Annotated in this window: 49 protein-coding genes and 2 tRNA genes (2 of these 51 cut by a window edge); 39 read left to right on the top strand and 12 right to left on the bottom strand. The window is 73.4% G+C overall.

What is annotated here, in order from left to right:
* From ABT263_RS09320 to ssuE, 12 genes are all read left to right on the top strand, one after another.
* On the top strand, positions 1-30 hold the final stretch of the coding sequence (locus tag ABT263_RS09320) for a TauD/TfdA family dioxygenase (RefSeq protein WP_352289280.1). 780 nt of this gene lie to the left of the window's left edge; the window shows 30 of its 810 coding nt (coding positions 781-810); its start codon lies beyond the left edge, outside the window; it ends in the stop codon at positions 28-30.
* A 123-nt stretch (positions 31-153) separates the two neighbouring features.
* Complete coding sequence (locus ABT263_RS09315) at positions 154-1,392, top strand: styrene monooxygenase/indole monooxygenase family protein (RefSeq protein WP_352289277.1); 1,239 nt, start codon at positions 154-156, stop codon at positions 1,390-1,392.
* Positions 1,389-2,564: an LLM class flavin-dependent oxidoreductase gene (locus ABT263_RS09310; protein WP_352289274.1), complete on the top strand. Its 1,176-nt coding sequence runs from the start codon at positions 1,389-1,391 to the stop codon at positions 2,562-2,564. Before ABT263_RS09315 ends, ABT263_RS09310 begins: the two co-directional genes overlap by 4 nt.
* A complete protein-coding gene (locus tag ABT263_RS09305; RefSeq protein WP_352289271.1) occupies positions 2,561-3,832 on the top strand; it encodes a styrene monooxygenase/indole monooxygenase family protein in 1,272 nt (423 codons plus the stop codon). The genes ABT263_RS09310 and ABT263_RS09305 overlap by 4 nt, the downstream gene beginning before the upstream one ends.
* On the top strand, positions 3,829-4,350 hold the full coding sequence (locus ABT263_RS09300) for a cupin domain-containing protein (RefSeq protein WP_329487676.1): 522 nt from the start codon (positions 3,829-3,831) through the stop codon (positions 4,348-4,350). Before ABT263_RS09305 ends, ABT263_RS09300 begins: the two co-directional genes overlap by 4 nt.
* Positions 4,351-4,409: 59 nt before the next feature.
* On the top strand, positions 4,410-5,606 hold the full coding sequence (locus tag ABT263_RS09295; RefSeq protein WP_352289268.1) for an MFS transporter: 1,197 nt from the start codon (positions 4,410-4,412) through the stop codon (positions 5,604-5,606).
* Positions 5,607-5,732: 126 nt separating this feature from the next.
* Positions 5,733-6,593, top strand: a complete 861-nt coding sequence (locus ABT263_RS09290) for a sulfurtransferase (protein WP_352289265.1) — start codon at positions 5,733-5,735, stop codon at positions 6,591-6,593.
* Positions 6,594-6,715: 122 nt separating this feature from the next.
* Positions 6,716-7,522 (top strand): SDR family NAD(P)-dependent oxidoreductase, encoded by an 807-nt coding sequence (locus ABT263_RS09285; protein WP_352289262.1) that lies wholly within the window; start codon positions 6,716-6,718, stop codon positions 7,520-7,522.
* Positions 7,522-8,883 (top strand): aminotransferase class V-fold PLP-dependent enzyme, encoded by a 1,362-nt coding sequence (locus tag ABT263_RS09280; protein ID WP_396487136.1) that lies wholly within the window; start codon positions 7,522-7,524, stop codon positions 8,881-8,883. Before ABT263_RS09285 ends, ABT263_RS09280 begins: the two co-directional genes overlap by 1 nt.
* 141 nt (positions 8,884-9,024) lie before the next feature.
* Positions 9,025-9,873, top strand: coding sequence for an LLM class flavin-dependent oxidoreductase (locus ABT263_RS09275; protein ID WP_352289256.1), 849 nt, complete (start codon positions 9,025-9,027; stop codon positions 9,871-9,873).
* Between the two features lie 169 nt (positions 9,874-10,042).
* A complete protein-coding gene (locus ABT263_RS09270) occupies positions 10,043-11,773 on the top strand; it encodes an FAD-binding oxidoreductase (RefSeq protein WP_352289253.1) in 1,731 nt (576 codons plus the stop codon).
* A gap of 215 nt (positions 11,774-11,988) precedes the next feature.
* A complete protein-coding gene (ssuE, locus tag ABT263_RS09265) occupies positions 11,989-12,579 on the top strand; it encodes an NADPH-dependent FMN reductase (RefSeq protein ID WP_352289250.1) in 591 nt (196 codons plus the stop codon).
* A gap of 92 nt (positions 12,580-12,671) precedes the next feature.
* On the opposite strand, the gene ABT263_RS09260 is transcribed toward ssuE, so the two are convergent.
* On the bottom strand, positions 12,672-12,860 hold the full coding sequence (locus tag ABT263_RS09260; protein WP_352289247.1) for a hypothetical protein: 189 nt from the start codon (positions 12,858-12,860) through the stop codon (positions 12,672-12,674).
* Positions 12,861-13,093: 233 nt separating this feature from the next.
* On the opposite strand from ABT263_RS09260, the gene ABT263_RS09255 reads away from it, so the two are divergent.
* Both ABT263_RS09255 and ABT263_RS09250 read left to right on the top strand, forming a co-directional pair.
* Positions 13,094-13,330 carry a toxin-antitoxin system HicB family antitoxin gene (locus ABT263_RS09255; RefSeq protein WP_329487667.1) on the top strand — a complete coding sequence of 79 codons (237 nt, stop codon included), beginning with the start codon at positions 13,094-13,096 and terminating at the stop codon, positions 13,328-13,330.
* A gap of 29 nt (positions 13,331-13,359) precedes the next feature.
* Positions 13,360-13,749, top strand: coding sequence for a fic family toxin-antitoxin system, toxin component (locus tag ABT263_RS09250; RefSeq protein ID WP_329487666.1), 390 nt, complete (start codon positions 13,360-13,362; stop codon positions 13,747-13,749).
* Positions 13,750-13,870: 121 nt separating this feature from the next.
* Here ABT263_RS09250 and ABT263_RS09245 read toward each other — a convergent pair whose 3' ends face one another.
* Positions 13,871-14,758, bottom strand: a complete 888-nt coding sequence (locus tag ABT263_RS09245; protein ID WP_352289244.1) for a GNAT family N-acetyltransferase — start codon at positions 14,756-14,758, stop codon at positions 13,871-13,873.
* A 282-nt stretch (positions 14,759-15,040) separates the two neighbouring features.
* On the opposite strand from ABT263_RS09245, the gene ABT263_RS09240 reads away from it, so the two are divergent.
* The 6 genes from ABT263_RS09240 (at position 15,041) to ABT263_RS09215 (ending at position 20,772) form a co-directional block, all read left to right on the top strand.
* Positions 15,041-16,021, top strand: a complete 981-nt coding sequence (locus ABT263_RS09240) for an ATP-grasp domain-containing protein (RefSeq protein WP_352289241.1) — start codon at positions 15,041-15,043, stop codon at positions 16,019-16,021.
* Positions 16,018-16,878, top strand: coding sequence for an ATP-grasp domain-containing protein (locus ABT263_RS09235; protein WP_352289238.1), 861 nt, complete (start codon positions 16,018-16,020; stop codon positions 16,876-16,878). The genes ABT263_RS09240 and ABT263_RS09235 overlap by 4 nt, the downstream gene beginning before the upstream one ends.
* Positions 16,879-16,930: 52 nt before the next feature.
* Positions 16,931-17,761: a putative RNA methyltransferase gene (locus tag ABT263_RS09230; RefSeq protein WP_329487662.1), complete on the top strand. Its 831-nt coding sequence runs from the start codon at positions 16,931-16,933 to the stop codon at positions 17,759-17,761.
* Between the two features lie 279 nt (positions 17,762-18,040).
* Positions 18,041-19,372, top strand: coding sequence for an AAA family ATPase (locus tag ABT263_RS09225; RefSeq protein ID WP_352289235.1), 1,332 nt, complete (start codon positions 18,041-18,043; stop codon positions 19,370-19,372).
* The gene (locus ABT263_RS09220; protein ID WP_352289232.1) at positions 19,369-19,749 is read left to right on the top strand and encodes a nucleotide pyrophosphohydrolase; all 381 of its coding nucleotides are present in this window, start codon (positions 19,369-19,371) and stop codon (positions 19,747-19,749) included. The genes ABT263_RS09225 and ABT263_RS09220 overlap by 4 nt, the downstream gene beginning before the upstream one ends.
* A gap of 351 nt (positions 19,750-20,100) precedes the next feature.
* A complete protein-coding gene (locus ABT263_RS09215) occupies positions 20,101-20,772 on the top strand; it encodes a DUF6099 family protein (RefSeq protein ID WP_352289229.1) in 672 nt (223 codons plus the stop codon).
* On the opposite strand, the gene ABT263_RS09210 is transcribed toward ABT263_RS09215, so the two are convergent.
* On the bottom strand, positions 20,718-20,966 hold the full coding sequence (locus tag ABT263_RS09210; RefSeq protein WP_352289226.1) for a hypothetical protein: 249 nt from the start codon (positions 20,964-20,966) through the stop codon (positions 20,718-20,720). The genes ABT263_RS09215 and ABT263_RS09210 overlap by 55 nt on opposite strands.
* A 595-nt stretch (positions 20,967-21,561) precedes the next feature.
* Positions 21,562-22,551, bottom strand: a complete 990-nt coding sequence (dapD, locus tag ABT263_RS09205) for a 2,3,4,5-tetrahydropyridine-2,6-dicarboxylate N-succinyltransferase (protein ID WP_502885776.1) — start codon at positions 22,549-22,551, stop codon at positions 21,562-21,564.
* Positions 22,552-22,809: 258 nt separating this feature from the next.
* Here dapD and ABT263_RS09200 point away from each other — a divergent pair, with 258 nt between their 5' ends.
* The 3 genes from ABT263_RS09200 to argF all read left to right on the top strand — a co-directional run bounded on the left by ABT263_RS09200 (position 22,810) and on the right by argF (position 28,471).
* Positions 22,810-24,465 (top strand): 3' terminal RNA ribose 2'-O-methyltransferase Hen1, encoded by a 1,656-nt coding sequence (locus ABT263_RS09200; RefSeq protein ID WP_352289220.1) that lies wholly within the window; start codon positions 22,810-22,812, stop codon positions 24,463-24,465.
* Entirely contained in the window at positions 24,462-27,128 is a 2,667-nt protein-coding gene (locus ABT263_RS09195; protein ID WP_352289217.1) for a polynucleotide kinase-phosphatase, read from the top strand. The genes ABT263_RS09200 and ABT263_RS09195 overlap by 4 nt, the downstream gene beginning before the upstream one ends.
* A 341-nt stretch (positions 27,129-27,469) precedes the next feature.
* Positions 27,470-28,471, top strand: coding sequence for an ornithine carbamoyltransferase (gene argF / locus ABT263_RS09190; protein ID WP_352289214.1), 1,002 nt, complete (start codon positions 27,470-27,472; stop codon positions 28,469-28,471).
* Positions 28,472-28,498: 27 nt separating this feature from the next.
* Here the strand turns inward: argF and ABT263_RS09185 are convergent, their stop codons facing one another.
* The gene (locus tag ABT263_RS09185; protein WP_352289211.1) at positions 28,499-29,152 is read right to left on the bottom strand and encodes a superoxide dismutase family protein; all 654 of its coding nucleotides are present in this window, start codon (positions 29,150-29,152) and stop codon (positions 28,499-28,501) included.
* A 502-nt stretch (positions 29,153-29,654) separates the two neighbouring features.
* Here ABT263_RS09185 and acnA point away from each other — a divergent pair.
* On the top strand, positions 29,655-32,315 hold the full coding sequence (gene acnA / locus ABT263_RS09180) for an aconitate hydratase AcnA (protein ID WP_352289208.1): 2,661 nt from the start codon (positions 29,655-29,657) through the stop codon (positions 32,313-32,315).
* Positions 32,316-32,500: 185 nt separating this feature from the next.
* The gene (locus tag ABT263_RS09175) at positions 32,501-33,808 is read left to right on the top strand and encodes a glycoside hydrolase family 18 protein (RefSeq protein ID WP_352289205.1); all 1,308 of its coding nucleotides are present in this window, start codon (positions 32,501-32,503) and stop codon (positions 33,806-33,808) included.
* A gap of 214 nt (positions 33,809-34,022) precedes the next feature.
* Here the strand turns inward: ABT263_RS09175 and pepN are convergent, their stop codons facing one another.
* The gene (pepN, locus tag ABT263_RS09170) at positions 34,023-36,596 is read right to left on the bottom strand and encodes an aminopeptidase N (RefSeq protein WP_352289203.1); all 2,574 of its coding nucleotides are present in this window, start codon (positions 36,594-36,596) and stop codon (positions 34,023-34,025) included.
* A 223-nt stretch (positions 36,597-36,819) separates the two neighbouring features.
* Between pepN and ABT263_RS09165 the strand changes: the two genes are divergently transcribed.
* A complete protein-coding gene (locus ABT263_RS09165) occupies positions 36,820-37,452 on the top strand; it encodes a mycothiol-dependent nitroreductase Rv2466c family protein (protein ID WP_380393711.1) in 633 nt (210 codons plus the stop codon).
* Positions 37,453-37,555: 103 nt separating this feature from the next.
* Here the strand turns inward: ABT263_RS09165 and ABT263_RS09160 are convergent, their stop codons facing one another.
* Positions 37,556-38,971 carry an amino acid permease gene (locus ABT263_RS09160; protein WP_352289200.1) on the bottom strand — a complete coding sequence of 472 codons (1,416 nt, stop codon included), beginning with the start codon at positions 38,969-38,971 and terminating at the stop codon, positions 37,556-37,558.
* A gap of 292 nt (positions 38,972-39,263) precedes the next feature.
* Here ABT263_RS09160 and ABT263_RS09155 point away from each other — a divergent pair, with 292 nt between their 5' ends.
* The 4 genes from ABT263_RS09155 (at position 39,264) to ABT263_RS09140 (ending at position 42,731) form a co-directional block, all read left to right on the top strand.
* On the top strand, positions 39,264-39,878 hold the full coding sequence (locus ABT263_RS09155) for a biotin transporter BioY (protein ID WP_329487648.1): 615 nt from the start codon (positions 39,264-39,266) through the stop codon (positions 39,876-39,878).
* A gap of 87 nt (positions 39,879-39,965) precedes the next feature.
* Positions 39,966-40,451 carry a ribose-5-phosphate isomerase gene (locus tag ABT263_RS09150; RefSeq protein ID WP_329487647.1) on the top strand — a complete coding sequence of 162 codons (486 nt, stop codon included), beginning with the start codon at positions 39,966-39,968 and terminating at the stop codon, positions 40,449-40,451.
* A gap of 314 nt (positions 40,452-40,765) precedes the next feature.
* A complete protein-coding gene (locus tag ABT263_RS09145) occupies positions 40,766-41,995 on the top strand; it encodes a PP2C family protein-serine/threonine phosphatase (RefSeq protein WP_352289197.1) in 1,230 nt (409 codons plus the stop codon).
* A 541-nt stretch (positions 41,996-42,536) separates the two neighbouring features.
* Positions 42,537-42,731, top strand: coding sequence for a hypothetical protein (locus tag ABT263_RS09140; protein WP_329487645.1), 195 nt, complete (start codon positions 42,537-42,539; stop codon positions 42,729-42,731).
* Between the two features lie 62 nt (positions 42,732-42,793).
* Here the strand turns inward: ABT263_RS09140 and ABT263_RS09135 are convergent, their stop codons facing one another.
* Positions 42,794-43,534, bottom strand: a complete 741-nt coding sequence (locus tag ABT263_RS09135; protein ID WP_352289194.1) for a DUF6348 family protein — start codon at positions 43,532-43,534, stop codon at positions 42,794-42,796.
* A 261-nt stretch (positions 43,535-43,795) separates the two neighbouring features.
* Between ABT263_RS09135 and ABT263_RS09130 the strand changes: the two genes are divergently transcribed.
* Positions 43,796-44,347 (top strand): DUF6197 family protein, encoded by a 552-nt coding sequence (locus ABT263_RS09130; RefSeq protein ID WP_352289191.1) that lies wholly within the window; start codon positions 43,796-43,798, stop codon positions 44,345-44,347.
* A 112-nt stretch (positions 44,348-44,459) separates the two neighbouring features.
* On the opposite strand, the gene ABT263_RS09125 is transcribed toward ABT263_RS09130, so the two are convergent.
* Positions 44,460-44,530, bottom strand: a tRNA-Gly gene (locus ABT263_RS09125).
* Between the two features lie 143 nt (positions 44,531-44,673).
* Here ABT263_RS09125 and ABT263_RS09120 point away from each other — a divergent pair.
* From ABT263_RS09120 to clpX, 6 genes are all read left to right on the top strand, one after another.
* Positions 44,674-44,747, top strand: a tRNA-Pro gene (locus ABT263_RS09120).
* Between the two features lie 163 nt (positions 44,748-44,910).
* A complete protein-coding gene (locus ABT263_RS09115) occupies positions 44,911-46,380 on the top strand; it encodes a DHA2 family efflux MFS transporter permease subunit (RefSeq protein ID WP_352289188.1) in 1,470 nt (489 codons plus the stop codon).
* Positions 46,381-46,635: 255 nt separating this feature from the next.
* Entirely contained in the window at positions 46,636-48,039 is a 1,404-nt protein-coding gene (gene tig / locus ABT263_RS09110) for a trigger factor (RefSeq protein WP_329487641.1), read from the top strand.
* Between the two features lie 307 nt (positions 48,040-48,346).
* Positions 48,347-48,964 carry an ATP-dependent Clp protease proteolytic subunit gene (locus ABT263_RS09105; RefSeq protein WP_305067940.1) on the top strand — a complete coding sequence of 206 codons (618 nt, stop codon included), beginning with the start codon at positions 48,347-48,349 and terminating at the stop codon, positions 48,962-48,964.
* A 58-nt stretch (positions 48,965-49,022) separates the two neighbouring features.
* Positions 49,023-49,685 (top strand): ATP-dependent Clp protease proteolytic subunit, encoded by a 663-nt coding sequence (locus tag ABT263_RS09100; RefSeq protein ID WP_327676905.1) that lies wholly within the window; start codon positions 49,023-49,025, stop codon positions 49,683-49,685.
* Between the two features lie 282 nt (positions 49,686-49,967).
* Positions 49,968-51,257 carry an ATP-dependent Clp protease ATP-binding subunit ClpX gene (gene clpX / locus ABT263_RS09095; protein WP_030397392.1) on the top strand — a complete coding sequence of 430 codons (1,290 nt, stop codon included), beginning with the start codon at positions 49,968-49,970 and terminating at the stop codon, positions 51,255-51,257.
* A 79-nt stretch (positions 51,258-51,336) separates the two neighbouring features.
* Here clpX and ABT263_RS09090 read toward each other — a convergent pair whose 3' ends face one another.
* Positions 51,337-52,149, bottom strand: coding sequence for a hypothetical protein (locus ABT263_RS09090; RefSeq protein WP_352289185.1), 813 nt, complete (start codon positions 52,147-52,149; stop codon positions 51,337-51,339).
* Positions 52,150-52,246: 97 nt separating this feature from the next.
* Entirely contained in the window at positions 52,247-53,095 is an 849-nt protein-coding gene (locus ABT263_RS09085; RefSeq protein ID WP_352289182.1) for a hypothetical protein, read from the bottom strand.
* Between the two features lie 212 nt (positions 53,096-53,307).
* On the opposite strand from ABT263_RS09085, the gene ABT263_RS09080 reads away from it, so the two are divergent.
* Both ABT263_RS09080 and ABT263_RS09075 read left to right on the top strand, forming a co-directional pair.
* Entirely contained in the window at positions 53,308-55,920 is a 2,613-nt protein-coding gene (locus ABT263_RS09080; protein ID WP_329492098.1) for a valine--tRNA ligase, read from the top strand.
* A gap of 315 nt (positions 55,921-56,235) precedes the next feature.
* Positions 56,236-56,763 carry a hypothetical protein gene (locus ABT263_RS09075; RefSeq protein WP_329487637.1) on the top strand — a complete coding sequence of 176 codons (528 nt, stop codon included), beginning with the start codon at positions 56,236-56,238 and terminating at the stop codon, positions 56,761-56,763.
* Between the two features lie 28 nt (positions 56,764-56,791).
* On the opposite strand, the gene ABT263_RS09070 is transcribed toward ABT263_RS09075, so the two are convergent.
* Positions 56,792-57,671, bottom strand: partial view of a chitinase gene (locus ABT263_RS09070; RefSeq protein ID WP_352289179.1) — the 3' portion only. The gene runs 662 nt beyond the window's last position; 880 of the gene's 1,542 nt are visible here — the last part of the coding sequence; the start codon falls outside the window, past its right edge — the gene reads right to left on this strand; the stop codon is at positions 56,792-56,794.

Raw genomic sequence — 57,671 nt, 5'->3', positions numbered from 1 at the left:
CGCCATCTGCAGCGGGTCGAGGTCATCTGAGGCGTCCCGGGCCGGCTCCCGCCCGCGGGGCCGAACCCCCGACGGCTTCCGTCACCCGTCAGCACCCGTCATCACCCGTCAACGCCGGGAGGCCGGCAGTTCCGGCACAGGTGGAGCGAGAACATGAGTATCGGCATTGTGGGAACCGGGATCTCCGGTCTTCATCTGGCGTTGAGGCTAAGGCAGTTCGGCATCGACGCCACCCTGTACACGGCCCAGGGGCCCGACGACATCCGCAGCGGTCCGCCGCTGAACTTCGTCACTCGATTCGACTCCACCCGGGAACGGGAATCCGCGCTCGGCGTCACCGAATGGTCGTCGCCGGCGTACGACAACGCGTGGATGCACCTCCACCTGGAAGGCCCGGACGGGTTCTCGTTCCGCGGCCGGCTGCCGAAGCCGGCCAGCTCGGTCGACTTCCGGATGTACCTCGCCGCGCTGCTGGAGGAGTACCAGCGGCGCGGCGGGGACCCGGTCCACCTCCGGGTGGCCGACCGGGCCGGACTGGACCGGCTGGCCGATCGCCACGAGCTGGTGGTCGTGGCGGCCGGCCGGGGCGCGCTCACCGACGTCTTCCCCCGGGACGAGGCCCGCTCGCCCTACCGCTCGGCGCCGCGCCGGCTGGCCGGCGGCCTGTTCCACGGGGTCCGTCCGCCGGAGCCGGCCGGTATGACGATGCACATGGTCCCGGGGGCCGGGGAGATCCACGCCCCCACCTACCACTCCTTCGCCGGGCAGGTGACGGCCGTGCTCGTCGAGGCCGTTCCGGACGGCCCGTTCGCGGAGCTGACCGGCCGGGACCACCGCGGCGACCCGGACGGGTTCGCCAAGGAGGTCCTCGCCCTGGTCACCGCCCACGCGCCCGCCCTGCGGGAGCGCGTGGACGAGCAGGACTTCGCGCTGGCCCGGCCGGTGGACCTGCTCCAGGGCGCCGTCGTCCCGGTGGTCCGCCGGGGCTGGGCCGCCCTGGCCGGCGGCCGGTACGCGCTGGCGGTCGGCGACGCCTGGATCGCCAACGACCCGCTCACCGCCCAGGGCGCCAACCTCGGCTCCGAGCTGGCCTTCCTCCTCGCCGACGTGCTGCGCGACCACACCGGCCGCTACGACGAGGCGTTCTGCCGCGCCGCCTCCGAGCGGATGTGGCAGCGCGCCCAACCCGTCGTCGACTTCACCAACCTCTTCATCGGCCCGCCGCCGGCGCACCTGGGCACCCTGCTCGGCGCCGCCGCGGCCGACCAGCGGGTGGCCGACGCCTTCGTCGCCCACCTCGACCGGCCGGCCGCCATGTGGCGCGGCCTCGCCAGCCCCGAAGGCACCGACGCGTTCATCGCCCGGGCCCAGACCGTGAGGAGCGCAGCATGAGTGTCGAGGTCGGCCTGGTCTGGGACGCGGTCGGGCGGGTCGAGGACGGACGGGGGCTGCTGCACCTCGCCCGGCAGGCCGGGCTGGACACCTTCCTGGTCTTCGACCACCTGATGAACGTCTTCCCCCGGCAGGCCTGGGACACCGACTTCAGCCACGTCGCGGCGAGCCTGCCGACCCCGGACCGCTGCCTGGACTTCGCGACCGTGCTGGGCAACTTCGCCCCGCAGGCCGGCCCGGTCCGGCTCGCCATCGGCGTGACCGACCCGCACCGGCGCCACCCCGCCGTGCTCGCGCAGACCGCGCTGACCCTCGCCCAGCTCACCGACCGGGCACCCGTCCTCGGCATCGGCGCGGGAGCGCTGGAGAACCTCGTGCCGTACGGCGTGCCGCACGACCACCAGGTGGACCGGGTCGAGGAGGCGCTGCGCGTGCTGCGCCTGCTCTTCTCCGGCGAGGGCCCGCACGACTTCCGCGGCCACCACTTCACCCTCGACCGGGCGCTCATCACCCCCGCCCCCGAGGGCCGCACGCCCCGGATCTGGCTCGGCGCCAACCGCCCGCGGATGCTCACCCTGGCCGGCCGCTACGCCGACGGCTGGTTGCCGTCCGAGCTGATGGCCCCCGACGAGTACGCCCGGCGGCTCGACACGGTGCGCGCCGCCGCCGTCGACGCCGACCGCGACCCCGACACCATCGTCGCCGCGGGCGGCGTCCCGATCGTGGTGGCGCAGACCGACGCCGCCGCGCAGGAACTGCTGCGGGCCACCCCGATCCGCTTCCTCGCGCTGCACGCGGGCGCCCGGGCCTGGCGGCGGCACGGCGCCGCCCACCCCTTCGGCGAGGACTACCGCGGCCTGGTCGAACTGCTGCCGCACCTGCTCACCCGCGCCGAGGTGGAGCGGGCGCTCGCGGTGGTGCCCGACGAGGTGGTGGCCGACCAGGTCATCGCCGGCAGCCGGGAGACGGTGCTCAAGCGGATCGGCGAACTGCTCGACGCCGGCATGCGCCACCCCATGCTGATCCCCGCCTCGGCGCTGGCCTCGCCGGAGGCGGCCGGCTACACGATCGAGTCGATCGGCTGGCTCGCCGCCCGGCTGCGCTCCGACGCCGGCCCGGGCGGCGGTCCCGGCTCCGGCTCCGGCCCGGCCACCGCGGCGGTGTCCTCATGACCGGCGTGGGCATCGTCGGGTCCGGCATCTCCGGCCTGCAACTGGCGCTGCGCCTCCAGCAGTCCGGCGTCCCGGCGACGGTGTACTCGGAGCACGGCATCGAGGGGCTCAAGGGCGGACCGCCGCGGAACTTCCCCGCCCGGTTCGGGCCGACCCAGCAACGGGAGCGGGAACTCGGCGTCCACGAATGGGAGTTCGCCGACGCGCAGGTGCGGCACTGGGCGGTCACCATGCACACCGGCGAGCCGCGGCCGCTGGAGTTCCTGGCCGCCCTGCGGCCGCCGTCCAGCGTGGTCGACTTCCGGATCTACCTGCCCCGGCTGCTCAGCGCCTTCGTCGACCGCGGCGGCGAACTGGTGACCGGTGACCACCCGGTCGAGGAACTCGCCCGGCACCACGACCTGCTGGTGGTCGCCAACGGCAACCGGTCGGTGCGCCGGCTCTTCCCGGCCGACCCGGCCCGCTCGCCGTACAGCACGCCGCAGCGGGTGATCTGCGCCGGGATCTACCTCGGGATCGACGAGGAGGTGCCGCACTCGCTCGACATCCACTTCCTGCCCGGCGCCGGCGAGATCCTGCGACTGCCCTTCTACTCCCCGGCCGGCCGGGCCGACGTCCTCGCCTTCGAGGCCGTCCCCGGCGGCCCGCTGGAGTCCGCCGGCCACGTCGACGCCGACGCCGACCCGGCGGGCTTCCACCGGCACGTGCTGGACCTGGTCGCCGCGCACGCCCCGGGTCTGCGCGAGCGGATCGACACCGCCGGCTTCGCGCTGACCGCGCCGGGCGAGCTCGCCCGGGGCGCCATCACCCCGGTGGTCCGCCGGGGCTGGGCCCGGCTCGACGACGGCACCTGCGCGCTGGCGGTCGGCGACGCCTGGATCACCAACGACCCGCTCACCGCCCAGGGCGCCAACCTCGGCTCGCACACCGCCTTCGCGCTGGCCGAGCTGATCACGCGGCACCGGGGGCGCTACGACGAGGCGTTCTGCCGCAACGCTTCCGCGCGCCTGTGGGAGCACGCGCGCCACGTCGTGGAGTGGAGCAACGCCTTCCTCGCCGGGCCCCCGCCGCACGTCGGCGCGCTGTTCGGGCGGGCCGCGGTCGACCGGCGGGTCGCCGACGCCTTCGTCGGCAACTTCAACGACCCGGTCGCGATGTGGCGGGCGCTGTCCACCCCGGACGGCGTGAGCGCCTTCCTCGCCGACTGCGAACGGACCGCGCCGGCCGCCGCCGCGAGCGGCACCACGACCACCGAAGGAGCGCGATGACCTTCCCCGACATGGCCCGGGACGAGAAGGGCCGGCTGATCCCCGAGTCCGAACAGACCGCGGTGTGGCTGCTCGGCGGCCTGGCCCAGATACGGGTGCCCGGCGAGGCGACGGGCAACGCCTTCACCGTCGTGCAGCACACCGGCAACCGCGGCTACAACACGCCGCTGCACATCCACGACTACGAGGACGAGGTCTTCATGGTCCTGGACGGCACGCTGCGCATGATCTGCGACGGGCAGGAGCTCGTCGCCGAGGCCGGCAGCACGATGATCGTGCCGCGGACCGTTCCGCACGGCTTCGTGACGACCTCGCCGAACGCCCGCTTCCTCACCATCCACTCCACGCCCCAGCCGGACCGCAGGCCGCAGTTCGACCTGTTCCTGAAGGCGGAGATCCCGCACGCCCGGGCCCTGACGCTGCCCACCGAGGACGTGGGCGGCCCCGACCTCGACCACATCATCGCGCTGGGCACCACGTACGCGTACCGCTACGCGGGCCCGCCGCCCGCCCCCTGACGGCCGCTCCGGCCCCTCGGCCGGCCGGCCAACGCTCCCGTTCCGACAGAAGAGACACCATGTCGTTGAAGCTCCTTTCCCTGATGCTGTGCGTGTTCGGCATCACCACCGGCGAGTTCGTCATCGCCGGCATCCTGCCGGACGTCGCCTCCGACCTCGACGTGTCGATCCCCGCGGCCGGGCTCCTGGTCACGGCGTACGCCATCGGAATGATCACCGGCGGCCCGGTGCTCACCGCGCTGACCGCCCGGTACCCGCGCAAGCCGCTCATCGTCGGCCTGCTCGTCATCGTGATCGTCGGCAACGTCGCCTCGGCGCTGGCACCCGCGTACGCGGTGCTGTTCGTCGCGCGCGTCGTCACCGCGCTGGTGACCGCCACGTTCTTCGCGAACGCGATCGTGATCGCCGCGTCCACGGCCCCGGAGGGCAAGCAGGCCTCGACCGTGTCCAAGCTGGTCTTCGGGATGAACCTCTCGATGATGCTCGGCGCGCCCATCGGCACCTTCATCGGCGACCACTTCGGCTGGCGCGCCACCTTCGCGGTGATCGCCGCGGTCTGCCTGGTCGGCCTGGTCCTGGTGCTGCCGCTGGTGCCGGACGTGGCGGCCTCCACCACCAGCGCGGTGGCGGAGCTGCGGGTGTTCCGCAACCGCAACGTCCAGCTGGCGATCGGCATCACCGCCGTCGCCAACATGGGCCTGCTGATGGTGTTCACCTACTTCTCGCCGCTGCTCACCGACCTGACCGGCTTCGCCGACGGGGCCGTCCCGCTGCTGCTGCTGGCGTACGGGGTGGGCGCGGCGGCCGGCAACTTCGTCGGCGGCTGGCTCTCCGACCGCTCCCTGATGGCTTCCCAGGTCGGCCTGCTGGGCCTGCTCACCGGGGGCCTGCTGCTGATGTGGGCGGTCAGCGGCGGCACCGTGCTCACCGCGGTGATGGTCTTCGTGATCGGGGCGCTGGGATTCTCCGTGATCCCCGGCATGCAGACCCGGGTGCTGACCACCGCCAGCTCGGCGCCGACCCTGGCGATCGCGGTGAACGCCTCCGGCTACCAGCTCGCGGCCGCCCTGGCCGGCTGGCTGGGCGGCCGGGTCATCGACGGCCCGGGCCTGCGCTCGGTCTACCTCGCGGCCGCCGGGGTCACCGTCCTCGGCATCCTGCTCAGCGGCTACGCCTGGCACCGGGACCGCACCGGTGGCGGCAAGGCGGTCGGGGCCGGTGCCGAGGAGCGGACGGCCGAGACCTCGCCGGCCTGACACCTCCGCCCGGCGGGGCCGCGCCCGGTGCGCCGGCCGGCCCCGCCCGGTCCGCTTCGCCCGGCCCCGTGCGGGGGCCGGGAGTCCCGCCGGGGCCACCCGGCCGTCACTTCACGAGGGGCAACCATGGGTCGTGATTCCGTCCTGGTCACCGGCGACTGGGCCGAGCGCCGGCTCGGCACCGCCGGAGTGGTCTTCGTCGAGACCGGCAACGAGGACACCGAGTACCGCAAGGGCCATCTGCCGGGCGCCGTCTGGATCAACTGGAGCGAGTTCCAGGACGACCTGCGGCTCGGCGTCGTCGGCCGGGCCGGATTCGAGCGGCTGATGCGGGCCAAGGGCATCGGCGAGGAGGACACCGTGGTGGTGTACTCGGCCAACGCCAACCTGCTGGCCACCCAGGTCTACTGGTACCTCACCCTCTACGGCCACCGGTCCGTGCGGCTGCTCGACGGCGGCCGCCGCAAGTGGGAGCTGGACGGCCGCCCGCTGACCACCGCGTCGCCCGGCCGCCCGCCGACCGGTTACCTGGTCACCGACCCCGACCCGGCCGTCCGGGCGACCCGGGACGACGTCCTGGCCGGCATCGGGCAGCGCAACATCATCGACGTCCGGAGCCCGGAGGAGTACTCCGGACTGGTCTTCGCGCCCGGCTTCGCCGGGGAGGCCTTCGCGACCGGCCACAACCCGCACGAGGTGGCCCAGCGCTCCGGCCACGTCCCGGGCGCGGTCCACCTGCCCTGGCAGGACGTCGTCGGCGAGGACGACACCTTCCGCTCCGACGAGGAGCTCGGCCGGCGGTTCGCCGCGCTGGAACCCGCCCGCGGCACCATCACCTACTGCTGGGTCGGGGCCCGCTCCGCGCACTCCTGGTTCGTCCTGCGCGAACTGCTGGGCTGGCCGGACGTCCGCAACTACGACGGCTCCTGGGCCGAGTACGGGTCGCTGATCGGCGCGCCGGTCGAACGCGGCACCCCCGGCGACTGAGCCGCCCCCGCCCCGCCCCTCTTCTCCCCGACCCACCGCACGCCCCTGCCCGACCCACCGCACGCCGATCCTCCGAGCCTGAAGGGAGCGGGGCCGGCCTCGGACGGCCCCCACCACCAGCCATGAACGAACGCAACACGACGCAGCCCCCGCTCGGCGCGCCCGCCCGGGACCGGCTGGCGGGCAAGGTCGCCCTGGTGACGGGCGCCAGCTCCGGCATCGGCGAGGCGGCCGCCAAGGCACTGGCCGCACAGGGCGCGAGCGTGGTGCTGGCGGCCCGGCGGCGGAGCGAACTGGACCGGGTCGCCGGGGAGATCACCGCCGCCGGCGGCGCCGCGATCGCCGTCACCGCCGACGTCATGGTCGACGAGGACGTCGCGGCCGCCGTCCGCACGGCCGAGCGGCACTACGGCGGTCTGGACATCGCCTTCAACAACGCCGGGACGCTGGGCACCCCGGGCCTGGTCGCCGACCAGAAGCCGGAGGCCTGGACGGACGACCTCGGCCGGGTGCTCACCAGCGTCTTCCTGTCGATGCGGCACGAGATCCCGGCCCTGCAGCGGCGCGGCGGCGGAGTGATCGTCAACAACGCCTCGCAGCTGGGCGTGGTCGGGTTCGGCGCCGGGATCAGCGCCTACGTGGCCGGGAAGCACGGCGTGGTGGGCCTGACCAAGGCCGCCGCGCTGGAGTACGCCGGGGAGAACATCCGGGTCAACGCCCTGGCGCTGGCGACCGTGGACACGCCGATGTACCGCTCCTCGGTGGGCGGCAGCCAGGAGATGGCCGACATGTTCACCGCCCTGCACCCGCTCGGCCGGATCGCCAGCGCGCAGGAGGCGGCCTCGGCGGTCGTCTACCTGGCCGGCGACGAGGCGGGCTTCTTCACCGGCTCGGTGCTGGTCATGGACGGTGGATGGACGGCCCGGTGATGCCCGCCACCGCCACCGGGCCGGAACGGGCCACCCGCGGCGTACCGGAGGTCGTCGGCGGAGACCTCAAGGTGCCGCTGGTGACCGGCTCGTGGGTGCCGTACGCCAACCTCGACTACGCGGCGAGCACTCCGAGCCTGGCGGCCGTGCAGCACGCGGTGGACCGCATGCTGCCCTGGTACAGCAGCGTGCACCGGGGCGCCGGGTTCGCCTCCGCGGTCTCCACCCGGGCGTACGAGCGGGCCCGGGAGACGGTGCGCCGCTTCGTCGGCGCGGCCCCGGACGCCCAGGTGGTGTTCACCCGCAACACCACCGACGCGCTCAACCTGCTCGGACGCGCGCTGCCCGCCGGCACGGCGGTCTTCCGGTTCTCCACCGACCACCACGCCGCCCTGCTCGCCTGGCGCGGCTCCCCGGTGTACCGGCTGGCCCGGCCGGCCACCGCGGCGGACGCCGTGACCGCGCTGGCGAAGGCGCTCGCCGGCGCCCCCAGAGGGCCGAAGCTGGTGGTGATCACCGGCGCGTCCAACGTGACCGGGGAGCTGTGGCCGGTCGCCGAGCTGGCGGAGGTGGCCGCCACCCACGGCGCGCGCACCGTTCTGGACGCCGCCCAACTCGCCGGGCACCGGCCGCTGGACCTCGCCGGCTGGGGCGTGGACTGGGCCGCGCTCTCCGGGCACAAGCTGTACGCGCCGTTCGGCGCCGGCGCCCTGGTGGGCTCCGCCGACTGGCTGGACACCGCCGACCCGTACCTGGCGGGCGGCGGGGCCACCGCCCGGGTCGCCGAGGAGGACGGCCGGGAGAACATCCGCTGGACCGGGCTGCCGCACCGGCACGAGGGCGGTTCGCCGAACGTGGTGGGCACCCACGCGATGGCGGTCGCCTGCCGGACGCTGACGGCCACCGGCTGGGACGCCGTCGCCGCGCACGAGCAGGCGCTGACCGCCCGGCTCCGCGGCGGGCTGGCGGCCGTCCCCGGAGTCCGTCTGCTGGACCTGTGGCCGGGCGGACACCCGCGGCTCGGCGTGGTCTCCTTCAGCGTCGCCCGCTGCGGCGACGCGCCCGCCGACCAGCGCCTGGTCGCCACGGCGCTCTCCGCGGAGCACGGGATCGGCGTCCGGGACGGCGCGTTCTGCGCCCACCAGGCGGTCCACGCCCTGCTGAGCGACGCACCCGGGCACCAGGGCGACCGCGCGCTGCGCGCCAGCATCGGCCTGGGCACCACCGCCGAGCACGTCGACCGGCTGGTGGCGGCGCTGGGCGAACTGGTCCGGCGCGGGCCGCGCTGGTCCTACGACCACCCGGAGGACGGCTGGCGGCCGGTGCCGGATCCGCGGCCGGTACCGGAATTCCTCCGATGAGCGGGAATTCCCCGGTGACCGTTTTCGGGTGACCGCGGCTCAGTAGGCTCCGACACCGGAAGGAGAGTGCCCGACATGACCGGAACACGCACGACCGAACAATTGGACCATTCCCGATCGCCCGCCCACCGATTCGGCGTCATGCTCTATCCGGACCAGCCCTTTCCGGTGCTCGCGCAGCGGCTGGGCTGGCTGGAGGAACTCGGTTTCGACCAGGTGTTCGTACCCGATCACAGCGCGGACCTGCGCAATCCGAGCGGCCTCTGGTTCGACAGCTGGTCAGTGCTGGCCATGGCGGCCGTCACCACCCGGCGAATCCGGATCGGCACCATGGTGGCCAACCAGATCCTGCGCCCGCCGGCCCAGCTGGCCAAGCAGGCGATCGCCCTCGACCACCTCTCCGGCGGCCGGTTCGACCTGGGCGTCGGGGCCGGGCTGTTCCCCTGGGACCACCACAGCGTGGGGCAGGTCCCGTGGTCGCCCAAGGAGCGCGCCGAGCGCCTCGCGGACTACCTGGCGATCGTCGACGGGGTGCTGCGCGGCGGGATGTTCAGCCACCAGGGGGCCCAGCTGTGGGTCAAGGACGTGGTGACCGTACCCGGTTCGCTGCAGTCGCCGCGGCTGCCGCTGATCGTCGGCGGCCAGTCGCCGACGCTGATCCGGGTGGCCGCCGCGTGCGCCGACGCCTGGAACACCCACGGCCCGCCGGGCGCGAGCGCCCAGGAGGTGCTCGGCATCACCGCCGAGCAGAACCGCCGGCTGGACCGGCTCGCCGCCGAGGCCGGCCGCGACCCCGCGGCCGTCCGGCGCGGGTACACGATCTTCGGGCCCTGGGACCCGAGAAGGGGGCGGCACGGCTACGAGGAGATCTTCGAGCGCTTCACCGGGGCCGGTGTCGCGGATTTCGTCCTGGACTGGCCGGGGGAGGCCCATCGGGAGGAATTCGAAAGAGTCGCCCGTGAGGTGATTCCGCCGCTGCGCGACAGCTGACGGAAACATCGCACACCACGGGGGATTTCACGACGCGATCCTGTCCCGCGTATCGGCCGGGAGGGCCCGGCCGGTACGCGAATGCCGTACGGGGGATCACAGGAATTCGGCAGTTCGTCGCAGACGGGCGGTTCGCCCGGGATTCGCGTGAAGAGAAGGTGTGACAGAGATGATCGAAGACGTGGCCGGCACGGCCACCACGGGGGCTTCGGACAACGGGGGTGCTCTGGGCAACGGGGGTGCTTCGGACCACGGGAATGCTCTGCACGACGGCGGTCCGGCGGACGGCGGTGGCGTGGCCGTCGGTGGCGTGGCTGTCGGCGGCGGGACGGTGGCGGAGCCCCTGCGGGGCCGCGGCGGGATCACCGTGACCAAGGCCGACCGCCAGTACGAGGACCTGGTCAGCGGCCTCAACCAGCGCTACGTCGCGGCGCCCGACTCGGTCCGGCTGGTGAGCACCACCGAGGAGGTCGTCGCCGTCGTCCAGGAGGCGGTCGACCGGGGCAAGCGGCTCGCCGTGCGCTCCAGCGGGCACTGCTACGAGGACTTCGTCCACAACCCGGAGGTCCGGATCATCCTGGACATGTCCGGCATGCACGCGGTGGGCTACGACCCCCGGCTCAACGCGATAGCCGTCGAGTCGGGCGCCACCAACCTGCGCACCTACCAGACCCTCTACCCGGAGTGGGGCGTCGTCGTCCCCGCCGGGTTCTGCTACTCCGTCGCCATGGGCGGCCACGTCAGCGGCGGCGCGTGGGGTCCGCTCTGCCGGCTGCACGGCCTGGTCGTCGACCACCTGTACGCGGTCGAGGTGGTCGTGGTCGACGCGGCCGGCCGGGCCCGCGCGGTGATCGGCACCCGCGACCCGGACGACCCGAACCACGACCTCTGGTGGGCCCACACGGGCGGCGGAGGCGGCAACTTCGGCGTCGTCACCCGCTACTGGTTCCGTTCGCCGGGCGCCACCGGGCGGGACCCGCGCGCCCTGCTGCCGAAGCCGCCCGAGGAGCTCCTGGTCAGCGCCGTCAGCTGGCCGTGGGACGAGCTGAGCCGGGACGAGTTCGTCCGCCTGGTCCGCAACTACGCCGACTGGCACGTGGCCCACCTGGGGCCCGACGACCCGGCGCGGGCGCTGATCAGCCAGCTGGTGCTCAACCACCGCAGCGCCGGCCAGATCGGCATGCTCGTCCTGGTGGACGCCTCGGCGCGGGGCGCCGAGCGGCTGCTCGCCGGCTACCTGGAGCGGATCGGCGAGGGCGTCACCGTGGAGCGCGGCGCGCTGACCCGGCACATGGGCGAAATGCCCGCGATGCCCCAGTTCGCGGCCCCGCGCCGACTGCCCTGGCTCCAGGCGGTCCGGATGCTCGGCACCACCAACGGGGTGCTCAACGACCCGACGCTGCGCGCCGAGTACAAGTCCTCCTTCATGCGCGCCGGCTTCCCCGAGGGCCAGCTCGACGCGCTCCACGCGCACCTCACCCGCGAGGACGTGACCAACCCGAACATCAGCGTGCAGCTGACCTCCTACGGCGGCCGGATCAACGCGGTCCACCCGGCGGCGACCGCGGCGCCGCACCGGGACGCGGCCTTCAAGATGCTCTGGCAGGTGTTCTGGAACGACCCGGCCGACGACGACCGCAACATCGGCTGGGCACGCGACTGCTACCGCGCGGTCTACGCCGACACCGGCGGGGTGCCGGTGCCGAACGGGGTCACCGACGGCTGCTACGTGAACTACCCCGACATCGACCTCAACGACCCGGGCCTCAACACCTCGGGGGTGCCCTGGCACGACCTCTACTACAAGGGGAACTACCCGCGCCTGCAGCGGATCAAGGCGGCGTGGGACCCGCTCGACGTGTTCCGGCACGGCCAGTCCGTCGAGCTGCCCACGGCCTGAGCGGCGGCCCGGGCGGCGGCTCGAAAGGCGGCCCCGGTGGCGGCTCGGATCGCGTCCCGGACGGATGCCCGGACGGATGCCCGGACGGATGCCCGGACGGGTGGCCCGGCGGGTGCTCGGCGGGGCCCGGACGGGTGCCCGGTGGGGCCCGCTCCGCGGCCGGACTGCCCGCCGCCGTGCCCCGCTGCCGCCGTGACCCTCGAAGGAGCCTTCCGATGACCTCCCTGCTCGCGATATCCGCCAGCCCCTCGGCCGGCTCGCGCACCGCCGCGCTGACGGCCCACCTGGTCCAGCTCCTGGCCGAGGCCGGCTTCCGGACCGGGCACGTCCGGGTCCGCGACCTGCCGGCGGCGGAGCTGCTCGCCGGGCGGGCCGACAGCGCCGTGCTGCGCGACGCCCTGGCCGCGGTGGCCGCCGCGGACGGGCTCGTGGTGGCGTCGCCCGTCTACAACGCGGCCTACAGCGGTCTGCTGAAGGCCTTCCTGGACGCACTGCCCCGGTCCGGGCTGGCGGGCAAGACGGTGCTGCCGGTGATGACCGGCGGGAGCCTCGCCCACGCGCTGGCCCCCGACTACGCGCTGCGCCCGGTGCTGACGGCGCTCGGCGCGCGGTACGTCGTCCGCGGCGCGTTCGTCCTCGACGCGGCGGTCGAGCCGCGGGACGGCGGGCCGCCGCGGCTGGCGCCGGAGGCCGCTCCCCGGCTGGAGCAGGCGGTGGCGGACTTCCTGGCCGCGCTGCCGCCGGACGTGCCCGGTGGACTGCCCGCGGCCGGGCGGTCCGGGCCGGGCGCCCTGGCGCGGAGATGACGACGGCGGTCCCCGGAGCCTCCGGGGACCGCCGTCGCCGTCCTGGGGGGGTGCGCAAAGTCCCGCCGGGTCCGCGACGTTGCGCAGACCCCCTAGCCCTGGGCCTCGTCGGCGGTGTGCGCAAGGGTGATCCCGTGCTGGGCGGCGAGCCGCAGCAGTCCGGCGATCCGGCCCTCGTAGGCCTGGACGCCGTCGGCGTCCTGGTCGGTCCGGGCTGCCGCGAGTTCCTCGCGGGCCCGGGCGAGCTGCTCGCGCAGCTCCTGGTCGAACATCGCTGTCATTGCCGGCCTCCAAAAGGTCGGTGCCGCTCCGGGGAATGCGCGGGGCAGTTCAGAGTCTACGAAGGTGAAGAACTCTTCAAGTCCCGCCCGCCGCGTCGCCCGGGGTGGCGTTTTCCTGGCGTACGTGCCGGCGGGTCGGTCCGCCGGCAGGCGGGCGGCGGGCGCCGCCGGGGCGCGCGGCCCGGGCGTGTGCGCCCTTGTTGTGCTAGCACTTCAGCGCTAGCTTGAATTTCATGGGTAAGAAGCAGCTGAACGTCCGGGTGGACGCCACCACCGCGGAGATGGCCCGGGAGCGGGCGGAGCAGCAGGGGATCAGCATGAACCAGTACATCGAGCGCCTGGTCCAGCAGGACATGGGCGAGGCCGGGCGGGCGTTCGTCGACGCCGCCGCGCAGTTCATGAAGGAGTACGAGACGGCCTTCCTCGCCGAGTTCGGCGAGCACGGAGACCTCCAGGACGTGCGCCGTTGAACCTGGAGGTCGACCTCTCATGGCTGCTCATGACAGCCGAGCAGTACACACCCGGTGACCCGCAGGTCACCGACTACGGATCGCTGCTCGCGGCGGTCACCCGCCACCAGGCCGAGATCTTCGACATCGCCGTCTACCCCGAACCGCAGGACCGCGCCGCCGCCCTGATGCACCAGCTCATCCGGGTGCCGGCCCTGGAGAAGACCAACGAACTGTTCGCCACCGCCGTCGCCTACGCCTACCTGGTGGCCAGCGGGTGCACCGTGGCGACCACCGCCCGTGAGGTGCGCAGCCTCGCCCGGGCCATCCGGGAGGGGCGGCTCGGGGTGTCCGGCGTCGCCGAGCGGCTGGCCGCCTGGGTGGTGGACGAGGCCGAGGGCGAGGACGTCAGCGGCGAGGACAACGAGGACGAGGAGTAGGCGCGGGTGCCTGGGCCTGGGCCTGGGCCTGGGCCTGGTGCCGGCCCGGCCGGGGCGCCGGCGGGTCGGGGCTCGGCCGGGTGGGCCCGCCGGTGCCGGCGGGCCCACCGCTCGCCGTCGGCTAGGCCGTGGCGGGCTCGGTCGTGGCGGGTTCGGTCGTGGCGGGCTCGGCGATCAGGGCCGTCGCGAACGGGCGGAAGCCCGCCCGGCGGTAGATCCGCGCGACGTCCTCGTCGGCGGCGGACAGGAAGACCGTCCGCACGCCGTTCGCCCGCGCGTGCGCGACCAGCGCCGCCGTGACCGCCAGGCCGAGGCCGCGCCGGCGGGCCGTCGGCAGGGTGCCGACGCCGGCCACCTCGGTGACCGGGCCGACCGGGTTGTGCTGGCCGGCGCAGAGCGCCGTACCGTCCTGGACGGCCGCGGCGAGCACGGTACGGCCGGCGGCGATCCGTTCGGCGATCCGCTCGACCGTGCCGTCGGAGGCCAACTGCTTCGCGGCTGCCGCCAGTTCGTCGGGACCGGCCAGGCCGGTGGCGGTGCCCGGCTCGCCGAACGCGAGGTGCGGGACGGCCACCGCGCTCGCGAGGTCCGGGTCCTCGGCGGCCAGCACCCGCACCGACACTCCCGCGGGCGGCGCGGTCTCCGGCAGGGTGGGCTCCTGGTCCGGGCCCAGCACCAGCAGCGGGTGCTCGTGCACCGTCAGCCCGGCCTCCTCGACCGCCGCGCGCAGCCGCGGATCGTGCTCGGCCACCCACTCGAAGGCCTGCGGCGCGCCCAGCTCGCGCTGGCGGGCCAGCACGCGCAGGACGTCCTCGGCGGTGACCGCCGGGCCGGTGTGGCCGAGCGCCGGGCGGGCGTAGTACGGCCAGCCCTCGCCCTCGCGGACGAACAGGCTCAGCGGCCCGAAGTCCTCGACGCGGGCGGCGCTGCGCGGTACGGCGTCGTAGTAGCGCTCGATCTCGTCGAGGAGGGGGCGGAGGGCGGGATCAAGAGCGGCGGCAGAAGTCACGCGGTGCATCCAAGCAGGCCGGTCGGGTTCCTGCCAGCGATTTGCGGTCGGCCCGCCGTGCGGGGGGTCGGCGCGCGGAGGGCCGGTCCGTGTGCGGACGGCCGGGTTTCCCGGGCCGCTGCCGCCCACTCCGGGGCCGGGCATATCGGACCGATTGTTGCCGAATGCTTACAGGCCGGGCGATCTTGTGTGCGGGCCGCGTGGCATCCTGGGGCCTTTACAGCTCCGCCGGACCGGACGGCGGGCGTCGGCACGGGGAGAGGCGAGGGGGATGACAGGCTCATGAGGCTCTGCTTTCTGGTCGAGGAGCACTACCGGCACGACGGCATGCCGCTCGACGTGGTGCGTCAACTCACCGCCTGGGGCCACCGGGTGGACGTGCTGCGGCCCGGGAACTCGCTGATGGCGATCTCCGAGGCGGTGCGGGCCGGCAGCCATGACGCCTGGGTGCTCAAGACCGTCTCCGGCGGACCCGGCCTGACCCTCCTGGAGGCGGCCGCCGCCGTCGGCCTCACCACCGTGAACGACGTCCGTTCCATCCGCGGCGTCCGGGACAAGGCGCTCGCCGCCGTGATCGCGCGCACCCGGGGCCTGCCGGTCCCGGTGACCTACGCCGCCGCCCGCTGGGAGTGGCTGGCCGAGATCCCGGCCGCCGAGTACCCGTTGGTGGTCAAGCCCGCCGACGGCAGCTCCGGTCGGGCCGTGCGGCTCGTCCCCACCCCCGAGCACCTGGTCGAACTCGGCCCCGAGCTGGCCGGCGAGGGCCTGCTGATCGCCCAGCCGTACGTGCCCAACTCCGGCACCGACCTCAAGGTGTACTGCGTCGACGGCGAGCTCTACGCGACCGAGCGCTGCTCCCCGCTCCACCCCGGCCAGGGGGTGCGCGAGCGGCAGGTGCCGCTCGGCGGCGACGTCGCGCGGATCGCCGCGCAGGTCGGGGAGGTGTTCGGCCTCGACCTCTACGGCGTCGACGTGCTGCTCGGCCCGGACGGACCGGTGGTCGTCGACATCAACGACTTCCCCAGCTTCCGCCAGGTGCCGGACGCGGTCGCCCGGGTCTCCCGCGCCGTGCTGCGGCTGGCCCGCACCGGCACGGCCGTCTCCGCCCCGGCGCCCGCGCTCGCGCAGGAGCCGTCCGGGCCGGTCGCCGAGCCGGTCCGGCTGCCCGTCCAGGGCGCGGCCGTGGCCGTGGGCGGCGCGGGCCCGTTCGACGGCCTCGGACGCGCCGACCTCGTCAACGGCGCGGTGGGCGGAACGCTGTGAGGATCGGCCTGCTCACCCCCGACCCCGGTCACCCGCTGCTCGCCGCCACCGCCGCGCTGCTGGCCCCCGACCACCGGGTCGAGAGCCTCGACGCCAACCGCGACGACCTCCCGCCCGCCGAACTCCTCGGCCCCGGCCCGCTCGCCGACGTGTACCTGCTCAAGGCCCGCACCCCGCAGGCCCTGGCGCTCGCTCGCCATCTGGAGGAGCGCGGCGCCCCCGTCGTCAACTCGGCCGCCGCGACGGCGTTCTGCCAGGACCGCACGGCCATGGCCGACCTCGCCCGGCGGTCCGGCCTGCCGTTCGCCGCCACCCGCACCGCCGCCGCCCTCACCGAACTGCCCGATCCCGACTACCCGTTGGTGATCAAGAGCCGGCACAGCCGCCGGGGCGACCTGGTCGCCCGGGTCGACGACGCCGCCCGGCTGCGCGCCCTCGCCGAGGAGTGGCCCGACGAGCCCGTGGTGGCCCAGCCCTACCTCGCCGGCACCGGCTGGGACCAGAAGCTCTGGGTCGTCGACGGGCAGGTGTTCTGCGCCCGCCGGCGCTCCGAACTCGCCGAACCCGCCGGCGAACCCGCCGACGGCGGGGCGTTCGGCCCCCGCGAGCTGCCCGCCGACCGCGCCGGGCTGGCCCGCCGGGTCGGCGAGGTGTTCGGCCTCGACGTCTACGGCGTCGACCTGCTCGACGGCCCCGCCGAGCCGGTCATCGTCGACATCAACGCCTTCCCCGGCATCCGCGGCCAGGCCGGCGCCCCCGAGGCCCTCGCCGCCCTCGCCCTGCGGGTGGCCCGGCGGGGCGGCGGCCACCGCGTCCCGGCACCACGGGATGCGCGGCGGGACACCGCCGGTCGTTAGGCTTGAGCCCTCCGGCCGGACCGCACGACCGGACGGCGAGAGAAGACGGACGTTGCTGCAGGACATCCAGCCCTACCTGGCCTGCCCGCACTGCGCGCAGGCCCTCACCCCCGACGGACGCGCGCTGCGCTGCCCGACCGGGCACAGTTTCGACGTCGCCAAGCAGGGCTACGTCAGCCTGCTCGCCGGTGACGCGCACACCGGCACCGGTGACACCGCCGACATGGTCGCCGCCCGCAGCGACTTCCTCGCCGCCGGCCACTACCGCCCGATCGCCGACGCACTCGCCGAAGCCGCCGCCGCCGTCGCGCCGGACGGCCTGGTCGCCGACCTCGGCGCCGGCACCGGCCACTACCTCGCCCACGTCCTGGACGCCCTGCCCGACCGGCCCGGCGCCGCCCTCGACATCTCCAAGTACGCGCTGCGCCGGGCCGCCAGGGCCCACCCCCGGATCGGCGCCGTGGTCTGCGACGCCTGGCGGCCGCTGCCGCTGCTGGACGGCGCCGCCGGGCTCGTCCTCAATGTCTTCGCGCCGCGCAACGGCCCCGAGATCCGTCGTGTGCTGCGCCCCGGCGCCACCCTGCTGCTGGTCTCGCCGACGCCGCGCCACCTGCGCGAACTCGTCGGCGCGCTCGGGCTGCTCTCGGTCGACGAGGAGAAGCAGCGCCGGATCGACGAGAAGCTCGGCCCCCATCTGACACCGGCCGGGCGCCAGGAGGTCGAGTTCGGGCTGCGGCTGTCCGCCGCCGACGTCCGCACGGTCGTCGGCATGGGGCCGAGCGCCTGGCACACCGACCGGGAGCGGCTGGCCGCCCGGCTCGCCGACCTGCCGGACCCGGTCGAGGTCACCGCCTCCGTGACGGTCGCCGCCTACCGGCGCTGAGCGGGTGGGGCGGGGAGCCGGGGGTGCCGGGGAGCCGGGGGGAGCCGGGGGTCCTCGGCGGTGTGGGGGCCGTAGTCCCGGGCCGGTACACGGCATAGCCCCTGGTCGGGCTGCCGGGCCTCGTTGGGATGAAGGTGCCTCATTGGGATGAATCTGCCGGGCAGGCACGTTTCTGCCACCCGAGCGGGGGCTAACGTCCGACGGGTGAACCGCGACGCCACCCGGCCCGCAGCGCCGGCCCACCCCCATCAGCGGACCCCGGACCCAGGCCCGCCGCCCGTGCAGCGCCCCACCGTCGAGGAGATCCGGCTCACCTCGTTCAAGTCCTACCGGCGCGCGGTCCTGCCGCTCGCGCCCCTCACCGTGCTGTACGGGCCCGCCGGCGTCGGCAAGTCCAACGCCCTCGACGCCCTCGCCGTCCTCTCCCGGCTCGCCCTCGGCGAGGAGATCGGCGACTCCCTCGACGGCCTGCCCGGCCGCGGCGGCCCCCTCGGCACGGCCATCCGCGGCGGCCTCGACGGCTGCGTCCCGCACGGCCGCGACGCCGTCATCCTGGGCTGCACCGTCCGCTCGGACCAGGGGCAGATCCGGCTGGAGCTGGTCATCCGCACCGACGGCCCGGTCCGGATCGCCCGCGAGCAGCTCACCCTCGACGGCCGGACCCTCGTCGAGACCGGTGAGCAGGACCTCCGCCGCCACCGCGTCAACGTCGGCTGGCACAACGACACCCGGCAGGGCGACATCCACGCCCCCTTCCCGAACACCACCCTGATCACCGCCCAGATCCCGCTGCGGGTCGCCGGGTCCTCGCCCGGCGAACGGACGGTGCTGGCCGCCACCGAACAGGTGCTCACCGCCCTGCGCGAGGTCTTCCCCGTCCACCCCGTGCCCGGGCTGATGCGCGACTGGGCCCGCCCCGACCCGCAGGCCCGCCTGCTCGGCAGCGCCGCCAACATCTCCGCCGTGATCGCCCGGCTCAGCAACGAATGCGCCCGCCGGTACGGCCAGCTGCTGCGCGTCGTCCAGTCCGCCGCCCCGCACCCGCTGCTCGGGATCGACCTCGCCCACCGCGGCGCCGGGGCCGACGAACGGGTCCTCGCCGTCTTCGACGAGGGCGTCCTCGGCCGCACCGGCGCCGACCAGGCCTCCGACGGCATGCTGCGCCACCTCGCGTTCGCCGCCGTGCTGCTCACCGGCGCCGGGGTGCTCGACCTCGACGTGGCCACCGAGGTGCCCTGGGCGCACCGGCAGCTCACCGTGCTCGCCGAGGACCTCGGGGCGGGGCTCGGCACCGAGCAGGCGGCCTCGTTGCTGCGGCTCGCCCGGGAGATGGCCGGCCGCAACCAGCTGCGGGTGCTGGCCGCGCTCCAGGAACCGGCCGCGGTGCGGGAGGCGTTCGGCGGGCCGGGCGAACTGCCGCCCGGAGTCGCCCTGGTGGAGTGCCGGCGCGACCCCGGCTCCGGGCACACCGTGCTGCGCGCGGAGACCGCGCGGGTACCGGCCCAGGCCGCGCGCGGGGAGGCGGCGGGGCCGGTTCCGGGAGCGCCGGGGGTGGTCGGGCCACCGCGACGGGCGGCCGCGACCCGGGATGCGGTAGACCTGGACGGGTGAGCGAACGAGAGACGGAACCCGCCGGCCCCACCCTGGAGGGCCTGCGACAGCGGCTGACGGAGTTCGCCGCGGCGCGCAGCTGGGAGCCCTTCCACACGCCGAAGAACCTGGCCGCGGCGCTGACCGTGGAGGCCGGCGAGCTGCTGGAGATCTTCCAGTGGCTCACCCCCGAGCAGGCCGCCTCGGTGATGTCCGAGCCGGACGCGGCGCACCGGGTGCGGGACGAGGTCGCCGACGTCCTCGCGTACCTGCTGCAGTTCTGCACGGTGGTGGGCGTGGACCCGCTGACCGCCCTGGCGGCCAAGATCGAGCGCAATGAGCTGCGCTTCCCGGCGCCGGGGTCCGGGACGGGACCGGGGGCGGGGTCCGCGCACTGAGGGTCGGGTCGGGCCGGGGGCGGACCGTCGTGGCCGGGCCGGGCCGTGGCCGGGTCGTAGGCGGGTCGTGGGCGGGACCGTCGGGTTCCGGCTGTGGGCGGAACCGTCGGCCGGGCCCCGGCCTCGCCCCGTGCTGCGGTCGGCGTCAACCGGGCGTGGGCGAACAACCCCTGGGAGGGACAAGAGTTGTCCACAGCCCCGGGGTTGTCCACAGGTTCCGAGCAGGTGGCTGCGCCGATCCCTTCGCCGGCGCACGCTTTCGCCGTGACCAGGTGTCCACCGGTCGTACGGGTCCTACGGGCCGTACGACCGGGCGGGCACGGCGAGAACGGGTGGAAGGGGTGGCGGCCGATGGAGGCGCTGCGACTGATCAAGACGGCCCGGCACGCCCTGGCCGAGGCCAGGAACGTGTCCGACGTGCTGCTGGAGGCGCGGCAGGCCGCGCTGCTCACCGAGGCGGTGGGTGCCCGGCTGGCGGAGCTGGAGGATCCCGGACCGGACGACCTCGGGCTGGCGGGCCTCGGTCAGCAGCTGGCCGAGGCGGGTGCGCACGCGGCCGGCTGCCTGGACCAGTCCGCGGGCGACTCGTCCGCCCTGCTGGGCCTGGGCATCGGCGGCCGTGCCGGGCGGCTGACCGGGCTCGGTGAGATCGGCCCGGCCCTGGAGGAGCTGCTCGGGCTGCTCCAGGAGGTCGGCGAGACGCTGGTGGTGCTGGCCTGCGGGGCCGACACCGAGAGCCTCTACTGGACGTGCATCGACGGGGTCGACGCCGGCGCCGACTGCAAGGAGGTGGTGGGCCGGCTGCGGGAGGCCGTCCGACGGGCCGAGGGCGATCGGGAGACGACGGGCGACGAGGTCGGTCCACCGCCGGTCCCGCTCCCGGCGGCCGGACAGGGGTCGCCGTTACTGGTGCTCCGGCTCGGCCCGCCGGGTGACGGCGAGCCGGGACAGGAGGCTCCGCGGCCGGACTACCGGGTGCCGGGCCCGGCCGGTGCGCCGGAGGTGTCCGTGCCGGTGGGGTAGCCGCTCGGGGAGGTGCGCCGGGCGCCCGACGACTGCAGGTCGGCGAGGTCCGCGGTGACCGAGGCGAGCAGCTCCTGCATCTGCTCCAGCAGGCTCTTCGGGGTGGCGGCGCCGGTCGGCCGTGCGGCGGCCGACCCGGCCGGGTCGCTCGGGGACTGTGGCGCGGCAGGTGCCTCGGACCAGGGTTCGGACATGAGGGGGCCTCTTCGGATCGGTGGTGCGGCGTCAGGCGGGCGGCGGCGGGCCGGCCGGTGGCGCGGGGTGGCCCGCCGCCTCGCCGACGGTTCCGACGCCCCGCCGCAGCAACCAACGAATCTCCGCGCGGCCGGGTCACCGGGCACCACCCGATGCGGTCCAACTCCCGTCGACGGTAAGCCTCCCGGGTGAGCCCGGGTTGCCGCCGGCGAGCCGCCTCGGCTAGGCACCGGGCAGGCGGGCAGGCGGGCAGGCGGGCAGGCGGGCAGGCGGGCAGGCGGGCAGGCGGGCAGGCGGCCAGGCGGGCACGCGGGCAGGCGGGCACGCGGGCACGTGGCTGGGCCGAGTGGGGCCGGTGCGGCCAGTGCGGCCGGTGTCGGCACGGCCGTGCCCGTGCCCGGACCCGGCGACCGTCCGACTCGTCGTCCGGGCTGTCACCGGCCCGGACGACCAGCGCCTCGGGAGGGGAGCGGTGGGAGGGGTGGGGGTGGGCCCCCGAAGACGGGCAGACGCCACCCCGGGCAACCGCCCCGGAAAGCCGAAGCCCCGGCGCCGCCGAAGCGGCGCCGGGGCCCGAGACCTCGAAGGAGGCGATCAGTTGTGCGCGTGCAGCTCGGCGTTCAGACCGCCCCAGGAGCCGGCGCGGGCGATGACCTCGACCGCACCGGTCTGCGAGTTGCGACGGAAGAGGAGGTTGTCCTGGCCGGACAGCTCCACCGCCTTCGCCACCTTGCCGTCCGGGGTGGTCACCCGGGTGCCGGCGGTGACGTACAGACCGGCCTCGACCACGCAGTCGTTGCCCAGCGAGATGCCGATACCGGCGTTGGCGCCGAGCAGGCAGCGCTCGCCGACCGAGACGACCTGCTTGCCGCCGCCGGACAGGGTGCCCATGATCGAGGAGCCGCCGCCGATGTCGCTGTGGTCGCCGACCACGACGCCCGCGCTGATCCGGCCCTCGACCATGGAGGTGCCCAGGGTGCCGGCGTTGAAGTTGACGAAGCCCTCGTGCATCACGGTGGTGCCGGCGGCCAGGTGCGCGCCGAGCCGGACACGGTCCGCGTGCGCGATCCGCACACCGGAGGGGGCGACGTAGTCGGTCATCCGCGGGAACTTGTCGATCCCGTACACGGCGAGCTGGCCGCCCTGGGCGCGGACCGCCAGCCGGGCCTGCTCGACCTTCTCCACCTGCACCGGGCCGATGCTGGTCCAGGCCACGTTGGCGAGCAGCCCGAACAGGCCGTCCAGGCTCTGGCCGTGCGGCTTCACCAGACGGTGGCTCAGCAGGTGCAGGCGCAGGTAGGCGTCGTGCGCGTCGATCGGCTTCTCGTCGAGCGAGGCGATCGTGGTGCGCACGGCGACCACCTCGACGCCGCGGCGCGCGTCGGCGCGCAGCGCCTCGGCGGCGCCGGCGCCCAGCTCGGTCTCGGCCTGCTCGGCGGTCAGGCGGACGGTGCCGGCCGGGCCGGGCTCGGCGGCCAGGGCGGGGGCGGGGTACCAGGTGTCGAGGACGGTGCCGTCGGCGGCGATGGTGGCCAGACCGGCGGCGACGGCGCCGCTTGCGAGGGAGGTGGATTCAGCAGTCACATCGTGCACGTTAACGAATGCGGGCCGTCGGTGCCGAACACGCTCACCGTGCGGACGGGGCCGCAGGCCGCTCCGGGCGGCGGCACGGCAGGGTCCGGAGCCGTCGCGGAGGGGCCCGGAAGCGCCGTGCGCGAGGTCCCCGGCGGGCCGTCGCGGGGCCTCCCCGGGAGACCACGCCACGCCCGGGCGCGCGGAACCCGGTGCCCGGCGCGCAAAACCCGGTGCTCGGCGGGCGGGAGCTGGGCAATACTCGGGCCGGTGTTCATGTCGATCTCCACCACCGGTACTGCCGAGAGCCCGGCCACCGACCTCGGCTTCCTGCTGCACAAACACCCCGGCAAGGTCCAGCGGTTCGGGACGTCGCACGGCGAGGCCCACGTCTTCTACCCGGAGGCGGGCGACGAGCTCTGCACGGCCGCGCTGCTGCTCGACATCGACCCGATCGCACTGGTCCGCCGCGGCCGGGGCAAGGGGCGGGGCGGCTCGCCGGACTTCGCGCTCGCGCAGTACGTCAACGACCGCCCCTACGCCGCGTCCTCGCTGCTCGCGGTGGCCCTGCGGACGGTGTTCCGGTCGGCGATGAAGGGTGTCTGCGAGGCCCGCCCCGGGCTGGCCGAGCGTCCCCGCCCGCTGCGGATCGCGCTGCCCGCCGTGCCCGCCAACGGTTCGGGCGAGGGCGGCGGCCCGGCCATGGTGGCCCGGCTCTTCGAGCCGCTGGGCTGGCAGGTCGAGGCGGTGGCGATCCCGCTGGACGAGGAGTTCCCCGAGTGGGGCGAGTCGCGCTACGTGCGGGTCGAGCTGTCCTGCGCGACCGTCCGCCTCGCGGACGCGCTCCAGCAGCTCTACGTCCTGCTGCCGGTGCTCGACGGTGCCAAGCACTACTGGGTCGCCCCGGACGAGGTCGACAAGCTGCTCGCCGCCGGCGAGGGCTGGCTGGCCGACCACCCGGAGCGGGCCCTGATCACCCGTCGGTACCTCTCCCGGCGCTGGTCGCTCACCCGGACCGCGATGGAACGCCTGGAGCTGGCCCGGCTCGCCGAGGCCGACGACCGCGAGGTCGAGGAGATCGACAACGCGGTGGACGACACCGACGGCTCCGAGCCCGGCGCCGCGCACCCCGCAGGCGCCGAGCCCGCCGAGCCCGCCGAGGAGGCGGCGCCGGGGGCCGCGCCGAAGCAGCCCCCGCTCGCCGAGCAGCGCCGGACGGCGATCCTGGCCGCCCTGCGCGAGGTCGGGGCGGCCCGGGTGGCCGACCTCGGCTGCGGGCAGGGCGAGCTGATCGGCGCCCTGCTCAAGGACGCCCGGATCACCGAGGTGCTCGGGGTCGACGTGTCCGCCCGGGCGCTGTCCGCGGCGGCCCGCAAGCTGCGGCTGGAGCGGATGCCGGAGCGTCAGGCGGCCCGGGTCAAGCTGGTCCAGGGCGCGCTGACGTACACGGACGCGCGGCTGAAGGGCTTCGACGCGGCCGTGCTCTGCGAGGTGATCGAGCACCTGGACGTGCCCCGGCTGCCCGCCCTGGAGTACGCGGTGCTCGGGGCGGCCCGCCCGTCGGCGGTCGTCGTCACCACGCCGAACGCCGAGTACAACGTCCGCTGGGAGAGTCTGCCGGCCGGCCACGTCCGGCACGCCGACCACCGCTTCGAGTGGGACCGCGCGCAGTTCCGTGCCTGGGCCGAGCGGGTGGCGCGGACGTACGGCTACACCGTCGTGATCCGCCCGGTCGGGCCGGAGGACCCCGAGGTGGGGCCGCCGACCCAGCTCGCGCTGTTCCGCGTCGGCACCCCGGTCGAGCCCACGGCCCCAACAGCCGGCTCCCCCGTCTCCCCCGACCCGGCGGCCGCCGGCGGCTCCACTGCCGCCGCCGGCACCACCGCACCCGTCCGCACGACGCCCGAAGGGGGCGAGCCCCGATGACGACCGACGACGCCGCACAGTCCCCGAGCCCCACCGGGCCCGCGCCCACCACCGCGGAGACCCCCGGCACCTCCGGCACCCGCACCGCCGGGGCGCGCCGCCTCCCGGTCACCGACGTCTCCCTCGTCGTCCTGATCGGCACCAGCGGCGCGGGCAAGTCCAGCTTCGCCCGCAAGCACTTCCTGCCCACCCAGGTGATCTCCTCCGACTTCTGCCGCGGCCTGGTGGCCGACGACGAGAACGACCAGTCCGCCTCCGCCGAGGCCTTCGACGTGCTGCACTACATCGTCGGCAAGCGCCTCGCGGCCGGCCGGCTGACCGTCGTGGACGCCACCAACGTCCAGTCGGAGGCCCGCAAGCAGCTGATCCGGATCGCCCGCGACCACGACGTGCTGCCGATCGCGATCGTGCTGGACGTCCCCCCGGGCGTCTGCGCCGAGCGCAACCGCTCCCGCCCGGACCGCCAGCTGCCCGCGCACGTGGTCCCGCGCCAGCACCGCGAACTGCGCCGTTCGATGCGGGGCCTGGAGCGCGAGGGCTTCCGCAAGGTGCACGTCCTGCGCGGCGAGGCCGAGGTCGAGGCCGCCGAGATCGTGCCCGAGAAGCGCTTCAACGACCTGCGCCACCTCACCGGTCCGTTCGACGTCGTCGGGGACATCCACGGCTGCCGCTCCGAGCTGGAGACGCTGCTCACCCGCCTCGGCTACGCCCTCGCGCGGGACGACGCCGGCCGCGCGGTGGACGCCGTCCACCCCGAGGGCCGCACCGCCGTCTTCGTCGGCGACCTCGTCGACCGCGGCCCGGACACGCCGGGCGTGCTGCGCCTGGTGATGGGCATGGTCGCGGCCGGGCACGCGGTCTGCGTCCCGGGCAACCACGAGAACAAGCTCGGCCGGGCCATGGACGGCAAGAAGGTCACCGTCTCGCACGGCCTCCAGGAGTCGCTGGACCAGCTGGCGGGGGAGTCGGAGGAGTTCCGCGCCGAGGTCCGGGCGTTCATGCGCGGCCTGGTCAGCCACTACCTGCTGGACGGCGGCGCCCTGGTGGTCTGCCACGCCGGCCTGCCGGAGAAGTACCACGGCCGGGCCTCCGGCCGGGTGCGCTCGCACGCGCTCTACGGGGACACCACCGGCGAGGCCGACGAGTACGGCCTGCCGGTGCGCTACCCGTGGGCGGAGGAGTACCGGGGCAGGGCCCTGGTGGTCTACGGCCACACGCCGGTGCCGGTGGCGAGCTTCCTCAACAACACCATCTGCCTGGACACCGGCTGCGTCTTCGGCGGCAGCCTGACCGCGCTGCGCTACCCGGAGCGCGAGCTGGTGAGCGTCGAGGCGGAGCAGGAGTGGTACGCGCCGGTCCGGCCGATGATCACGGACGCGCCCGGCTCGCGCGAGGGCCGTCCGCTGGACCTCGCGGACGTGGCCGGCCGCCGGGTGGTCGAGACCGCGCTGCACGGCCGGATCGCCGTCCGGGAGGAGAACGCGGCGGCCGCGCTGGAGGTGATGAGCCGCTTCGCGATCGACCCCCGGCTGCTCGCCTACCTGCCGCCGACCATGGCCCCGAGCGCGACCTCGCGCCGCCCCGGCTACCTCGAACACCCGGAGGAGGCCTTCCTCGCCTACCGCGAGGACGGCGTCCGGCAGGTGATCTGCGAGGAGAAGCACATGGGCTCCCGCGCGGTCGTGCTGGTGGCCCGGGACGACACCGCGCTGGAGAAGCGGTTCGGGCTGGCCGGCCCGGGGGCGATCTGGACCCGGACCGGCAGGGCGTTCCTCGGCGACGACGGCCTGACCGCCGCCGTCCTGGGCCGGCTGCGGGCCGCGGCCGAGAGTTCCGGGCTCTTCGACCGGCTGGCCACCGGCTGGCTGTTGCTGGACACCGAGCTGATGCCGTGGTCCTTCAAGGCCACCGAGTTGCTGCGCCGCCAGTACGCGGCGGTCGGCGCGGCGGCGCGCGCGGCGCTGCCGCAGGTGCTCACCGCGCTGGACCAGGCGGCTGGCCGCGGGCTCGACCTCTCCGCGCTGACGGCCCGCCAGCGGCAGCGCGCCGCCGACGCGCGGGCCTTCACCGAGGCGTACCGGCGGTACTGCTGGCCGACCGAGGGCCTGTCCGGCATCCGGCTGGCGCCGTTCCAGGTGCTGGCCGCCGAGGGGGCGAACCTCGCGGTGCGCCCGCACGACGAGCACCTCGCCTGGATCGACGGCCTGGTCGACGCCGACCGCGCGGCCGAGCCGGACGCCCCGGTCCTGCACCGGACGGCCCGGCTGCTGGTGGACACCGGTGACGAGGCGTCCGTCGCCGCGGCCGTCGCCTGGTGGGAGGAGCTCACCGGGGCGGGCGGCGAGGGCATGGTGGTCAAGCCGCTGGTCTCGCCGGCCCGGGGCAGGGCCGGGGAGGGCCGCCCGGGCGGGCTGGTCCAGCCCGGGGTCAAGGTCCGCGGCCGCGAGTACCTGCGGATCATCTACGGGCCCGACTACACCCAGTACCTGGACCAGCTGCGGCAGCGCTTCCTCGGGCACAAGCGCTCGCTGGCGCTGCGCGAGTACGCGCTGGGCCTGGAGGCGCTGGACCGGCTCGCGGCGGGCGAGCCGCTCTGGCGGGTGCACGAGCCGGTGTTCGCCGTCCTCGCGCTGGAGTCCGAGCCGGTCGACCCCCGGCTGTAGGGCGGGACCGCGGGGGCCGGCCTGCGCCGCCCGCCGCGCCCGGCCCCCGCCGGCGGGCCTCGTCCGGGCGCCGCGCCACCGGGGCGGACCGGGCCCCGCGGGCACCCCGCGGAGTCCGGCCCGCCCCGCGAGCACCCCGCGGAGTCCGGCCCGCCCCGCGCCCGGTACCGTCGCCCGTCTCGGCGGGCCCGGCCGCGCCCCGGTTCGCCCGGTTCGCCCGAGCGGCCGGGGGTGCCCAAGCCCCGGCTGGACGGACTGCCGCGAAGGCTTTGCATACAAATTCCAAGCGTCGTATACAATTGCCGCTTCGCCGTTCGTCCACGTCACCCCAGGAGCCCGGCATGGCCTTCAACCTCCGGAACAGGCACTTCCTCAAGGAGCTCGACTTCACTCCCCAGGAGTTCCGTTTCCTGGTGGACCTCGCCGCTCAGCTCAAGGCGGCGAAGTACGCGGGCACCGAGCAGCCCCGACTGCGGGGCAAGAACATCGCGCTGATCTTCGAGAAGACCTCCACCCGGACGCGCTGCGCCTTCGAGGTCGCCGCCCACGACCAGGGCGCCACCACCACGTACCTGGACCCGTCCGGCTCGCAGATCGGCCACAAGGAGTCGATCAAGGACACCGCACGGGTGCTCGGCCGGATGTTCGACGGCATCGAGTACCGGGGCCACGGCCAGGAGGTCGTCGAGGAGCTGGCCGCCCACGCGGGCGTCCCGGTCTGGAACGGCCTGACCGACGAGTGGCACCCCACCCAGCTGCTCGCCGACGTGCTGACCATCCAGGAGCACACCGCCAAGCCGCTGCCCGAGGTGGCCCTCGCCTACCTCGGCGACGCCCGCTCCAACATGGGCAACTCGCTGCTGGTCACCGGCGCGCTGCTCGGCATGGACGTCCGGATCGTCGCGCCCCGGGCGCTCTGGCCCGCCGAGGACGTCCGCAAGGCGGCCGAGGTGCTCGCCGGGTCGACCGGCGCCCGGATCACCCTCACCGAGGACGTCGCCGCCGGGGTGGCCGGCGCCGACTTCCTCTACACCGACGTCTGGGTCTCGATGGGCGAGCCCAAGGAGGTCTGGGCCGAGCGGATCGAGCTGCTCAGGCCCTACCAGGTGTCGATGGACACCGTCCGGGCCACCGGCAACCCGGCCGTGAAGTTCCTGCACTGCCTGCCCGCCTTCCACGACCTGGGCACCGTGGTCGCGCGGCAGCTGCACGAGCTGACCGGGATGGCCGAGCTGGAGTGCACCGACGAGCTGTTCGAGTCGGACCACTCCATCGTCTTCGACCAGGCGGAGAACCGCCTGCACACCATCAAGGCCGTCCTGGTCGCCACCCTCGGGTCATAGGGATCGCCGGACGGCCCCTGGCGGCGGTCAGAGCTTCAGCTTGACGCAGGCGGCCCGGTCGCCCGCGGCGTGCGGTCCGGCCGGGGTGCCCGCGTGCAGGACCAGCGAGCGGGCCTCGCCCGGCCGGGGGTGCCAGGCCACCGAGCCGGCCGCCGAGCCGGCGCCCCGGCCGTCGGTGCGCAGCGTCAGCCGCAGCTCGTTGCGGTCGTTGGCGTAGGCGGGGTCGGTGGACGGCTGCACCGGGTCCACCGCGTGCTGGTAGTGCGGGCCGGAGGCGGCCGGGTCGGCCCCGCAGGAACCGGTGTGCAGGTGCGCCGGGAACTCGTGGTCCGGAGCGAGCCCGGACACCGTCATGGTCAGCAGGGTCTGCCCCGGCACCGAGCGGTCCACCACCACGCGGACGTGCGAGCCGTACGGCACCAGGTCGGCGGCGTGGCTGATCGCGGTCGGCGGGACGAAGGCGGACGCCGGGTCGAAGGCCGCCTCGACCACCGAGACCATCCGGGCCCCGGCGTCACCGGCGTCAGCGGCTTCACCGGAGGTCCCGGCGCCGCCGGACCCCTCGGAGAGCGGGGACGCCGGCGCGGCCTGGGCGGCCCGGGCGGGGGGAGCGGTCGCGGCGGTGGCGGCGGGCGCCAGCAGGGCGAGCGGGAGCAGGGCGGCGGCGATCGGACTGGGCATCGGCGGGCCTTCCGGGGAGCGGGCGAGCGGTACGGCGGACGCCGTGCTCAACGGCGGTCGCCACCGAACGGACACCCCCGGCACGCGCCCGGTCTTCCCGGGCCGCCCACACCGGCTCGGCCGCCCCGCCTGCGCCCGGTCCCCACCCCGGTCCCCACCCCGGTCCCCACCCCGGTCCCCGCGCCGCCGCCGCCTCGCCGGAGCCCCGGTCCCCGCCCCGCGAACACCGCTGGACACCCGGCCTTGGGGGCCGCGTCACGAGGGGTTCGGAAGAGATGTGCCGGGCGCGGGCAGCGTGGAGGTGGTGCCGACGTGGCGGACGCGCCGCCATGCACTATGGTTTATCTCGACATCGAGATAACTGCCCATTACTCTATATCTCGACATCAAGATACTTGCCGAGAGGCGCTCACCGGCGGTGCGGGCAAGGTCAGCCTAAGTAAGGCTGACCTTACCACCGTGGCGGCCGGATACCGCACGAAGCACCTAGAAGGAGTCAGTCGTGTCCGCGAACAGCTTCGACGCCCGCAGCTCGCTGCAGGTGGGCGACGAGTCGTACGAGATCTTCAAGCTCTCCGCCGTCGAGGGTTCCGAGCGGCTGCCCTACAGCCTCAAGGTGCTGCTGGAGAACCTGCTCCGCACGGAGGACGGCGCGAACATCACCGCCGACCACATCCGCGCGCTCGGCAACTGGGACGCCGACGCCCAGCCGAGCCAGGAGATCCAGTTCACTCCGGCCCGAGTGATCATGCAGGACTTCACCGGCGTGCCGTGCGTGGTCGACCTCGCCACCATGCGTGAGGCCGTCAAGGAGCTGGGCGGCGACCCGGCCAAGATCAACCCGCTGGCCCCGGCCGAGCTGGTCATCGACCACTCCGTCATCGCCGACAAGTTCGGCACCCCGGACGCCTTCGTCCAGAACGTCGAGATCGAGTACGGCCGCAACAAGGAGCGCTACCAGTTCCTGCGCTGGGGCCAGACCGCGTTCGACGAGTTCAAGGTCGTCCCGCCCGGCACCGGCATCGTCCACCAGGTGAACATCGAGCACCTGGCCCGCACCATCATGGTCCGGGGCGGCCAGGCCTACCCCGACACCTGCGTCGGCACCGACTCGCACACCACCATGGTCAACGGCCTGGGCGTGCTGGGCTGGGGCGTCGGCGGCATCGAGGCCGAGGCCGCGATGCTCGGCCAGCCGGTCTCCATGCTGATCCCGCGCGTGGTCGGCTTCAAGCTCAACGGCCAGCTGCCGGCCGGCACCACCGCCACCGACCTGGTGCTCACCATCACCGAGATGCTGCGCAAGCACGGTGTGGTCGGCAAGTTCGTCGAGTTCTACGGCGAGGGCGTCACCGCGATCCCGCTGGCCAACCGCGCCACCATCGGCAACATGTCGCCGGAGTTCGGCTCGACCTGCGCGATCTTCCCGATCGACGCCGAGACCATCAACTACCTCAAGCTCACCGGCCGCAGCGAGCAGCAGCTCGCGCTGGTCGAGGCGTACGCCAAGGAGCAGGGCCTCTGGCACGACCCGTCGGTCGAGCCGGTCTACTCCGAGTACCTGGAGCTGGACGTCTCCACCGTCGTCCCGTCGATCTCCGGCCCGAAGCGCCCGCAGGACCGCGTGATCCTGGCCGAGGCCGCCGACAAGTTCGCCGAGGCGCTGCCGACCTACTCGGCCGAGGCCTCGAAGCCGACCGCGGTGACCGCCCCCGACGGTTCGAGCTACGAGATCGACAACGGCGCGGTCGTGATCGCCTCGATCACCTCCTGCACCAACACCTCCAACCCCTCCGTCATGCTGGGCGCCGCCCTGCTGGCGAAGAAGGCCGTGGAGCGTGGCCTGACGGTCAAGCCGTGGGTCAAGACCACCCTGGCCCCCGGGTCCAAGGTCGTCATGGACTACTACGAGAAGGCCGGCCTGCTCCCGTACATGGAGAAGCTGGGCTTCAACCTGGTCGGCTACGGCTGCGTCACCTGCATCGGCAACTCGGGCCCGCTGCCCGAGGAGGTCTCGGCCGCGGTCAACGAGTCCGACCTGGCCGTCGTCTCGGTGCTCTCCGGCAACCGCAACTTCGAGGGCCGGATCAACCCCGACGTCAAGATGAACTACCTGGCCTCCCCGCCGCTGGTGGTCGCCTACGCCCTCGCGGGCAACATGAACGTCGACATCACCCGCGACGCGCTGGGCCAGGACGCCGACGGCAACGACGTCTTCCTCGCCGACATCTGGCCGTCGGAGCAGGAGGTCGCCGACACCGTCGCCGGCTCCATCGACGAGGCCATGTTCGACAAGGGCTACCAGGACGTCTTCGCCGGTGACCACCGCTGGCAGTCGCTCCCGGTCCCGACCGGCAACACCTTCGAGTGGGACGCCGAGTCCACCTACGTCCGCAAGCCCCCGTACTTCGAGGGCATGGCCAAGACCCCGAGCCCGGTGACCGACATCGCCGGCGCCCGCGTCCTGGCCAAGCTGGGCGACTCGGTCACCACCGACCACATCTCCCCGGCCGGCAACATCAAGCCGGGCACCCCGGCGGCGCAGTACCTGACCGCCAACGGTGTGGAGAAGCGCGACTTCAACTCGTACGGCTCGCGCCGCGGCAACCACGAGGTGATGATCCGCGGCACCTTCGCCAACATCCGCCTGCGCAACCAGATCGCGCCGGGCACCGAGGGCGGCTACACCCGCGACTTCACCCAGGCCGACGCGCCGGTGTCGTTCATCTACGACGCCTCGCAGAACTACCAGGCCGCCGGCATCCCGCTGGTCGTCCTGGCCGGCAAGGAGTACGGCTCGGGCTCGTCCCGCGACTGGGCCGCCAAGGGCACCGCGCTGCTGGGCGTGAAGGCCGTCATCGCCGAGTCCTACGAGCGCATCCACCGCTCCAACCTGATCGGCATGGGCGTCCTGCCGCTGCAGTTCCCGGAGGGCCAGAACGCCGAGTCCCTCGGTCTGACCGGCGAGGAGACCTTCTCCTTCACCGGTGTGACCGAGCTCAACGAGGGCCGCACCCCGGCCACCGTCAAGGTCACGGCCGTCGGCGCGGACGGGAGCAGCAAGGAGTTCGACGCGGTCGTGCGCATCGACACCCCCGGCGAGGCGGACTACTACCGCAACGGCGGCATCCTGCAGTACGTGCTGCGCAGCCTGATCGGCTGAGCACCGCACGGGCGGCGGGGCTGAGCGGGGAAGAACGGCTCCGCCGGTAAAGAGGCAGTCAAGAGGCCGGATCGCGTCAACGCGGTCCGGCCCCTTGTATGTCCGGCCCGAATGGACTAAACCTCTGTTTCAGCTTGGTCCAGACCATTTGACGCTGAATCAGAGAAAGCCGCAGGTCTTCTCCCATGCGCATGATCAGTCGCACCGCCGCCCTCATCGCCGCCGCCACGGTGGCCGCCGCCCTCGCGGCCCCCACGGCCCAGGCCCACGACCGTGACCACGGCCCGAAGCTGAAGGGGCAGCGGGTCGGCTACTTCACCCAGTGGGGCGCCGACAGCTCCGCGAAGCGGGTGCAGGAGTCCGGTCAGGCCGAGAAGCTCACCGTCATCAACTACGCCTTCGGCAACGTCTCCGCCGAGGGCACCTGCTTCGAGTCCAACGAGGCCGGCCAGGGCGACGCCCTGAACGACTACCAGCGCCCGTTCTCCGCTGCCGACTCGGTGGACGGCGTCGCCGACCGCCCGGGCCAGAAGCTCAAGGGCCACTTCAACCAGCTGCGCAAGCTCAAGGCCGAGAATCCGCAGCTCAAGACGGTGATCTCGCTCGGCGGGTGGAGCTGGTCCAAGTACTTCTCGGACGCCGCCGCCACCGAGGAGTCCCGCCGGAAGTTCGTCTCCTCCTGCGTCGACCTGTACATCAAGGGCAACCTGCCCCAGCTCGGCACCGCCGAGGGCGGCAAGGGCGTCGCGGCCGGCGTCTTCGACGGCATCGACCTCGACTGGGAGTACCCGGGCGGCGGCGGTGACGCCGGCAACGTGGTGCGCCCCGAGGACGGCCGCAACTTCACCCTGCTGGTGCAGGAGTTCCGTCGCCAGCTGGACCAGCTCAGCGGCCGCAGGGGGCCGCACTACCTGCTGACCGCCGCGGTGGCCGCCAACGAGACCGTCGCCGCCCGGCTGGACCTGCCGGCGCTCTCGCGCTCGATGGACTGGCTCAACCTGATGACCTACGACCTGCACGGCCCGTGGGAGGGCACCGGCCCGGCCGCCCACCACGCCAACCTGTACTCCGACCCCAAGGACCCGTCGCCGCTGCAGCGCAGTGCGGACAAGGCGGTCGACTACTACACCCAGCACGGCCTGCCGGGCTCCAAGACCGTGCTCGGCGTGCCGTTCTACGCCCACGGCTGGACCGGGGTGGCGGCCGGAAAGCAGGGCGGCCTGTACCAGCCGGCCACCGCGGCCACCGCCGACTTCACCTACAACGAGGTCTCCCGGCTGCCCGGCAAGGTCTACACCGACCGTGACCACGGCGCGTCCTGGAAGTACGACGGCACCAACTTCTACAGCTACGACAACGCCGAGGTGCTCACCCAGAAGGCCCGCTACACCCGGTGGAACGACCTGGCCGGGGTGATGGTCTGGTCGCTGGACGGCGACGACGCCGACGGCAGCGCGCTCGCCGCCCTGGACCGCGGCCTCCAGCGCGGCTGACCGCTCCCGACGCGGGACCCCTGCACGGCCGGCCTCCGACGCGGGACCCCTGCACGGCCGGCCTCCGACGCGGGACCCCTGCACGGCCGGCCTCCGACGCGGAACCCCCAACGCGGAACCCCCGACCCGGAATCCCCGTACACCGGCCCCCGACGCGGGAGCCCCCGCCGCGCGCACGCGCGGCGGGGGCTCCCGGGGGACGGACCGTCGTGCCTCAGACGCCGTCGCAGGCCCGCGCCCGCAGGGCCCGGGCCAGGTCGTCCCGGCGCTCCAGCACCAGCCGGCGCAGCGCCGGCGCCGCCTCCGGGTGGCCGGCCAGCCAGGCGTCCGCCTCGGCCAGCGTCTCCTCGCCGACCTGGGCGTGCGGGAAGAAGCCGCCGACGATCCGCATCGCGATCTCGATGGTCCGCTCCGACCAGATCCGCTCCAGCAGCTTGAAGTACGGCGCCGCGTAGAGCGCGGTCAGGTCGCGGTGCGCGGGCAGCGCGAAGCCGGCGATGTTGGCCTCGACCAGCGCGTTGGGCAGCTCCTCCGAGTCGATCACGGCGGACCAGGCGGCGGCCTTGGCCTCCGGGGTCGGCCGGGCGGCCAGGCACTGGGTGTACTGGCGCTTGCCGCTCGCGGTGTTGTCGGCCGTCAGCTCCCCGGCCAGCTCCTCGTCCGAGGCCTGGCCGGCCGCGGCCAGCGCCAGCCAGAGCGCCCAGCGCAGCTCCTGGTCGACGTCCAGGCCGTCGATCCGGGCGGTGCCGGCCAGCAGGCCGCGGACCAGGCCCAGGTGCTCGGAGCCGTTCGCGGTCTGCGCCAGGAAGCGGGCCCAGGCCAGCTGGTGGTCGCTGCCGGGGGCGGCGGCGCGCAGCTCGCGCAGCGCGCCGTCGGCCAGCAGCCGGCCGCCCTCGCCGCGCCAGGCCGGGTCGGCGTAGAGGTCGACGGCGCCCTTGGCCTGGAGGTGCAGCGACTGCAGCACGCCGATGTTGGCCTCCCGCCCGGCGAAGCGCAGCACCAGGGCGATGTAGTCGCGGGCCGGCATCAGGCCGTCCCGGGTCAGGTTCCACACGGCGGACCAGGCGAGCGCCCGGGCCAGGTCGTCGTCGAGGTCGCCGAGGCCGCTGCGCAGCGTCTCCAGCGACTCGGCGTCGAAGCGGATCTTGCAGTAGGTCAGGTCGTCGTCGTTCAGCAGCACCAGGGCGGGCCGGGGCCGGCCGGCGGCCTCGGTGACGACGGTGCGGGCGCCGGTGACGTCCAGCTCGATCCGGTCGGTGCGCACCAGCGCGCCCTCGGCGTCCCGGTCGTAGAGGCCGACGGCGATCCGGTGCGGGCGCAGGGTGCTGCCGTTGCCGGCGTCCTGGAGGACGGCGAGCTCGGTGATCCGGCCCTCGGCGTCCACGGTGAGCTGCGGGGTCAGCGAGTTGACGCCGGCGGTCTGCAGCCAGGCGGCGGCCCAGGACTTGAGGTCGCGGCCGCTGGTCTCCTCCAGGATGTCCAGCAGGTCGGCGAGTTCGGTGTTGCCGAAGGCGTGCCGCTTGAAGTAGCGGCGGGCGCCCTCGAAGAAGGCCTCCGAACCGACGTACGCCACCAGCTGCTTGAGCACCGAGGCGCCCTTGGCGTAGGTGATGCCGTCGAAGTTGAGCTTGGCGTCCTCCAGGTCCCGGATGTCCGCGGTGATCGGGTGCGTGGTCGGGAACTGGTCCTGGCGGTAGGCCCAGGCCTTGCGCTGGTTGGCGAAGGTGATCCAGGCGGAGGAGTACCGGGTGCGGGCGCCGATCAGCGCGTAGGAGCCCATGAAGTCGGCGAAGGACTCCTTCAGCCACAGGTCGTCCCACCAGCGCATGGTGACCAGGTCGCCGAACCACATGTGCGCCATCTCGTGCAGGATGACGTTGGCCCGGCCCTCGTAGGCGGCGTCGGTGACCTTCGAGCGGAAGATGAACTCCTCGCGGAAGGTGACGCAGCCCGGGTTCTCCATCGCGCCGATGTTGTACTCGGGGACGAAGGACTGGTCGTACTTGCCGAAGGGGTACGGGTAGTCGAACTCCTCGTGGAAGAAGTCGAGTCCGAGTTTGGTGACGCCGAGGATCTCGTCGGAGTCGAAGTAGGGCGCGAGCGACTTGCGGCACAGCGCGGCGAGCGGGATCTCCAGGGTGGTGCCGTCGGCCAGCGTGCGGCTGTAGTGGTCGGTGGCCACGTGGTACGGGCCGGCCACGACGGCGGTGAGGTAGGTGGAGATCGGCTGCGTCGGCGCGAACCGCCAGGTGCGGGCGGCGCCGTCGTCGGTCACCTGCTCGTGCACGGCGTTGGACCGGACGTCCCAGGCGGCGGGCGCGGTGACGGTGAAGGAGAACGGGGCCTTCAGGTCGGGCTGCTCGAAGGTGGCGAACACCCGGCGGGCGTCGGCCGGCTCGTAGTGGGTGTAGAGGTAGGTCTCGCCGTCCACCGGGTCGGTGAAGCGGTGCAGGCCCTCGCCGGTGCGGCTGTACGCGCAGTCGGCGTCCACCACCAGGACGTTCTCCGCGGCGAGGCCGTCGACGTGCACCCGGGCGCCGTCGAAGGCGGTGGCCGGGTCGAGCGCGCGGCCGTTCAGGGTGACGGCGCGGACGGCGCTCGCCAGCAGGTCGAGGAAGGTCGAGGCGCCCGGCTCGTCGCACCGGAAGGCGATCGTGGTGGTGGAGCGGAAGGTGGCGGCCGCCGGGTCGGGGGCCGAGGTCACGTCCAGCCGGACCTGGTAGCTGTCCACGGCCAGGATGCTGGCCCGGTGCTGGGCTTCGTCGCGGCTCAGGTTCTTGCCCGGCACGGCGGTACTCCTTTGTCCGGCTCGCACGGTGGTGCGGTCTCAACTGGTGCGGTGGGTGCTGCGCGTCGTGGTGCTGCTGCGGGGCATCCTTTCACGCCGCCCGCGCCGGTACCATTGCACAAACCGGGGCGCCGGTACGGAATCAGCGGCGCCGCGCGGGCGTTCGGGATCGGGTGGGCCCCGTGCCGGGGACCGCCCCGCATCTCACCGAAGGACGACAGCCGTGACGACTGCCGCTGAGCGCAAGACCGCCGACTTCTGGTTCGACCCGGCCTGCCCGTGGGCCTGGATGACGTCCCGCTGGCTGATCGAGGTCCAGCAGCTGCGCCCGGTGGACGTGAACTGGCACGTGATGAGCCTGTCCGTGCTGAACGAGCACCGTGACCTCCCGCAGGACTACCGCGAGCTGCTGGACAGCGCCTGGGGTCCGGTCCGGGTCTGCATCGCCGCCGCCCAGCAGCACGGCGACGAGGTGCTCGGCCGGCTCTACACCGAGCTGGGCACCCGCTTCCACAACCAGGGCCTGCCCCGGACCCGCGAGACCGTCGAGGCGGCGCTGGTCGCGGCGGGCCTGCCGGCCGGGCTGGCGGACGCCGCCGACACGGACGCGTACGACGAGGCCCTGCGCGCCTCGCACAAGGAGGGCATCACCCTGGTCGGCGAGGACGTCGGCACCCCGGTGATCGCGGTCGAGGGCGCGGACGGCGAGCGGGTGGCCTTCTTCGGCCCGGTGGTCACCCCGGCCCCGCGCGGCGAGGCCGCCGCCCGGCTCTGGGACGGCACCCTGCTGGTCGCGTCGACCCCGGGCTTCTACGAGATCAAGCGCACCCGTACCGCGGGTCCGTCCTTCGAGTAGCGGACGGCCCGCCCGCACCGGCGGGCGCCACGCGCGAGGGCCCGGTACCGCCGAGGAGCGGTACCGGGCCCTCGCGCGCGCGGCGGGACCTGTCGGACAAGCCCTAGCGGGCGGCCGCGGCGTCCCGGCGCTGCTTGAGCAGGCCGGCCCCGATCAGCAGCGCGACGAGCACGCCGGCCGCGTACAGCTGCTGCCGGTTGCCCTCGGTGGTGGTCATGAGCGCCAGGATGCCGACCACGGCGGCCATCGCCACCCAGGTCAGGTACGGGAAGCCCCACATCCGGACGGTGAGCAGCTCGGGCGTCTCGCGCTCCAGCCGGCGGCGCATCCGCAGCTGGACGACGCAGATGAAGAACCAGACCACCAGGATGGCGACGCCGGTGGTGTTCATCAGCCAGGTGAAGACGGTGTCGGGCCAGAACTTGGAGGCCAGCACGGCGCCGAAGCCGAACAGGCAGGAGGCGACCACGGCCAGTCGCGGCACCCCGCCGCTGACCCTGGCCAGCGCCTTCGGGCCCTGGCCGCGGGAGACCAGCGAGTACGCCATCCGGGAGGAGCCGTAGATGTTGGCGTTCATCGCGGAGAGCAGGGCGATCAGCACCACGGCCTCCATGATGGTGCCGGCGCCGGGCACGCCCAGGTGCTGCAGGACGGTCACGTAGGGGCCGTTCTCGACGACCGACGGGTCCTTCCAGGAGACCAGCGTGACGACCAGGGCCATCGAGCCGATGTAGAAGATCGCGATGCGCCAGACCGCCGTGCGCACCGCGTTGGCGACGTTGCGCTTGGGGTCGTCGGACTCGGCGGCGGCGATGGTGACGGTCTCCAGGCCTCCGTAGGCGAAGACCGAGGCGAGCAGGCCGACGATCAGGCCGCTGACGCCGGTGGGCAGGAAGCCGCCCTGGCCGGTGAGGTTCGTGGCGCCGGGAGCGCCGGGGCCGAGCACCCCGGTGACGCCCAGCGTGCCGATCACCAGGAAGGCGACGATCGCGGCGACCTTGATGGTGGCGAACCAGAACTCGAACTCGCCGAAGTTCTTCACCGCGGTGAGGTTGCTGGCGCAGAAGAAGACCATGAAGAGGCCGACCCAGACCCAGGCGGAGACGCCGGGGACCCAGCCGTTGACGATCTTGCCGGCGGCGGTGGCCTCGGCCGCGACGCCGCAGCAGAGCATCACCCAGTACATCCAGCCGGCGGTGATCCCGGCCCACGGGCCGATCTCCTTCTCCGCGTGCACCGAGAACGAGCCGGAGGCCGGGCGGGCCGCCGACATCTCGCCGAGCATCCGCATGATCAGCATGACCAGCAGGCCGGAGAGGGTGAACGCCAGGATGATGGCTGGTCCGGCCGCCGCGATGCCCGCCCCGGAACCGACGAAGAGGCCGGCGCCGATGACCCCGCCGAGCGCGATCATCGAGAGGTGGCGCTGCTTCAGGCCGTGCGAGAGCTGCTGCCCGCCGGCCGGTGCTTCGGCGGTGGAGGTCGTCCCGGGCGCCGTGGGCGCGGAGGTACGGGCCATGAGGTGGGAATCCAGACTGTTCGGAATGCGGTGCGAATGGCCCAATATCCGGGGGCACCGCTGTCCATGCCAAGAATGACGCGCCCGGGCTCACGATACGGACCGGATCGTGACGGTATTCGGCCGGATCGCTCACGGTCCGTGGCCGCGAGGGGGACGGATCCGACAATCACGGCCGCCGGGGCTTTGTCCGGTTCCCTGACGGTGCCGGCGGCGATCACCACGTAGGTTCACAGGTGTTCACTCACCTGATCATCCGATCGCCGACCGTCCCCGTGCGGAGGAAACCCCGATGGCCACTGCCACCACCCCGACTGCCACCACGTCGATACTGAGCCGCGGCGTCCTCGCCGACCTGCTGCCCGCCGCGTCCGGCCGGTTCGGCGCCCAGGCCCGCGACCTCGTCCTGGTGACCGGCGGCGCCGCCCTCACCGGTCTGGCCGCCCAGTTCTCGGTGACCGTCCACGGCTCCCCGGTGCCGGTCACCGGCCAGACCTTCGCCGCGCTGCTGGTCGGCACCGCGCTCGGCGCCCGTCGCGGGATCGCCTCGCTCGGCCTCTACCTGCTGGCCGGCATGGCGGGCCTGCCCTGGTTCGCCGAGGGCGCCTCCGGCTGGTCGATCCCCACCCTCGGCTACATGATCGGCTTCGTCCTGGCCGCCGCCCTCACCGGCGCGCTGGCCCGCCGGGGCGCCGACCGCACCCCGCTGAACACCGCCGCCACGATGGCGCTCGGCACCCTCGCCATCTACGCCGTCGGCGTGCCGTACCTCGCCTTCTCGCTGGGTGTCCCGCTGTCCCGCGCCGCCGAGCTCGGCCTCTACCCGTACCTGGTCGGCGACGCGCTGAAGGCCGTCCTCGCGGCCGGCGTCCTGCCGCTCGCCTGGAAGCTGCTCGGCAGGCGCTGACCGGTCCGCTCCCGGGCCGGGCGCCCCGCGGGCCCGCTCGGCCGCCCCCTGCGCGGCCCGGGTGCGCGCACGTGCCACACTCATGGCATGCGCGTGTACCTGGGCTCGGACCATGCCGGATACGAACTGAAGAACCACCTCGTGGAGTGGCTCAAGGAGGCCGGCCACGAGCCGGTCGACTGCGGGCCGCACATCTACGACGCGGCCGACGACTACCCCCCGTTCTGCCTGCGCGCCGCCGAGCGCACCGCGGCGGACCCGGAGGCGCTGGGCGTCGTGATCGGCGGTTCGGGCAACGGCGAGGCGATCGCCGCCAACAAGGTCAAGGGCGTCCGTGCGGCGCTGGCCTGGAGCGAGCAGACCGCCTCGCTCGGCCGCGAGCACAACAACGCCAACGTGATCTCCGTCGGCGGCCGGATGCACACCCAGGAGGAGGCGACCCGCTTCGTCGAGGTCTTCCTCAACACCCCGTACAGCGGCGACGCCCGGCACACCCGCCGGATCACGATGCTGAGCGAGTACGAGGTCACCGGCGAGCTCCCGCCGATCCCGGCCCACCACCCGCAGGGCTGATCCACCCCGTCGACCACCTCCGCCGGCCGGCCGCGCTCCCCAGCGCGGCCGGCCGGCGCGTCTGCGGGCCCGCGCGCCGTCCTGTGTGATCGGCCACAGCGCCCGCCCCGCCCGTCCGGCGCGCCGACGGCGCCGCGCCCGGCGCGCGGGTGCGGCCCGCACGGTTCGTACGCCCAACCGGCGTACGCCTCCTGACGCAGCGGCCGACGCCCGCCGCGATCGGCCGAAACCCACTGGCGCGCCCGCGCCACGGCGGCGCCGCCCGCGCCCGGGCCGTCGACGCCGACCCGTACCGGTGGATATGGTCGGTCCCCATGGCTGGCAGACCGCCGGGCGAAACGCCCCAGACGACTGCGACGAGGCCCGGCGCCGCCACGGCGCCCGACCCCGTGACGGCCCGGTTGCGCAAGAAGCTCCGCCGGGTCCGCCGAAGGCTGCGCACCGCCGGTGTCGACTACTTCCGCGGCGGCGCCGCCGACTGGCCGGTGCTCTGCGTGCTGGCCCTGCTCGTCCCGCTGCTGATCCTGCTCAACATCTGGATCCCCGCCTGGGTCCCGCCCACCTCACTGGTCCTGCCGATCCTGGCCGCCGCCCTGCTGCTGCGCCCCGGCAGCCTGGTGGTGCTCTACGCGCTGGCCGCGCTCGGCCTCTCCGCCGAATCCGTAATCCACACCGGCCAGCGGGTCGCCAGCGCCGATCCGGACGCCTACACCTACGGCGTCACCCCCGGCGCCGCCCTGGTGGTCGGCGCGGCCGGGGTCGGCGGCCTGCTGCTGGCCCAGTTCCGCAGCCGGGTCGGCGTCCCCTGGTGGGGCGGTTCCACGATGCTCTTCGACCTGCGCGAGCGGCTGCGGGTGCAGAGCCGCGTCCCGGAGCTGCCGGACGGCTGGCACGCCGACATGGCGCTGCGCCCGGCCGGCGGGCAGTCCTTCTCCGGGGACTTCGTGGTCGCCGCCCGGACCGGCCCCGCCCAGCGGGTGCTGGAGGTGGTCCTGGCGGACGTCTCGGGCAAGGGCATGGACGCCGGTTCGCGGGCCCTGCTGCTCTCCGGCGCCTTCGGCGGCCTGGTCGGCTCGCTGCCCGCGCACGACTTCCTGCCCGCCGCCAACGGCTACCTGCTCCGCCAGTCCTGGGAGGAGGGCTTCGCCACCGCCGTCCACCTGGTCCTCGACCTGGACACGGGGGAGTACGAGCTCCTCTCGGCGGGCCACCTGCCCGGGATGCAGCGGCTCGCGGGCGCCGGGCGCTGGGAGATCAAGGAGACCACCGAGGGTCCGCTGCTCGGCATCTACGACGGTGCCAAGTTCGAGGGCGTGCGGGGCCGGCTCAACCGCGGCGACGTCCTGATGCTCTGCACCGACGGCATGGTCGAGGCGCCCGGCCGGGACCTCTCGGACGGGATGGACCGGCTGATGGGCGAGGCCGACCGGCTGGTCCCCGGCGGCGGTCCGGGCGCCGGCGCGGGCGCCGCCGCCCGGCTGATCGAGACGGTCGCCCGGGACATCAACGACGACCGCGCCGTCCTGCTGCTCTGGCGCGACTGACGCGTGCGTCCCCGCCGGTCCGGCCCGGGAGGCCCTGACCGGGCCGGTTCCCCCCGACGGGCGGGCGGGCGGTTCCCGGGCACATGCCGCGGGCAGCTGCTGTCAAGCCTGGGAGCTGATCTTCGGCCATTTCCGACCCGCCGTCACCGGAGCGGACCAGCCCGTTCCGGTCCGGCCCGCCGACCGTTTCCCGGCCGCTCAGCGGCGCCCCACCGACGATTCGTCAGAACGGCTCCGCTATCGTCTCGGTCGGCGGAAACTCGTCTCGCATCGCAGGATATCGGCGTTCGGCTGACAGTCAGACCTTTACGCAATCGGCACGGTCGACCACACTGAGTCCGGGCGGGACTGGTCAGGACTCGGGGGATGGGGGCGCCACATGCGGCACGACGGACACCGTCCGGCCGTACCGGACTCTCCTTCCGGCCGCGACACGTCGGACGAACTGCCGTTCCGCCTCGGGACCGTCGGACAGGCCGGGGTCCGGCTTCGCAGGGGTCAGCCGATGGCGCCCCGCTATGAAACGAGGAAGTGAGTCCGGGTGGCACTCTCCGTCTCCGCACTGGTCCTGTTCGGCGTCATCTGCTTCATCTTCATCCGCAACAAGCAACTGAAGGTCGGGCACGCGATCCTGGCCGCCCTGTTCGGCTTCATGCTCAACCAGAGCACGGCCGCCAAGCCGATCCAGGACTTCCTGAGCCAGATCGCCAAGAGCATCTCCAACATCGCCAGCTGACCCCCGGCCCCGGTCGGGGCCCCGAGAGCGGGTTCAGCGGGGGAGGAGGCCGGCCGCCCGGGTCACCGGTCGGCCCGTCTGGCCTGCCGCCAGCGGGCGAACAGCCCGCGGGCCCGGGCCGCCGCCAGGGCCCGCGGCCGAACCGTGACGGGCGCCGCCGCGCCCGTCGGCGCGGTCGTCACCACCGCCGTGTCCGGGGCCGTCAGCAGCACGAACAGCCGTGCCCAGCACAGCCGTTCGCCGCGCGGCCAGTCCAGCGCGCGCAGCGCCGCCGACGCGGCCTCCGACACCTCCCCGTTGACCCGGACCTCGGCGACGTCGTCCCCCGACTTGCCGCCGAGGAAGAGCTTCACCCCGTTCAACTGCCGCCCGGCCAGGTCCGGCAGCAGCGCGGGCGCCAGGGCGGGCAGCACCCGGTGCTCCGCCAGCCAGCCGGCCAGCCGTTCGTTGCCGAAGCCGAACACCGCCGCCGGCCCCTGCACGGCGTGCCAGCCGGGCAGTTCCGCGTGATCGGCGTGGTCGGCGTACTCGCCCCGGCGTTCCCGCAGTTCGACCAGCGCCGCCGCGGTGGTGGTCGCCCACATCCGCACCGCGTTGTCGAGCTTCTCCTCCTCGGTCTTGCCGAGGCCGGCCGAGCAGTCCCAGACCACCGGCGCGTCCGCCCGGCCCAGCCGCAGCACGAAGCCCAGGTCGACGTGGCCGGCGCCGTCGATGCCGGGGTGCTCCCGGACGGCCACCGCGGTGGTGCCCGGACCGCGCACCACCTCGCCGTCGACGGTGAATTCCTGCCCGAAGCGTGCCATTTCCCGGACCACAGAGCGCTGTATGACGGCCAGTCGGTCCTGGGGACGCACCGGACACTCCTTCACCCTCGGGTTCGCAGCGTTCTCGAACTGCTCTCGAACTACTTTCGAACGCCGCCGAGGCTATCGGCCCGGAGCCCTGCCGGGAAACCGAAGCGGACCGCCGCCCGTCGGCGTGAGCCCGGCTCTCCGGTCGCAGAAATGTCCCTTATGCACCATTTTGGGTAGCGGCAACCGTAGGCCACCCGCCTGGAGAACCGCATGCCCCGCACCGACCTGACGCCCGCTCCGCCGCTGCTCACCCCGGACGGCACCGGCCTGGTCGCCGAGATCGAGGCGTACCTCGCCACGCTGCCCGCTCCGGCGCGCGCCCCGGCGCCCCACCTCCGGCCGCCGTACGTCTGCCCGCTCGGCTCGACCGTGCAGCCGTGGCACGCCGGCCACCCCTCGCCCCGGGCCACGCTGCTGGACCGCGCGCTGCGCCGGCCGCCCCGTCCGGTGCCGGTGAGCGCCGCCGAGCACCTGCGGCTGGCCTCCCGCTACATCGGCGCGGCCGGCTGGCTGCAGGGCGCGATGTGGGACGGTGCCGGCCGGGTCTGCCTGCTCGGCGCCCAGGCCGCCGTCCTCGCCCACGGCTACGGGACCCCGGACACCGTCCGCACCGCCCGGACGCAGCTGATGGAGGTGCTGCACGCCACCGGCCGGCCCGCGGCCTCCCCGGACGAGTTCAACGACCGGCCCAGCACCCGGCAGGCCGACGTCCACCAGCTGCTCGACCGGGCGGCGGCCCGCGCCGGACGGCTCGGCCTCTGACGGACCGCCGGGCGGCCCCGGTGCCGACGGGCGGCGCCGGGTGCTGACGGGAGGCCGGGAAACGCGACGGCCCCGGAACGACGGTGACGTCGTGCCGGGGCCGGGCGGTCGGAGCGGGTGACGAGAATCGAACTCGCGTGACTAGTTTGGAAGACTAGGGCTCTACCATTGAGCTACACCCGCGCGATCCTCCGGCCGTCGCCGGACGGAAGGTCGGGAACAGCGTACCTGGTCCGGTCGCCCGAGCGCACACCACATTCGTTCCGGGGCCCCGGATATGTCGCCGACCGGGCGGGGCCCGGCGTGTACGCTTCCTCTCGGCACCACGGGGTGTGGCGCAGTTTGGTAGCGCGTCCGCTTTGGGAGCGGAAGGCCGTCGGTTCGAATCCGGTCACCCCGACAGTGCGGCAGGGTCTCGTCCTCGGCGGGGCCCTGTTGGCGTCTCCGGGGGTCCCGAGGGGTCCGGTCGCCGGCCCGTGGGCGCGGAAGACCGGGCCTGTTGTCCTTTGCGGCCCGGTCCGGCATGGTGAATGGTTGACCTTTCACCAAATGCTGGAGCCCGGATGAGCCCGATGAGGATGAACCCCAAGATCGCGGTCGGAGTCGTCTTCGTCGCCTCGCTCTTCATGTCGATCATGGACACCACGATCGTCAACGTCGCCCTGCCGGCGATCGGCCGGGAGTTCGGCACCGATCCGGCCGGGGTCGGCGTGATCAACGTGGGCTACCTGGTCAGCCTGGCCGTCTTCGTCCCGCTCTCCGGCTGGCTGGGGGACCGCTTCGGCACCCGGCGGGTCTTCCTCGCCTCGCTCGCCCTGTTCACCGTCGCCTCGCTGCTCTGCGGCGCGGCCGGCTCGATGACCTCGCTCACCCTCTACCGGATCCTCCAGGGCGCGGCCGGCGGCCTGCTCACCCCGGTCGGGATGACCATGCTCTTCCGGGCCTTCCCGCAGGAGGAGCGGATGCGGGCGACCCGCATCCTGATGCTGCCCACCGCCGTCGCGCCGGCCGCCGGGCCGGTGCTCGGCGGCTGGCTGGTGGACGGCTGGTCCTGGCACTGGGTCTTCATCGTCAACGTGCCGGTCGGCCTCGCCGCCCTGGTCTTCGGGCTGCTCGCGCTGCCGGACTACCGCGCCGAGCGGGCCGGGCGCTTCGACGCGGCCGGCTTCCCGCTCTCCGCCGTCGGCTTCGGCGCCGCGATGTACGCGCTCTCCGAGGGCGCGTCGCAGGGCTGGGGGAGCGCGCGGATCGTGGCCTCCGCGCTCGTCGGCGGCTGCGCGCTGGCGGCCCTGGTCGTGGTCGAGCTGCGCCTGCCCGAGCCGATGCTCGACCTGCGGCTCTTCCGGGACCGCATCTTCCGCACCACCAACCTGCTCTCGCTCTTCTCCGGCGCCGCCTTCCTCGGCATGCTCTACCTCTTCCCGCTGCTGATGCAGGACGCGCTCGGCATGGACGCCCTGCACAGCGGTCTGATGGTCTTCCCCGAGGCGCTCGGGGTGATGCTCGCCTCCCAGATCGCGAGCCGCCTGTACCCGAGGATCGGCCCGCGCCGGATCCTGGCCACCGGCTCCGCCGTGGTGGCCTGCTGCCTGGCCCTGATGGCCACGATCGGGCCGGACAGCAACCTCTGGGCGGTCCGCGCCCTGATGTTCGTCACCGGGTACGCGATGTCGCACGTCTTCATGCCCTCGCAGACCGCCGCCTTCGCCACGATCGGCGCCCGCGACACCGGGGCCGCCTCCACCCTCTACAACGCGCAGCGCCAGCTCGGCTCCGCGCTCGGGGTCGCGGTGCTCGGCACCGTGCTGACGGCCGTGGGGGCCGTCACCGTGAACGCCTCGGGTACGCCCGTGGCGAACCTCGCCGCCTACCGGGCGGCCTTCCTCACCGCCGCCGGCCTGGCGCTGGCGGCGGCCGCGATCTCCTTGCTGGTACGGGATTCCGACGCCGCCGCCACCATGCGCGCGGTACCGGCCGGGGGTACCGGTGAGGGGGCGGCGGAATCCGTCGCGGAGCCCGTCGGGAAGGGCTGAGCGACCCCCGGCGGCGACGTCCTGGCGTCCGCCTTTCGTGGTACCGGTAGGATGGGGCGCTGGCGGTAGTCCCTGTGGCGTCAACCCAGGTCAACCGCACGAGGGCGAGGAGTCACGCTCACCGTCCACCCCCCACGGGAGATGCAGCTCCAACCGCCCATCGCCCGTCTCGCCCGACCCGCCCGCACCGGCCCAGGCCGGCGTCGATGGGGAGGGCGGAGGCAACCTGACCGCAAGCCCATAGGAGACCAAACCGTGAAGAGCGCCGTCGAGACTCTGAACCCGACCCGGGTTCGACTCACCGTCGAGGTGCCCTTCGAGGAGCTCAAGCCCAGCCTCGACGCGGCGTACAAGAAGATCAACCAGCAGGTCTCGGTCCCGGGCTTCCGCAAGGGCAAGATCCCGAACCGTGTCATCGACCAGCGTTTCGGTCGTGGCGCCGTGCTGGAGGAGGCCGTCAACGACGCCCTCCCGCGCTTCTACACGCAGGCCGTCGACGAGGGCAAGATCGAGGTCCTCGGCCAGCCCGACATCACCAACATCGAGGGTGTCGAGACGATCGCCGACGGCGGTGACCTGAAGTTCACCGCCGAGGTCGACATTCGTCCCGAGATCACCCTTCCGGACTTCTCGACCATCGAGGTCACCGTCGACCCGATCGTGGTCACCGACGAGGACGTCGACAAGTCGCTGGAGCAGCTGCGCGAGCGCTTCTCCTCGGTCAAGGACGTCGAGCGCGCCGCGGCCGCCGGCGACATCGTGGTCGTCGACCTGGAGGCCAAGGTCGACGGCGAGGTGCCGGAGGACGGCATCGCCAAGGCCGTCAGCTACGAGATCGGCTCCGGCCGTCTGATCGACGGCATCGACGACGCCGTCGTCGGCCTGGAGGCCGGTGGCACCGCCACCTTCTCCACCGAGCTCAAGGGCGGCACCCAGGCGGGCAAGACCTCCGAGGTCACCGTCACCGTCACCGCCGTCCAGGAGAAGGAGCTCCCCGAGCTGGACGACGAGTTCGCCCAGCTGGCCAGCGAGTTCGACTCGCTGGAGGAGCTGCGCGGCGACTCCCGCAAGCGCCTGGAGCGCATGAAGGAGTACGACCAGGCCACCCAGGCCCAGGAGAAGGTGCTCGACGCGCTGCTGGCGCTGGTCGAGATCGAGTTCCCGGAGAAGCTCCTCAAGGACGAGATCGAGACCCGCAAGCACAACCTGGAGCACCACCAGCTGGAGCCGATGGGCCTCAACCTCGCGACCTACCTGGAGACCCAGGGCAAGACCGAGGAGGAGTTCCTCGCGGAGACCGAGGAGCAGGCGAAGAAGGGCATCAAGACCCAGTTCGTCCTGGACCAGATCGTCGCCGACGAGGAGCTGGGCGTCGACCAGCAGGAGCTCACCGAGCACCTCATCCGCCGCGCCGCCGGCTCCGGCCTGACCCCGGACCAGTTCGCGCAGCAGGTCGTCCAGGGTGGCCAGGTGCCGCTGCTGGTCGGCGAGGTCGCCCGCGGCAAGGCGCTCGCCACCGTGGTCGAGGCCGCCAAGGTCGTCGACACCGAGGGCAACGAGATCAACTTCGACGACGACGAGACCGACGAGTCGGCCGAGACCGTCGCCGCCGAGGCGCCGGCCGCCGAGGCCGACGCCGAGGAGAAGACCGAGGCCTGACCGCCCCGGTCCGACTGACGCAGTAGCGGGCCCGGACGCCGTACGCGGCGTCCGGGCCCGTCGCGTTCCCCGGCCGACCGCGTTCCCCGCCGGTCGCGGCGGCCGGCCGCCCCGGCCGCGCCGTGAACCCTGCGCTCACAGCGAACAGTTCGGCGTGAGGGATTCTGCGGCCCGGCCTGCGCGTTAGGGTCCTTGGACAGCAACAATCACACCGTGATACCCGGAAGCTGTGCGACACCGTGAGGGCCGTGGCACGGCCCTCCAAATCGACTGAGCAGGTGGCTAAGTGACGTTCCCGCAGATGCAGATGCCTGGCCCGATGGCGCCGCACGCCGCCTCTGGTGACGTGCTCGGCGGCCTGGGCGACCAGGTCTACAACCGGCTGCTCAACGAGCGGATCATCTTCCTCGGCCAGCAGGTCGACGACGACATCGCCAACAAGATCACCGCCCAGCTGCTCCTGCTGGCCGCGGACCCGGACAAGGACATCTTCCTCTACATCAACTCCCCGGGCGGCTCGATCTCGGCCGGCATGGCGATCTACGACACCATGCAGTACATCAAGAACGACGTCGTCACCATCGCGATGGGCATGGCCGCCTCGATGGGCCAGTTCCTGCTGACCGCCGGCGCCAAGGGCAAGCGCTTCTCGCTGCCGAACGCCAACATCCTGATGCACCAGCCGTCCGCCGGTCTCGGCGGCTCGGCCACGGACATCCGCATCCAGGCGGAGCAGCTGCTCCGCACCAAGAAGCGGATGTCCGAGCTGATCGCCTTCCACAGCGGCCAGTCCTTCGAGCAGATCACCGCGGACTCCGACCGCGACCGCTGGTTCACGCCCGAGGAGGCCCTGGAGTACGGCCTGATCGACGCGATCATGCACAGCGCCGCGGACGTCCCCGGCGGCGGCGGCACGGGCGCCTGAGCCTCGGCCCGGCTCCCACGAGACCACAGCCACAACGCTCCGGAGGACTAGAACCCCCATGAACATCCCCAGCCTGTCCAGCGCCAAGGCACGCGTCGAGGACATGCGCGCCGAGGGCCGCTACATCGTCCCGCGCTTCGTCGAGCGCACCTCGCAGGGCATCCGTGAGTACGACCCGTACGCCAAGCTGTTCGAGGAGCGCATCATCTTCCTCGGCTCGCAGGTCGACGACGTCTCCGCGAACGACATCATGGCTCAGCTGCTCTGCCTGGAGTCGATGGACCCGGACCGCGAGATCCAGATGTACATCAACTCGCCCGGTGGCTCGTTCACGGCGCTGACGGCCATCTACGACACCATGCAGTACGTGAAGCCGGACATCACCACCGTCTGCATGGGCCAGGCCGCCTCCGCCGCCGCCGTGCTGCTCGCGGCCGGCACCCCCGGCAAGCGGATGGCGCTGCCGAACGCCCGCATCCTGATCCACCAGCCGTACACCGAGACCGGCCGCGGCCAGGTCTCGGACCTGGAGATCCAGGCCCGTGAGATCTTCCGGATGCGCGAGCAGCTGGAGGAGATGCTCTCCAAGCACTCCAACAAGTCGGTGGAGCAGGTCCGCGACGACATCGAGCGCGACAAGATCCTCACGGCCGAGGAGGCCGTCGAGTACGGTCTGGTCGACCTCGTCATCTCCACCCGCAAGGCCTCGCTGACCTCCTGAGGCCGGCACTCTCCCGCCCTGCCCCCGTCGGGGCGGGGCGAAGCTCCCGGGCGGGGCGCGCAAGGAGTCGCGCGCCCCGCCCCCGGCGCATCGGCGGCGCGGCCGCCGGCATCTGTTCGGTATCAATTCGCCCAGGGCGTAGGGCAGACCTGGCGAAGAGGACGGAATCAGGGGCCCGGCAGAGTACCGTCGGATAGCGAGACCGGGCGCCGTCGGCGTGTACGGTCCACAGCACCAGGCCCCGGAACCCCCGCGGGGCCCCTGGCGAAGGGGAAGCACCTCGTGGCACGCATCGGAGACGGTGGCGACCTGCTCAAGTGCTCGTTCTGCGGCAAGTCGCAGAAGCAGGTGAAGAAGCTGATCGCCGGCCCAGGCGTGTACATCTGCGACGAGTGCATCGACCTGTGCAACGAGATCATCGAGGAGGAGCTCGCCGAGACCTCCGAGGTGCGTTTCGAGGAGCTCCCGAAGCCGCGCGAGATCTACGAGTTCCTGGACCAGTACGTGGTCGGCCAGGACCTCGCCAAGAAGGCGCTGTCGGTGGCGGTGTACAACCACTACAAGCGCGTGCAGGCGGGCGAGGCCGGCCGAAGCGGCGGCAACGGCCGTGAGGACGCCATCGAGCTGGCGAAGTCCAACATCCTGCTGCTCGGCCCGACCGGCTCCGGCAAGACGCTGCTCGCGCAGACGCTGGCCCGGATGCTGAACGTGCCGTTCGCGATCGCCGACGCCACCGCGCTGACCGAGGCCGGGTACGTCGGCGAGGACGTCGAGAACATCCTGCTGAAGCTGATCCAGGCGGCCGACTACGACGTCAAGAAGGCCGAGACCGGGATCATCTACATCGACGAGATCGACAAGGTCGCCCGCAAGAGCGAGAACCCGTCGATCACCCGGGACGTCTCCGGCGAGGGCGTGCAGCAGGCCCTGCTGAAGATCCTGGAGGGCACCACCGCCTCGGTGCCGCCGCAGGGCGGGCGCAAGCACCCGCACCAGGAGTTCATCCAGATCGACACCACCAACGTGCTGTTCATCGTGGGTGGCGCGTTCGCCGGCCTGGAGCGGATCATCGAGGGCCGCGCGGGTGCCAAGGGCATCGGCTTCGGCGCGAACATCCGCTCCAAGCGGGAGCAGGACGCCAGCGACCACTTCCGTCAGGTGATGCCGGAGGACCTGGTCAAGTTCGGCATGATCCCGGAGTTCATCGGCCGCCTCCCGGTGATCACCAGCGTGCACAACCTCGACCGCGAGGCGCTGCTGCAGATCCTCACCGAGCCGAAGAACGCGCTGGTCAAGCAGTACCGCAAGCTCTTCGAACTGGACGGCGTCGAGCTGGAGTTCTCCCGCGACGCGCTGGAGGCGATCGCCGACCAGGCGATCCTGCGCGGCACCGGCGCGCGCGGCCTGCGGGCCATCATGGAGGAGGTGCTGATGTCCGTGATGTACGAGGTGCCCTCGCGTCAGGACGTCGCCCGCGTGGTGGTCACCGGGGACGTCGTCTCCAAGCACGCCATCCCCACGCTCGTCCCGCGTGACATGATCAAGCGGGAGCGGCGCGACAAGAGCGCCTGACCTTCCGCGTGAAAGGGCCCCCGGAGACCGTCGGTCGGTCTCCGGGGGCCCTCGCGTTCCGCGCCGCGGGCGGAGGAGGTTACTTCGCCACCTCGGCGACCGCGCGCAGGTCGCGGGCGTCGGCCGCGAGCTTCTCCAGGTCCGGCGCCTTGCCGTCCTCGGGCGCCTGCATCAGCAGCACCAGGGTGCTGTTGTCGGCCCAGGCGCAGATGCCCAGGTCGGTGCCGGACTGGGTGGCCTTGGCGCACTCCATGGTGCCGCCCTTGGAGCCGGCGTCGACCGCGTGCCGGTCGGTGACGGCGGGGCCGCCGGACGAGAAGCCCTTGAACATGGCGTCCAGCTCCTGCTTCGGGAGCAGCACCTTGCCGTAGCCGCCGACCACGATGAGCTGGGGCTCCTCCGAGGAGTCCTGGTAGACGGCGCTGACGCCGGTCGGGTTCCAGGCGCCGTCGCCCTTGCCGAACTCGGAGGTGATCTCCTTCTCCATCGCGTCGGCGATCTCGTTGTCGGTGTCCTTCGTGAGGTCCTTGAAGGTGGCCGGCAGGACGATCTTCTGGGTGCCCGCGTTGGACGTCACGTCGAAGACGAAGTAGGCGAGACCGCCGCCGATCAGCGCCAGCACGCCGACGAACACGCCGAGCAGGATCCAGAGCGTCTTGCGGGACTTGCGCGGCGGAACCGGGGCGTACGCGCCGTAGCCCGGGTAGCCGGGCTGGCCCTCCGCGGGCGGGAAGCCGGGCGGCGTGCCCTGCGGCGGGACGGCGCCCCAGGCCTGCTCGGCCGGGGGCGGCGGGGGCGTCGCGCCGTAGCCGGGCTGGGGCGGCACGGGAGCGCCGCCCTGGGGCTGTCCGGCGGGCGGCGGCGGGGCTCCGTACGGGGTCTGATCGGTCACGATGGCCCTTTCTGGGGACGGGAGGGGACGGGACGGCGGACGTGACGCACTCCCACCCGGAGCCGGGTGGCAGGTGTGAGGGTGAGCGGCGCCGGGGCTACTTGGCGACGACCATGGCGGAGCGGATCGCCCGGGTCTTCTCGGCGGCCTGGGCCGGGGTGAGCGCGGTCTGGGCGGCGCCGGTGAGGCTGGCCTTCAGGAAGGAGACCCGGGCCGTGGTCGACTTGTCGGCCCAGATGCAGACGGTGGACTGCGACTTGCCGCCGAGCACGCCGTAGACGCCGCAGGAGAGCTTGGCCGAGGAGTTGTGGCTGTCCTGGGCCGGGAACTCCGCCAGCGGGGTGGTCCAGCTGCCGCCCTCACCGGGCTTCTCGGAGTCCTTCATGATCTTGTCCGGGTCGTCGAGGTTCCCGTAGACGCCGATCACGCTGATGGTGTCCAGCGGGTCCGCGCCCTTGGCGTAGCTGGCGACCAGCACGTGCAGGTCGGTGCCGAGCTTGGAGGTCTCGGCCTTGCTCGGGTCGGCGGCCTGCTCCTTGGCGGACTTCTGGGTGTAGCCGTCCGGCAGCGACTGGGCGGCGGTGATCTTGTACTTCCCGCCGGTGTCCCCGCCGAGGACCTTGTAGAGGCCGAAGCCGCCGCCGCCCAGCACCAGGGCCCCGATCACCAGACCGACCACCAGCCCGGCCCTGCTCTTCTTCGGCGGCGGCGCGACCGGGTAGCCGGGCGCGCCGTACGGGGCCTGCGGGGCGCCGTACGGGGGCTGGGGCGCGCCGTACTGCGGGGCCGGGGCCCCCTGCTGCGGATAGCCGTACTGCTGCGGCGGCTGGCCGTAGGGCGGCTGGGCGGCCCCGTAGGGCGGCTGCGGCTGCGGTGCGCCGTAGGGCTGCGGTGCCCCGTACGGCTGCGGCTGACCCTGCGGATACTGCTGACCCTGGCCGTACATCTGCCTGTGCTCCCCCGCCGCACCCGCGGCCTGTCGTGATGAAGTCCTCCGTGTCCCTACCAAGGACCGGACGATTGTGCGGGCACGTTATCGCACAGGGCCGACGGCCCGCCCGGGCCGGGCGCGAGGGGCCCGGACCGAAAGCGGTTCGTAACCCACGTCCGCAGGTACGTAAACTGTGCGTCGTGACCGACACCACGAACCAGCGCCCCGTGAGCACTCACGCCGGGGACGACGCAGCCACCCTCCCGACGACCTACGCTCCGGCGGACGTAGAGGGCGAGCTGTACGAGCGCTGGGTAGAGCGCGGTTACTTCACGGCCGACGCCAAGAGCGACAAGCCCCCGTACACCATCGTCATCCCGCCGCCGAACGTCACGGGCAGCCTCCACCTGGGCCACGCCTTCGAGCACACGCTGATCGACGCCCTCGTCCGCCGCAAGCGGATGCAGGGCTACGAGGCCCTCTGGCAGCCCGGCATGGACCACGCCGGCATCGCCACCCAGAACGTCGTCGAGCGCGAGCTGGCCAAGGAGGGCAAGTCCCGTCACGACCTCGGCCGGGAGGCCTTCGTCGATCGGGTCTGGCAGTGGAAGGCGGAGTCCGGCGGCCAGATCTCCGGTCAGATGCGCCGCCTCGGCGACGGCGTGGACTGGTCCCGCGAGCGCTTCACCATGGACGAGGGGCTCTCCCAGGCCGTCCAGACCATCTTCAAGAAGCTCTTCGACGACGAGCTGATCTACCGCGCCGAGCGCATCATCAACTGGTGCCCGCGCTGCCTCACCGCGATCTCGGACATCGAGGTGGAGTACCAGGACGACGACGGCGAGCTCGTCTCCATCCGCTACGGCGAGGGCGACGCCTCGATCGTCGTCGCCACTACCCGGGCCGAGACGATGCTCGGCGACACCGCCGTCGCGGTCCACCCGGAGGACGAGCGCTACCGCCACCTGGTCGGCACCGAGATCGAGCTGCCGCTGACCGGCCGCCGCATCCCGGTCGTCGCCGACGCCCACGTCGACCCGGAGTTCGGCACCGGCGCCGTCAAGGTGACGCCGGCCCACGACCCGAACGACTTCGAGATCGGCCAGCGCCACGGCCTGCCGTCGATCGCCGTCATGGACGAGCACGCGGTCATCACCGTGCACGGCCCGTTCCAGGGCCTGGACCGGCTGGAGGCCCGCTCGGCCATCGTCGGCGCGCTGCGCGCCGAGGGCCGGATCGTGGCGGAGAAGCGGCCGTACGTCCACTCGGTCGGCCACTGCTCGCGCTGCAAGACCACCATCGAGCCGCGGCTGTCCATGCAGTGGTGGGTCAAGGTCGGCCCGCTCGCCCAGGCCGCGGGCGACGCGGTCCGCGACGGCAAGGTCAAGATCCACCCGCAGGAGATGGAGAAGCGCTACTTCGACTGGGTCGACAACCTCCACGACTGGTGCATCTCGCGCCAGCTCTGGTGGGGCCACCGGATCCCGGTCTGGTACGGCCCGGCCGGCGAGATCGTCTGCGTCGGCCCGGACGAGCAGCCGCCGACCGGTGAGGGCTGGCACCAGGACACCGACGTCCTGGACACCTGGTTCTCCTCCGGCCTGTGGCCCTTCTCCACCCTCGGCTGGCCCGAGCAGACCGACAGCCTGGCGAAGTTCTACCCGAACGCCGTCCTGGTGACCGGCTACGACATCCTCTTCTTCTGGGTCGCCCGGATGATGATGTTCGGCCTCTACGCGATGGACGGCACCCCGCCGTTCCACACCATCGCGCTGCACGGCATGGTCCGTGACCAGAACGGCAAGAAGATGTCGAAGTCCTTCGGCAACGTGGTGAACCCGCTGGACTGGATGGACAAGTACGGCTCCGACGCGCTGCGCTTCACGCTGGCCCGCGGCGCCAACCCGGGCGTCGACGTCCCGATCGGCGAGGACTGGGTCCAGGCGGCCCGCAACTTCGCCAACAAGATCTGGAACGCCACCCGCTTCGCGCTGATGAACGGCGCCACCGTCGAGGGCCCGCTGCCCGCGCCGGAGGAGCTGACCGCGGCCGACCGCTGGATCCTGTCCCGGCTGAACAGCACGGTCGCCGAGGTGGACGCGCTCTACGAGGACTACCAGTTCTCCAAGCTGTCCGAGGCGCTCTACCACTTCGCCTGGGACGAGGTCTTCGACTGGTACGTCGAGCTCTCCAAGACCACCCTCGCCAAGGGCGGCCCGCAGGCCGACGCCGCGCGCCGGGTGCTCGGCGAGGTCCTGGACGTCACGCTGCGGCTGCTCCACCCGATCGTCCCGTTCGTCACCGAGACCCTGTGGACGACGCTCACCGGCGCCGAGTCGGTGGTCATCGCCGACTGGCCGGCGGACAGCGGCTACCGCGACGCGGCGGCCGAGGCCGAGATCGCCACGCTTCAGCAGGTGGTCACCGAGGTCCGGCGCTTCCGCACCGACCAGGGCCTGAAGCCGGGTCAGCGGGTCCCGGCCCGGCTGGAGGTGGCCGGTACCGTGCTGGCCGTCCACGAGGACGCGATCCGCTCGCTGCTGCGGCTGACCGCTCCCGAGGAGGGCTTCTCGGCCACCGCCTCGCTCCCGGTCGCGGGCGCGACCGTGCTGCTGGACCTCTCCGGCACCATCGACGTCGCGGCGGAGCGCAAGCGCCTCGCCAAGGACCTCGCGGCCGCCGAGAAGGAGAAGGCCCAGACGGCCGGCAAGCTCGGCAACGAGGCGTTCCTCGCCAAGGCGCCGGACGACGTGGTCGCCAAGATCCGGACCCGTCAGGAGGCCGCCGAGGCCGACATCGTCCGGATCACCGCTCAGCTCGCGGCGCTGCCGCAGGCCTGACCGGCCGGCTCACCAGGGGCCGCACTCCGCCGAGGCGGGGTGCGGCCCCTCGGCGTTCGCGCGGACTTTCGCCCGGGCGCCGGCCGGGCCGGCGGGAGCGGTCCGGCCGGCCGCTCCGGCCGAACGGTGAAATCGGCCCTCTATTAGCCCAGCGCCATTGCTCTGTTCCGGCGAATATTCATCATGGACCGGGTGAAGTCCTATTCCGCCCGAATTCATTCCGGTCTTGCCCGCGCGGGTTCGCGGAAGTTTGCAGGTCGGCTGTGTACGGTGTGACGGAGTTTCGCCAGCCGACGACCGACGGGAGGGCATGGCGTGATGGTGACCGAGAAGTTGGCCGACGAACTGCCGGTGGAAGCGGTCCAGGAGGCCAAGGGCAGGGCGGCGACGCTGCTGCTCGCGTTCCGGCACGGGAACCAGCTCGCCTTCGACCACGCGCTGGACCGGCTCTTCGAGGAGCACGCGGAGCGCGAGGTGACCACCCTGCTGGCCTGGATCGCCGCCGAGGCGGTCCGCAAGGCGTACGCGCCCGAGGTGGGCGACCGGGTGCTGCACGCGATGGCCCGCCGCGCCCCGGCCGACTGCGGTGCGGTGGCGGTGGACGAGGACACCGCCGACGCGGCCCGCCTGATCGAGGCGGTGGCGGCGGGCGAGGTGACCGAGGTGCGCGGCCTGGTGGCCGCCACCGCCGACACCACCTTCCTGCTCGGCGGCCTGCTCCAGGGCGTCGCCATGATGCTGCCGCTGCTGCCCGAGGGCGAGCTGGCCGAGATCACCGCCGAACTGCGGCGCCGGCACTGCGGCCCGTGCCCCGAGATCCCGGAGGCCCGGGCCGGGGTCTGAGACCCGGCCCGGACCCACGGGGCCGCGCCTACGGCATCGCGTGCAGGTGCGAGCCGACGGTGCCGGCGATGCCGCCGCCGGCCTTGGCGTCCCAGTTGGTCGACCAGGTCATCGCCCCGCCGATGCCGGGCCACTTGGTGTCGGGCTTGAAGCTCCCGCAGTTGGTGCCGGCGGCCAGGCAGTCCAGGGCGTTGTTCACCACGGACGGGCTGACGTACCCGCCGCCCGCCGCGCTGGTGGAGGCGGGCACCCCGAGCCCGACCTGGTCGGGCCGCAGCCCGCCCTTGAGCTGGATGCAGGCGAGCGCGGTCAGGAAGTTGACGCTGCCCTGGGAGTAGACCTGCCCGTCGCAACCGAGCATCGCGCCGGAGTTGTAGTACTGCATGTTGACGATGGTGAGGATGTCCTTCACGTTCAGCGCCAGCTTGAAGTACTCCATCCCGGTCGACTGCATGTCGATGGTCTGCGGCGCCATGGTGAGGACGAACCCGCTGCCCGCCTTCGCCGCCAGCGCGTGCAGGGCCTGGCCCATGTAGGTGGCGCTGACGCCGTTCTCCAGGTCGATGTCGATCCCGTCGAAGCCGTAGCTCTGCATCAGGGCCCAGGCGGTGTTGGCGAAGGTGGTGGCCGAGGCGGAGCTGTTCACCGAGACGGTGCCGTTCTGGCCGCCGATCGAGAGCACCACCTTCTTGCCGGCCGCCCTCTTGGCCGCGATGTCGGCCTTGAACTGCGCGTCGGTGTAGCCGCCGAGCTTGGCCGACAGGGCCGGGTCCAGGGTGAAGCTCAGGCCCCCGGGTGTGCCGGTGGCGTCCGCGAAGGAGACCGCGATGATGTCGTACGCGGCCGGGACGTCGCTGATCCGCTGCACCGTGGCGGTGTTGTCGAAGTTCTGCCAGTAGCCGGTCAGC

Source organism: Kitasatospora sp. NPDC001603 (assembly GCF_040298365.1).
Classification (GTDB): domain Bacteria; phylum Actinomycetota; class Actinomycetes; order Streptomycetales; family Streptomycetaceae; genus Kitasatospora.
Note: the sequence above shows the minus strand (reverse complement) of the source record. Positions and strands in the feature narration are given on the sequence as shown.

Bases quoted from the DNA above. Each gene is read 5' to 3' on its own strand.
- ABT263_RS09315 (WP_352289277.1), top strand. From the start codon at position 154: ATGAGTATCGGCATTGTGGGAACCGGGATCTCCGGTCTTCATCTGGCG.
- ABT263_RS09310 (WP_352289274.1), top strand. From the start codon at position 1,389: ATGAGTGTCGAGGTCGGCCTGGTCTGGGACGCGGTCGGGCGGGTCGAG.
- ABT263_RS09305 (WP_352289271.1), top strand. From the start codon at position 2,561: ATGACCGGCGTGGGCATCGTCGGGTCCGGCATCTCCGGCCTGCAACTG.
- ABT263_RS09300 (WP_329487676.1), top strand. From the start codon at position 3,829: ATGACCTTCCCCGACATGGCCCGGGACGAGAAGGGCCGGCTGATCCCC.
- ABT263_RS09295 (WP_352289268.1), top strand. From the start codon at position 4,410: ATGTCGTTGAAGCTCCTTTCCCTGATGCTGTGCGTGTTCGGCATCACC.
- ABT263_RS09290 (WP_352289265.1), top strand. From the start codon at position 5,733: ATGGGTCGTGATTCCGTCCTGGTCACCGGCGACTGGGCCGAGCGCCGG.
- ABT263_RS09285 (WP_352289262.1), top strand. From the start codon at position 6,716: ATGAACGAACGCAACACGACGCAGCCCCCGCTCGGCGCGCCCGCCCGG.
- ABT263_RS09280 (WP_396487136.1), top strand. From the start codon at position 7,522: ATGCCCGCCACCGCCACCGGGCCGGAACGGGCCACCCGCGGCGTACCG.
- ABT263_RS09275 (WP_352289256.1), top strand. From the start codon at position 9,025: ATGCTCTATCCGGACCAGCCCTTTCCGGTGCTCGCGCAGCGGCTGGGC.
- ABT263_RS09270 (WP_352289253.1), top strand. From the start codon at position 10,043: ATGATCGAAGACGTGGCCGGCACGGCCACCACGGGGGCTTCGGACAAC.
- ssuE (WP_352289250.1), top strand. From the start codon at position 11,989: ATGACCTCCCTGCTCGCGATATCCGCCAGCCCCTCGGCCGGCTCGCGC.
- ABT263_RS09260 (WP_352289247.1), bottom strand. From the start codon at position 12,860: ATGACAGCGATGTTCGACCAGGAGCTGCGCGAGCAGCTCGCCCGGGCC.
- ABT263_RS09255 (WP_329487667.1), top strand. From the start codon at position 13,094: ATGGGTAAGAAGCAGCTGAACGTCCGGGTGGACGCCACCACCGCGGAG.
- ABT263_RS09250 (WP_329487666.1), top strand. From the start codon at position 13,360: ATGACAGCCGAGCAGTACACACCCGGTGACCCGCAGGTCACCGACTAC.
- ABT263_RS09240 (WP_352289241.1), top strand. From the start codon at position 15,041: ATGAGGCTCTGCTTTCTGGTCGAGGAGCACTACCGGCACGACGGCATG.
- ABT263_RS09215 (WP_352289229.1), top strand. From the start codon at position 20,101: ATGGAGGCGCTGCGACTGATCAAGACGGCCCGGCACGCCCTGGCCGAG.
- ABT263_RS09210 (WP_352289226.1), bottom strand. From the start codon at position 20,966: ATGTCCGAACCCTGGTCCGAGGCACCTGCCGCGCCACAGTCCCCGAGC.
- ABT263_RS09195 (WP_352289217.1), top strand. From the start codon at position 24,462: ATGACGACCGACGACGCCGCACAGTCCCCGAGCCCCACCGGGCCCGCG.
- argF (WP_352289214.1), top strand. From the start codon at position 27,470: ATGGCCTTCAACCTCCGGAACAGGCACTTCCTCAAGGAGCTCGACTTC.
- ABT263_RS09185 (WP_352289211.1), bottom strand. From the start codon at position 29,152: ATGCCCAGTCCGATCGCCGCCGCCCTGCTCCCGCTCGCCCTGCTGGCG.
- ABT263_RS09175 (WP_352289205.1), top strand. From the start codon at position 32,501: ATGCGCATGATCAGTCGCACCGCCGCCCTCATCGCCGCCGCCACGGTG.
- ABT263_RS09160 (WP_352289200.1), bottom strand. From the start codon at position 38,971: ATGGCCCGTACCTCCGCGCCCACGGCGCCCGGGACGACCTCCACCGCC.
- ABT263_RS09155 (WP_329487648.1), top strand. From the start codon at position 39,264: ATGGCCACTGCCACCACCCCGACTGCCACCACGTCGATACTGAGCCGC.
- ABT263_RS09150 (WP_329487647.1), top strand. From the start codon at position 39,966: ATGCGCGTGTACCTGGGCTCGGACCATGCCGGATACGAACTGAAGAAC.
- ABT263_RS09145 (WP_352289197.1), top strand. From the start codon at position 40,766: ATGGCTGGCAGACCGCCGGGCGAAACGCCCCAGACGACTGCGACGAGG.
- ABT263_RS09135 (WP_352289194.1), bottom strand. From the start codon at position 43,534: ATGGCACGCTTCGGGCAGGAATTCACCGTCGACGGCGAGGTGGTGCGC.
- ABT263_RS09130 (WP_352289191.1), top strand. From the start codon at position 43,796: ATGCCCCGCACCGACCTGACGCCCGCTCCGCCGCTGCTCACCCCGGAC.
- ABT263_RS09115 (WP_352289188.1), top strand. From the start codon at position 44,911: ATGAGCCCGATGAGGATGAACCCCAAGATCGCGGTCGGAGTCGTCTTC.
- ABT263_RS09105 (WP_305067940.1), top strand. From the start codon at position 48,347: ATGCCTGGCCCGATGGCGCCGCACGCCGCCTCTGGTGACGTGCTCGGC.
- ABT263_RS09100 (WP_327676905.1), top strand. From the start codon at position 49,023: ATGAACATCCCCAGCCTGTCCAGCGCCAAGGCACGCGTCGAGGACATG.
- ABT263_RS09085 (WP_352289182.1), bottom strand. From the start codon at position 53,095: ATGTACGGCCAGGGTCAGCAGTATCCGCAGGGTCAGCCGCAGCCGTAC.